Annotated in this window: 40 protein-coding genes (1 of these 40 only partly in view); 25 read left to right on the top strand and 15 right to left on the bottom strand. The window is 34.0% G+C overall.

The genetic code is table 11. The features are described from left to right. Positions 1-694 precede the first annotated feature (694 nt). On the bottom strand, positions 695-1381 hold the full coding sequence (locus ABW637_RS09585) for a DUF4294 domain-containing protein (protein ID WP_445012718.1): 687 nt from the start codon (positions 1379-1381) through the stop codon (positions 695-697). A 152-nt stretch (positions 1382-1533) separates the two neighbouring features. Here ABW637_RS09585 and ABW637_RS09580 point away from each other — a divergent pair, with 152 nt between their 5' ends. The 4 genes from ABW637_RS09580 to ABW637_RS09565 all read left to right on the top strand — a co-directional run bounded on the left by ABW637_RS09580 (position 1534) and on the right by ABW637_RS09565 (position 4644). Then, positions 1534-2625 carry a M42 family metallopeptidase gene (locus ABW637_RS09580; RefSeq protein WP_367584440.1) on the top strand — a complete coding sequence of 364 codons (1092 nt, stop codon included), beginning with the start codon at positions 1534-1536 and terminating at the stop codon, positions 2623-2625. Positions 2626-2687: 62 nt separating this feature from the next. Next, entirely contained in the window at positions 2688-3242 is a 555-nt protein-coding gene (locus ABW637_RS09575; RefSeq protein ID WP_367584439.1) for an NUDIX hydrolase, read from the top strand. A gap of 93 nt (positions 3243-3335) precedes the next feature. Continuing rightward, positions 3336-3788 carry a Dps family protein gene (locus ABW637_RS09570; protein WP_367584438.1) on the top strand — a complete coding sequence of 151 codons (453 nt, stop codon included), beginning with the start codon at positions 3336-3338 and terminating at the stop codon, positions 3786-3788. Further along, on the top strand, positions 3766-4644 hold the full coding sequence (locus ABW637_RS09565) for an SdiA-regulated domain-containing protein (protein WP_367584437.1): 879 nt from the start codon (positions 3766-3768) through the stop codon (positions 4642-4644). Before ABW637_RS09570 ends, ABW637_RS09565 begins: the two co-directional genes overlap by 23 nt. Positions 4645-4653: 9 nt before the next feature. On the opposite strand, the gene ABW637_RS09560 is transcribed toward ABW637_RS09565, so the two are convergent. After that, positions 4654-8358, bottom strand: coding sequence for a metallophosphoesterase (locus ABW637_RS09560; protein ID WP_367584436.1), 3705 nt, complete (start codon positions 8356-8358; stop codon positions 4654-4656). A gap of 56 nt (positions 8359-8414) precedes the next feature. Between ABW637_RS09560 and ABW637_RS09555 the strand changes: the two genes are divergently transcribed. Next, positions 8415-9584, top strand: a complete 1170-nt coding sequence (locus tag ABW637_RS09555) for a Pycsar system effector family protein (RefSeq protein WP_367584435.1) — start codon at positions 8415-8417, stop codon at positions 9582-9584. 45 nt (positions 9585-9629) lie between these two features. Here ABW637_RS09555 and ABW637_RS09550 read toward each other — a convergent pair whose 3' ends face one another. Next, positions 9630-11993: a GAF domain-containing protein gene (locus ABW637_RS09550; RefSeq protein ID WP_367584434.1), complete on the bottom strand. Its 2364-nt coding sequence runs from the start codon at positions 11991-11993 to the stop codon at positions 9630-9632. A 367-nt stretch (positions 11994-12360) separates the two neighbouring features. Between ABW637_RS09550 and ABW637_RS09545 the strand changes: the two genes are divergently transcribed. Further along, on the top strand, positions 12361-13497 hold the full coding sequence (locus tag ABW637_RS09545) for a redoxin domain-containing protein (RefSeq protein ID WP_367584433.1): 1137 nt from the start codon (positions 12361-12363) through the stop codon (positions 13495-13497). Positions 13498-13561: 64 nt separating this feature from the next. Here ABW637_RS09545 and ABW637_RS09540 read toward each other — a convergent pair whose 3' ends face one another. Continuing rightward, positions 13562-14212 (bottom strand): rhomboid family intramembrane serine protease, encoded by a 651-nt coding sequence (locus tag ABW637_RS09540; protein WP_367584467.1) that lies wholly within the window; start codon positions 14210-14212, stop codon positions 13562-13564. A gap of 135 nt (positions 14213-14347) precedes the next feature. Here ABW637_RS09540 and ABW637_RS09535 point away from each other — a divergent pair, with 135 nt between their 5' ends. The 3 genes from ABW637_RS09535 (at position 14348) to ABW637_RS09525 (ending at position 17227) form a co-directional block, all read left to right on the top strand. Continuing rightward, a complete protein-coding gene (locus ABW637_RS09535; RefSeq protein WP_367584432.1) occupies positions 14348-15247 on the top strand; it encodes a lysophospholipid acyltransferase family protein in 900 nt (299 codons plus the stop codon). Between the two features lie 104 nt (positions 15248-15351). Continuing rightward, positions 15352-16257, top strand: coding sequence for a lysophospholipid acyltransferase family protein (locus ABW637_RS09530; protein ID WP_367584431.1), 906 nt, complete (start codon positions 15352-15354; stop codon positions 16255-16257). A gap of 64 nt (positions 16258-16321) precedes the next feature. Further along, positions 16322-17227, top strand: a complete 906-nt coding sequence (locus tag ABW637_RS09525) for a lysophospholipid acyltransferase family protein (RefSeq protein ID WP_367584430.1) — start codon at positions 16322-16324, stop codon at positions 17225-17227. 48 nt (positions 17228-17275) lie between these two features. On the opposite strand, the gene glmM is transcribed toward ABW637_RS09525, so the two are convergent. Beyond that, on the bottom strand, positions 17276-18664 hold the full coding sequence (gene glmM / locus ABW637_RS09520) for a phosphoglucosamine mutase (protein WP_367584429.1): 1389 nt from the start codon (positions 18662-18664) through the stop codon (positions 17276-17278). A 122-nt stretch (positions 18665-18786) separates the two neighbouring features. On the opposite strand from glmM, the gene ABW637_RS09515 reads away from it, so the two are divergent. From ABW637_RS09515 to ABW637_RS09505, 3 genes are read left to right on the top strand one after another with little or no spacing between them, the layout of a single operon-like run. Then, entirely contained in the window at positions 18787-19371 is a 585-nt protein-coding gene (locus ABW637_RS09515; protein ID WP_367584428.1) for an acyl carrier protein phosphodiesterase, read from the top strand. Then, on the top strand, positions 19368-21068 hold the full coding sequence (gene ggt, locus ABW637_RS09510; RefSeq protein WP_367584427.1) for a gamma-glutamyltransferase: 1701 nt from the start codon (positions 19368-19370) through the stop codon (positions 21066-21068). Before ABW637_RS09515 ends, ggt begins: the two co-directional genes overlap by 4 nt. Before the next feature lie 14 nt (positions 21069-21082). Next, the gene (locus ABW637_RS09505; RefSeq protein ID WP_367584426.1) at positions 21083-21754 is read left to right on the top strand and encodes a DNA alkylation repair protein; all 672 of its coding nucleotides are present in this window, start codon (positions 21083-21085) and stop codon (positions 21752-21754) included. Between the two features lie 3 nt (positions 21755-21757). On the opposite strand, the gene ABW637_RS09500 is transcribed toward ABW637_RS09505, so the two are convergent. Together ABW637_RS09500 and dnaK are read right to left on the bottom strand one after the other, a co-directional pair. Beyond that, positions 21758-23068, bottom strand: a complete 1311-nt coding sequence (locus ABW637_RS09500) for a phenylacetate--CoA ligase family protein (RefSeq protein ID WP_367584425.1) — start codon at positions 23066-23068, stop codon at positions 21758-21760. 136 nt (positions 23069-23204) lie between these two features. Continuing rightward, positions 23205-25121 carry a molecular chaperone DnaK gene (gene dnaK / locus ABW637_RS09495; RefSeq protein ID WP_367584424.1) on the bottom strand — a complete coding sequence of 639 codons (1917 nt, stop codon included), beginning with the start codon at positions 25119-25121 and terminating at the stop codon, positions 23205-23207. Between the two features lie 240 nt (positions 25122-25361). Between dnaK and ABW637_RS09490 the strand changes: the two genes are divergently transcribed. Then, complete coding sequence (locus tag ABW637_RS09490) at positions 25362-26786, top strand: L-serine ammonia-lyase (RefSeq protein WP_367584423.1); 1425 nt, start codon at positions 25362-25364, stop codon at positions 26784-26786. An 84-nt stretch (positions 26787-26870) separates the two neighbouring features. Here ABW637_RS09490 and ABW637_RS09485 read toward each other — a convergent pair whose 3' ends face one another. Then, a complete protein-coding gene (locus ABW637_RS09485; RefSeq protein WP_367584422.1) occupies positions 26871-27347 on the bottom strand; it encodes a nuclear transport factor 2 family protein in 477 nt (158 codons plus the stop codon). Between the two features lie 131 nt (positions 27348-27478). Between ABW637_RS09485 and panB the strand changes: the two genes are divergently transcribed. From panB to ABW637_RS09470, 3 genes are all read left to right on the top strand, one after another. Continuing rightward, on the top strand, positions 27479-28297 hold the full coding sequence (gene panB / locus ABW637_RS09480; RefSeq protein ID WP_367584421.1) for a 3-methyl-2-oxobutanoate hydroxymethyltransferase: 819 nt from the start codon (positions 27479-27481) through the stop codon (positions 28295-28297). Positions 28298-28363: 66 nt separating this feature from the next. Next, a complete protein-coding gene (locus tag ABW637_RS09475; RefSeq protein WP_367584420.1) occupies positions 28364-28714 on the top strand; it encodes a four helix bundle protein in 351 nt (116 codons plus the stop codon). Positions 28715-28768: 54 nt separating this feature from the next. Beyond that, positions 28769-29464: an RluA family pseudouridine synthase gene (locus ABW637_RS09470; protein WP_367584419.1), complete on the top strand. Its 696-nt coding sequence runs from the start codon at positions 28769-28771 to the stop codon at positions 29462-29464. Here the strand turns inward: ABW637_RS09470 and ABW637_RS09465 are convergent, their stop codons facing one another. Genes ABW637_RS09465 through ABW637_RS09455 form a run of 3 tightly spaced genes read right to left on the bottom strand, consistent with a single transcriptional unit; the run spans position 29465 to position 32328 of the window. Further along, complete coding sequence (locus ABW637_RS09465; RefSeq protein ID WP_367584418.1) at positions 29465-29908, bottom strand: DinB family protein; 444 nt, start codon at positions 29906-29908, stop codon at positions 29465-29467. 8 nt (positions 29909-29916) lie between these two features. After that, positions 29917-30774, bottom strand: coding sequence for a DMT family transporter (locus ABW637_RS09460; protein ID WP_367584417.1), 858 nt, complete (start codon positions 30772-30774; stop codon positions 29917-29919). A 9-nt stretch (positions 30775-30783) separates the two neighbouring features. Next, a complete protein-coding gene (locus ABW637_RS09455; protein ID WP_367584416.1) occupies positions 30784-32328 on the bottom strand; it encodes a hypothetical protein in 1545 nt (514 codons plus the stop codon). 206 nt (positions 32329-32534) lie between these two features. Between ABW637_RS09455 and ABW637_RS09450 the strand changes: the two genes are divergently transcribed. The 7 genes from ABW637_RS09450 (at position 32535) to ABW637_RS09420 (ending at position 38297) form a co-directional block, all read left to right on the top strand. Then, the gene (locus tag ABW637_RS09450) at positions 32535-33707 is read left to right on the top strand and encodes a 2-isopropylmalate synthase (RefSeq protein ID WP_367584415.1); all 1173 of its coding nucleotides are present in this window, start codon (positions 32535-32537) and stop codon (positions 33705-33707) included. A 69-nt stretch (positions 33708-33776) separates the two neighbouring features. Next, a complete protein-coding gene (leuC, locus tag ABW637_RS09445; protein ID WP_367584414.1) occupies positions 33777-35159 on the top strand; it encodes a 3-isopropylmalate dehydratase large subunit in 1383 nt (460 codons plus the stop codon). 2 nt (positions 35160-35161) lie between these two features. Beyond that, a complete protein-coding gene (gene leuD, locus ABW637_RS09440; RefSeq protein WP_367584413.1) occupies positions 35162-35749 on the top strand; it encodes a 3-isopropylmalate dehydratase small subunit in 588 nt (195 codons plus the stop codon). A 71-nt stretch (positions 35750-35820) separates the two neighbouring features. Beyond that, positions 35821-36936 carry a 3-isopropylmalate dehydrogenase gene (leuB, locus tag ABW637_RS09435; protein WP_367584412.1) on the top strand — a complete coding sequence of 372 codons (1116 nt, stop codon included), beginning with the start codon at positions 35821-35823 and terminating at the stop codon, positions 36934-36936. 197 nt (positions 36937-37133) lie between these two features. Further along, entirely contained in the window at positions 37134-37853 is a 720-nt protein-coding gene (locus tag ABW637_RS09430) for a hypothetical protein (protein ID WP_367584411.1), read from the top strand. Between the two features lie 10 nt (positions 37854-37863). Continuing rightward, positions 37864-38091, top strand: a complete 228-nt coding sequence (locus tag ABW637_RS09425; protein ID WP_367584410.1) for a putative signal transducing protein — start codon at positions 37864-37866, stop codon at positions 38089-38091. Positions 38092-38096: 5 nt separating this feature from the next. Then, positions 38097-38297, top strand: coding sequence for a hypothetical protein (locus tag ABW637_RS09420; protein WP_367584409.1), 201 nt, complete (start codon positions 38097-38099; stop codon positions 38295-38297). Here ABW637_RS09420 and ABW637_RS09415 read toward each other — a convergent pair. After that, positions 38294-39853: a GMC oxidoreductase gene (locus tag ABW637_RS09415; RefSeq protein WP_367584408.1), complete on the bottom strand. Its 1560-nt coding sequence runs from the start codon at positions 39851-39853 to the stop codon at positions 38294-38296. The two genes, ABW637_RS09420 and ABW637_RS09415, sit on opposite strands and share 4 nt — an antisense overlap. 154 nt (positions 39854-40007) lie before the next feature. Between ABW637_RS09415 and ABW637_RS09410 the strand changes: the two genes are divergently transcribed. Further along, complete coding sequence (locus tag ABW637_RS09410; protein ID WP_367584407.1) at positions 40008-40607, top strand: TetR/AcrR family transcriptional regulator; 600 nt, start codon at positions 40008-40010, stop codon at positions 40605-40607. An 87-nt stretch (positions 40608-40694) separates the two neighbouring features. Here the strand turns inward: ABW637_RS09410 and ABW637_RS09405 are convergent, their stop codons facing one another. The 3 genes from ABW637_RS09405 to ABW637_RS09395 all read right to left on the bottom strand — a co-directional run bounded on the left by ABW637_RS09405 (position 40695) and on the right by ABW637_RS09395 (position 46635). Continuing rightward, positions 40695-44192 (bottom strand): T9SS type A sorting domain-containing protein, encoded by a 3498-nt coding sequence (locus tag ABW637_RS09405; RefSeq protein WP_367584406.1) that lies wholly within the window; start codon positions 44190-44192, stop codon positions 40695-40697. 1 nt (position 44193) lies between these two features. Further along, positions 44194-44619 carry a hypothetical protein gene (locus ABW637_RS09400; protein ID WP_367584405.1) on the bottom strand — a complete coding sequence of 142 codons (426 nt, stop codon included), beginning with the start codon at positions 44617-44619 and terminating at the stop codon, positions 44194-44196. A 390-nt stretch (positions 44620-45009) separates the two neighbouring features. Further along, on the bottom strand, positions 45010-46635 hold the full coding sequence (locus tag ABW637_RS09395; protein WP_367584404.1) for an ABC-F family ATP-binding cassette domain-containing protein: 1626 nt from the start codon (positions 46633-46635) through the stop codon (positions 45010-45012). 265 nt (positions 46636-46900) lie between these two features. Here ABW637_RS09395 and ABW637_RS09390 point away from each other — a divergent pair, with 265 nt between their 5' ends. Further along, a protein-coding gene (locus ABW637_RS09390) for a peroxiredoxin family protein (RefSeq protein ID WP_367584403.1) crosses the window boundary here: on the top strand, positions 46901-47737 show its 5' portion. It continues 609 nt past the right edge of the window; 837 of the gene's 1446 nt are visible here — the first part of the coding sequence; the start codon lies at positions 46901-46903; the stop codon falls past the right edge of the window.

Raw genomic sequence — 47737 nt, 5'->3', positions numbered from 1 at the left:
CTACTCTTGCTATTACCTAAGGAATCGAACCCTAAAAAAGTATCCTAAACACTCCCAAACCATCGTAATTAATACTCCTATGAACGTCGCTTATCTCTCAAAGCGGGTGCAAATATACAACCCTTTTTATTTCTGCAAAGTTTTTTTTGATTTATTTTTTAGAAAAAAAATTAACTCTATTTCTAAAACAAATCTTATCAATGAACTTTTGAAAACCTATCTCGTTTTGCGGGTGCAAACGTACAACCTTTTTTTGTTCTGACAAGAACTTTTTACAAAGTTTTTTTAACTCCTATTCTATAAATCAATCTTCAATGAACTTTTGAAAACATATCTCGTTTTGCGGGTGCAAACATACATCAATTTAATTCAAACGTAACATCTTTTTTTAGAAATTTTTTCAAGAAATAAGAAAAGCCCTGATTTTAAAAAAGATAGAAAACGAAGATAAGAAAATTTATTAAGCTGAGAATACATTTTTTTACAAATTTCATCTAATTTGCATAGCACAAGCATATACAATACTCTTAATGTATTAGGGATAATAGCCCTTCGACTAGGCTCAGGACAAGCTAATCTTTCTAAACCATATACTTCGACAGACTCTGCATATGGTTTAAAATTGGAATACGGTTAAAAAAAGATATAGCAGATAGCCCGACCGCACCTTTTTATGGTGTAGTAATACCCAAAATTAATTCTTTCCTGATGATGGAGGGCTAATTGTATCTGTCCATTTATTACGTAAATCGTAAAAGCTAAAGTCTAAAGCTGTTTTTTGTTCTTCGAGAATATTAGATTGAAAGCTTCGTTGTAATATATCTTCGATCCAGTAATCTTCTTCTATATTAATAGGATCATATTCTCTTTTGAGTGAAATTTTAAAAAGCTTCGCTGTATTATTATACCAAAAGGCTCTCCAGCCGCTTCTATACTCTTTTACTAACTTAAACATGGTTTTACCTGTCTGGCGATGGATTAGCTTTACTAAAATCTGGCCTTCGGTACGGGTAAGTTTTTTGAGCTCTGCCGTAAATTCTTCCTCTAAATATTTCTGGAGTAGTTTTATGTATTTTCTTTTTGATCTTTTTGAATTAATCCCCTCTAACCTTTCGTTTAAAGTAGTTAATCGCTCGGAAGCAAGTTTTGCATATGGATATACTTTACGAGTTTTTCGTCGTAGTATCAGATATTTTCTTCGGGCAAGTCTATCATTAAATTTTAATCTTCCAAGAATAACAACTTCATCCAGATCAATAGCTTCGTGCGGAATTGTATCCCCTTCGACAATATAATATTGAACAAATCTGGTCGTATCAACTTTTGAAGTATCCATCCATTTTTGATCTCTCCCTTGTCCATAAAGCAGGGAACTTAGCATCGTTAACACTATATAAGGCAAATATTTAAACATAATAGATTATGAGGTCTTCTAAATTTACTTCAAAATTAATAATTAACAGATTCTAAACCGTGAAATCTATGTGAATATTGTTAATTTCGTAAAAAAACAAAAATACACTTCTAAATACTATGGCTAAAAAGAGCATACTAAACAAAAAGTCGATAACATTTCTTGAAAAATATTTAAATAATCCCGCTCCAACAGGATATGAATGGGAAGGGCAAAAAATATGGATGGATTATCTAAAACCATATGTTGACGATTTTATTACCGACACTTATGGAACTGCAGTAGGCGTTATTAACCCAAAGGCAAAATACAAAGTTGTTATTGAAGGGCATGCGGATGAGATATCCTGGTATGTGAATTACATTACAGACAATGGACTTATTTATGTTATTAGAAACGGAGGGAGTGATCACCAGATTGCTACTTCGAAACGAGTAAACATACACACCAAAAAGGGTATTGTGCAAGGTGTTTTTGGATGGCCTGCTATACATACCAGAAAGGCTGGCAAAGAAGAAGCTCCTAAACTTGATAATATTTGTATCGATGTCGGGTGTACCACAAAAGAAGAAGTTCTAAAACTGGGAGTACATGTCGGTTGTGTAATCACCTACCCTGATGAATTTTTTATTCTGAATAAGGACAAGTTTGTGTGCCGTGCATTGGATAATCGTATGGGAGGTTTTATGATAGCCGAAGTGGCTCGTTTACTTAAAGAGAATAAAAAGAAACTTCCGTTTGGCCTATACATCACCAATTCTGTACAGGAAGAAATAGGCCTTAGAGGTGCAGAAATGATAACTCACACTATCAAACCAGACGTAGCCATCGTTACCGATGTTTGCCATGACACCACTACCCCAATGATCGAAAAGAAAACTCAAGGTGAAACCAAAATTGGAGATGGCCCTGTAATTTCTTATGCTCCAGCGGTTCAGAATAGATTGAGAGAACTACTTATTGATACTGCAGAAGATAAAAAAATACCTTTTCAGCGTATGGCATCCAGCAGGATGACAGGTACAGACACCGACGCATTTGCATACAGCAATGGTGGTGTTGCCTCTGCTCTAATCTCATTACCTCTTCGTTATATGCACACCACCGTAGAAATGGTACACAGAGACGATGTAGAAAATGTGATAAAGCTGATCTATGAAAGTTTACTGAATATTAAATCCGGAGAAACTTTTAGTTATTTCAAAAAATAGACCTATTCAATAATTTTATATATAAATCCTGCTATTACAGCAGGATTTTTTATTTTTAAAACATGGCTGATGAACTTATAGACATATTAGACAAGACGGGAAAACCTACTGGGAAAATCAGGCTTAAATCTGAAGCTCATACATTAGGACTCTATCACGCTAGTGTTCATATCTGGTTTTATACTGAAGACGGAGAAATTCTATTTCAAAAACGAGCTGATGACAAAGATACCTTTCCTGGGTTGTGGGATGTTTCTGTGGCGGGTCATATTGGTGCAGGAGAATCTACAGAAGATTCTGCAATTAGAGAAATTAACGAAGAGATTGGTCTTACAGTCTCGAAAGATGATCTGGAGTTTATCGGAACATACTTGGGTCAAAAAGTCCCCAAGCCTGATCTATTCGATAACGAATTTCATCATATCTATGTATCAAAATTGAATAGCTCTATTGAAACACTTACGCTTCAGAAGGAAGAAGTAGCAGATGTTTCTTTACTTGAAATCGATACTTTAAAAAGTGCTCTCAAAGATACAATTCGCAGTAAAGAATATGTGCCCCATGACACAGCTTATTATACTTTTATTATCAACGAAATTAAGAATCGATTACCATAATACTTCTATTACAACAAACTATCATAACTTGAATATATACTATTTAATTATAGTAATTTTGTATTGAAAAATAAAAATCAATAAACAAAAACTATGACTTATTCAAATAAAGAAACGATAGCTAGTCTAAATATACTTTTAGCAGATTACCACATGTACTACCAGAAGCTCAGAAATTTTCATTGGAACATAACTGGTTCGCATTTTTTTGAGTTACATCTCAAATTTGAAGAACTTTATGAAGATGCAAAGCTAAAAATTGACGAAATTGCAGAAAGAATATTAACGCTTAGAGCCAAACCATTTAGTAATTATAGCTCTTATCTAAAACACTCTAGTATTAAAGAATCTGAAACCAATCTTATTGATCACGAAATGGTTTCTGCAGTTTTAGAAGATCATGACACGCTTTTGAATCAGCTGAAAAAAGTAGCTGAAAAAGCAGATGATGCTAAAGATGATGGAACACTTGATATAACGGGAACTTATATTGGAGAGCTTGAGAAAACCAGTTGGATGCTTAATGCCTGGAATCAACGAAATTAAAATATCGAAACTAACATTTTTCATTCTTTTGATAACTATAACGGTTAGTTGTCAAAAGAATGAATCAACTAATTTCATTAAAATTCATGCTCTTCCGAATGCGGTTCATGAAATATCTGGTATTGCTAAGTTACCTAATAATGGTACATTGTATGCTATAAATGATTCTGGTAACGATAATACTTTATTCGCCATAAACGAAGAAGGAAAAATTGCATCTAAAATTAAAATCAAAGGAGCTAAAAATACAGATTGGGAAGATTTGGCCTATGATCAAGAAAACAATATCTACATCGGTGATTTTGGAAACAATCATAATCAACGAAAAGATTTAAGAGTTTTCAAAGTTTCGGGAATTTTATCTAATGATATTTCTGTATCTACGATTAAATTTACTTTTGAAGATCAAAAGAAATTTCCTCCTAAAAAAAAGAACCTCAATTTTGATGTAGAAGCTTTTATTTATTTAAACGGAAGTTTATATCTATTCACAAAAAACCGAAGTTCTAAATTTACCGGGACTACTAAACTATATAAATTACCAGCGGTATCAGGTGAGCATGTTGCTCAATTAATCGGTTCCTACGATACCTGTGACGACCCAAACGATTGTTTTATTACTGGAGCAACTATTAATCGAAGTAGAAACAAAATAGTTTTATTGACTTATAATAAGCTATTCGTGCTTTCAGATTTTACACCAAACAATTTATTTGATGGCACTATTAAAAAGATAAAATTGAATCATTATTCACAAAAAGAAGGCATCTGTTTCAAAAATGACTCTATTCTATATATAACAGATGAAAAAATGAAGCATAAAAAAGCTGGTCTCTACGAATATCGATTTGATTAGTAACCGATTTTAAAAATCTAACCCAAAACCAAACGTAAATCGTAATCCATCATCACTATTAAACAGTCCTAATTGCCCGCCTATAGTATCTACGGCATTAATCCATAGTCCTCCGCCTATAGAATCATGCCATGTATCTGAATCCTCATCGTCATACCAGACTCTACCGATATCATACCCTCCAAATATCCCTATTTGTAAGGGTAGCAAACCGGTTTTAAACTTATTAAAACTATATCGCAGATCTCCACTAAATGCTAATGCGCTTTCTCCGGTAAAACGCTCTTCTCTATATCCACGTAGCCCATTAAATCCACCTAAAGTGGCTCCTTGATAAAATTCGAAACCATCTCCTATATTTACCTGTGCGATTGCATCTGTTTTAAGTACTAATTTTCTATTTCTAGTTATCGCATTATAAAAGCCAAGTTTAGGAATAATATACCCATAGGTTCTATCTGTATCTTCTACATTCATTCTTGCTCCGGTTTGCAAACTAAATAGCATCCCACGGGTTGGGTTTATGGCATTATCATAGCTCTCGAACTTGTAGTGTACATCTAAATTTGTAAAAAACTTCCTTTCAAAAAAATCAGGATCTCCGGTTAAAAAATCAAACTCAGAAGTTATAATTCTATTGGGAGTATCTTGTACTTCAATTCCTTCGAAGTTGGCTTTTAGAGAAAACTGAGAACCATAATTACCATTCTTAGAAATCCCCAGTCCAAATGCCCATGTACCAATCTTTACTCTATTATAATCCAGACCTAGCACATCATCTTCATTATTACTACCATTTCCAAATCCAAAAAAGTTTTGAGCAAAATTTTCACTGGTATATTTTCCGCTTAATAAAAAATTCCAGTTACCCAGTGCGTTCATAAATTCACCAGAATACGCCAAATCATACCCTTCTGTCTGAAAATAATAGGCAGCACTAAACCTATGTTTGCTATGGTATGGATCATTTTTAAACCCATTTACAGTATAGGTATCGGTAAGATTTATATTAAGTCCGTCATCTGGATTAAACCCAACAAAGGGAGCAATAACATTGGTTTTATTGATAAACTTATTATAATCATATACATTATAATTATAGATATTACTAAATCTAAATTTTGCCCCACCTTTTTTCTTTATGGTATTAGGTTTAGATTTATGATCATATACTTTGATTTTCCTTCCGTTCTCTATAGTATAGACATCATTATTTTGCCCCCCAACAATTTTAATCCTTATCGGATTTTTACCTTTTCCTTTTGCAACAAATTCATCATCATCATCCAATCCATAGATCCAAATTTCTTTTGTTTCTTTGGTAACAAACACCTTATCAATGTAAGGTTTTTGTGCTTTACCATCTTTAATTCTGGAAACCTTGATTCTTGTCTTATTATCTTCTCTTAGAATTTCGAAAAGATCATCTTTATCAGTTCCTTTGATAATAACATACTTAGAAAGATATGTAGCATAACGATCGGCAATACCTTCGATTTTATCTATTCGCGCTTTAAGAAATCCTTTGATTTTTTTGATCGTATCATCCTGAAGCTCGGCAGGAATAGTACTAAAAGCCTCTTCAATATCTACATCGGTAAGGTTTTCTTTAATATATTTAGCTTCTTCTAACCATATTTCCTTTCCAGAATTTTGAATCAATGCTTTATCCAATCGCATTCCTGACAGATTTATCCATCTAACTTTTTTAAGCTCATCATCGTATACCTGAAACTTACGGGATAAGGGAGATACAAATTTTAAAATACTTAAAATCGCACCATCATAATTACAGAAGACTTGATCTCTATCTCTGGGTATGGGTCTAAATATTTTACCATTTTCGGTATTAAATTGCGACCACCTCCATTGATCTGGATGACGATCCCAATCGCCAAGAATCATATCAAACAACCTGGCTCTTATATAACTCTTTTCATCTACCTGATATTCTTCATCTTCTCTCAATTTACTCAACAAATCATCTGTACTCTCGATATCATCAGGTTTTCCAAATGACATTTCCTGATCGTGTTCTTTCATCGGCCTTTCTTCTAGAAAATAGATTTCATCACCAAAGTTTTCATTGTATTTACCCAGCGCAGGGTGCTTAGGGACATAGTATAGTTTAGGATTTGTATGATACACTCCAATAGCATCGGCTAAACCACCGACCGCTAAAAACGCATATGGATAGCTAGAGGTATAAAAATCAGAAAGCACACTTTCTGTTACGGTATCATCAAAATCATCATCGACATAAGTGTATTTAAACGCTCCTTTTTGTAAAAACTGTGTAACACTCTTACGCATTGCTTTTAGGCTGTATTGTCTACCCAAGCTATCAACAAGACGCAATGATCTGGTTACCTGTCCTCCTCCTTGTCGGTCAATTGTAAAACCTCCCATTAATGTGTCTAGAGTAGCCACTGGCACTTTAATGTTTTTTCCGTAAACATTTCTATAATGATCTCCCCACAGCAGTCTATGAAATCCAGATTTTTCGACTTCTTCTTTAGTATAGATTGAACCAGAAACTTCTTTATCAAAAGAGGAAGCAACCCCACTAAAATCAAATTCTTCTTCTTTCGGATGCACTTCGGTTTGATAGACTAGTTTGGGAGTTCCATTTTCATTACCATAGTAGCGTACATTTGAAGATCCATCGGTAAACACATCCAGTACTGCAAACCCTTGTCCTGGATATGAGAATAATCCATATTTACCCAAAGAAGCAGATGAGACCTTAGATCCAGAACCAGAAACAATTTGTTTTAATCCATCATTATCAATATACTGCAAAGAATGTTCGTGACCCGATGTAAAAACAACTCTATCGACACCTCTTGCAATAGTAGATAATCTTCTCATAAACCTGTTGTAATGAGCATTAGACAAATCCTGCGCTGTAACTCCACCTTGCGAACGAATTTGAACCGCCAATGTTCCTAATATCGGAAGGGGTATTTTCTTCTTTGAAGGAAAAATATGCTTATCAAAACTATATTTCCCTCCATGGGGTCCATTGGTAAACATAGGGTGGTGCATCGCAACCAAAATAGTCTTTTTACTATGCTTTTTGAACTCTCCTTCGATCTCCTGAAAGAATTTTTCTCTAGTCTTAATTTCGCAATCATCATTGATTGTAGGGTTTTTATCCCAATTTGCCAGATACCATTGGGAATCTATAATCAATAAATGTACTTGATCATTAACCTTAACACTTTCTATAGGACATCCATTAGAAGGTAAAAAAGATTCTTTGTTACCTAATTTTTGGTTAACGTACTTTTCTTCTCTCTTTAGTCCTACTACTCCATTATTATACCAATCGTGATTGCCAGGAATAAAAACCACATTACCATCAAAGCCCTTTACTGCATCTATTTGAGCATTAATCCGATGTTCTGACAAAGCTCTTTCTGAGGATTCATTTATAGGCATTCCTTTGGGGTAAATATTATCTCCTAAAAAAATCAAGTAATCGTCTTTGGTTTTAGCAGTATCCATTACTTTTTCAAGAATAGTTAACCCCTTTGTGCTTTCATTTAATTTAGCATAACCTGCATCTCCAACTAGATAAAATGTTTTATCAATTTTTTTTACTGGTAATGTTTTAGTAAAATTTTCGACTTTATACTTAGGAGAATACGTAGCGCATGAACTTACCAGTAATGCAGTACAAATAATTAGAATCTTATTATATTTATTCATTGTTTGGAGTACAATCTCTTTTTTTTAATTATTTTGGTTACCGAAAAATAACAAATATGTCTTCCTTATTAGAAAAAACAGAACACTTTGTTTCGGAGCTTTTTGACAAAGAACTTCCGAACTCATGTATATATCATAATCACGACCACACCAAAAGAGTATTTAAAAGTACAAAAGAAATTATTGATAGCATCAATATCTCTAATGAAGATAAAGAAGTTTTATTGTTAACAGCGTTACTACACGATACGGGGTATTCTAAAAGCTCTAAAAACCATGAAGAACATAGTGTAGAGATTGCTACAGATTTTTTATCAAAGCAAAACGCTCCTAAAGCTATCATTGATAAGGTTTCTAAACAGATTATGGCAACCAAAATGGAGCATGAACCTGTTGACCTAATGGAAGAGATTATTAGAGATGCAGATGCTTCTCACTTTGCAAAAGATTACTATGGTGAGACTAGTGAACTTTTAAGAAAAGAATTTAAATTAAATGATGTTAAGGATTTAAATACTGCGCAATGGCTTAAAGCAAATATAGATTTGTTTCAGAATAAGCATCGTTATTATACCGATTATGCCAAAGAAAAGTGGGCTCCTAAAAAAGAAGAAAATTTAGCCAAAATGCTTAAGGAGCAGTCTAGAATAAAGAAAGAAAAGAAAAAGAGAAAAGAAAAAGAGAAAGAAGAAAGTCCAGAAAAGGGAATACAAACTCTATTTAGAGTTACCTTAAGAAATCATCTTAAATTAAGTGATATAGCAGATACAAAGGCCAACATCCTACTTTCTGTAAACGCCATTATCATATCACTTGCTTTGTCTAATTTGATTCCTAAATTAGATAATCCATCCAATCAATATCTAATATACCCCACTTTGATTTTTTTAATATTTAGTATCATATCTATTGTATTATCAGTATTGGCAACACGACCTAATGTAACTAGTGGTGAGTTTACCAGAAAAGAAATTGAAGAGAAGAAAGTAAATTTATTGTTCTTCGGTAATTTTCATAAAATGCCATTAGAGGAGTATAAATGGGCCATGCATGAACTAATGGATGATAAAGATTACATTTATGATACGATGATAAAAGATCTTTATTTTTTAGGTAAAGTATTACACAAAAAGTATAAAATATTAAGAATCACCTACACCGTCTTTATCATAGGAATTGTTTCGTCTGTGGTTTCTTTTGTAATTGCTTTTAATACACTACAATAATAAGCTACATGTTTTTGGATTACCGCTAAAGTGTAAAGTTTTGACTTAATTAAGTTCTTTCATAAGATCTTCGTAGGTATAAAACTCTTTATCCTGCTCATTTTTGTGATATAAAATATTTACACGAAGTGCTTTAAGCCCGGTAACACCTTGCAGATCATCTAGCTCTACGACTTCTATCTCATCTTCTAGGTAATTTTTAGACTGCAAGAAATTTAGATATTTGATATATTCTGTTTCATCAGAGCGTTGAGAATAGATAATGACCAATTTACCTTTTTCGGTAACTCGTTGATCTGTCCCTTTTATCATAGATTTATCTACTCTCTTTTTTACTACCTCGTATCTTGCATTATAAGTGCCATCTACATCAAAACGCTTCTCATCCATTCTAAATCTCACAGATAAAGATGTATTAAATACTAATACCATGGATGCTACATCTAATGCTACGGGTAAATCTTTTTTCATTTGATAATATGCATTTTCCATTTCACACATTACCTGTAACTGCCATAATCGAAGGTTGTATAAATACACCTTATTAAAACTGTCCTGCTTGGTAATAGATTCACCTATATACATATTATGTTCTACTCCATCAGATTTAAATCGCTCAAAATAATGAGGGTACATTCCTTGAGCTTCATCTTGTTTTTGATCCAATAAAGCGGCCATCTTCTTATTAATAAGCATTACCGATTCATCATAAGCCTTACGATGTTTATATACAGTTTTAATGCCTTTATCCAGCATTTGATTATATTCCTCTATAAGTGCATCTAGCTCACTATTTTTTTTATTAAGATGTTTAAATAGTGGTGTAATTTCTTTTTGAATGAAGTTTATAATCTTCTGTTCGCTATCAACTTGTAATTGCTCTGTAGTTGAATTAATATATCGATTTGTTCTATATTCTAACTGCTCATAAATAGGCAAAGGATCAGACTCTAACACTTTATTTATTACTTTAGAAATACCTCTGAGTTGTAAAACTAAATCTTTTTGAATCGCTTGATTACGTGCTTCAGAGGAACCTTTTATATCAATTTGCCCATATAATGGGTATACATTTTCAAAAACCACTTCTTTAAAAGACACCGGTTTTTCTTCAACCATGGCACGCATAAAACGTCTTGCTTCTTTCCTAAACTTCCACTGAACACTTGGATGAATCGAAGTACATTCCTGTTGGATAATTAACTCTAATTCATTTTCAGCTTTTGCCTTAGAGCGAAGAACAGAATCTACCAAATATGGCATTACATCTTGTAATTTATTGGCATTAATACTATTTAACTCCTGAACATTAGGTGAAACGATTTCAAGAATCCCCAATAACTTTCCTTCACTTTTTATAGGTGCAATAATCGCACTATTAATATCCTGGGCAACCAAATTCTTATACATCTTCTCCTCGGGAGTAGACTTTTGATATTTTTTTACATCAGAAATAGCAAAATAGGTCGATTTATCAAACAGAAAATGATAAGTCCCTTTACAAAGGGCTTCTTTACAATTATCTGAATATTGATCATAAAGAATATAACTATCTATATTTTTAAAGGGTACACGTTCAAATATCTGATCTTCTTCATAATAATTAGAGAACCCTACTTTAATTTCATGCAGATTAAAAATAGCTCTAAAAATCTCTTGAAAACTATCTACAAAATCACCTTTGGTTTTATCATATCGAATTAAACTAGTTTTAAAATCTGATAATGAAACATCGGTGGTCACATCAAACATATTTGCAAGTACGACACCTTTAAAAATCCAGCTATGAGGAGGAAACTTTTCTTTCCAGATATCGATATTATCAAAATTATCTAATAACTCGGCTACATCTTCGTCTGTAATATCTTTGGCTTTATCGGTCTTGATGATATCAATAAAATCACCATTATACATAATTCTATAGTGCCTCATTATCCCCATTGCATCGGGGATATCATAAAAGAAAGGTCTTCTAAAATCTATATTATATCCATAGTAGCTTCCTAAAATCATACTACATCCCATTATATAATAATGGTCTTCGTCTAAATTTTTGATTTGAGGTTCGAAATCTTCTCCTGCTACTTTTATAATATTTTGATAACGTTGTGTAGATTTTAATACTGTATTATGAAAGGGTATTGTTGCTATTTTTATCTCATTCTGTTGTAGCACTTGAGGGAATGAATCTTCTAGAATAAGATCGATTTGAGGAAGTAATTCTATTACTCTTTTTTCTTCTTTTATACCTTCATCTAGCTCAGGATATTCATTAACTACAGCTAATATATGCTCAGCACGGTTTCTTAAAAGTTCATTATCACTTTTAAGGCACTCTCTATACTGTTCAAAAAACTTTGAAAAACTAATCCATATATCTAAAGGAGAATCCTGCTCTAACACCTTCATATCAGTTTATCTATTAGTTATGCAAAAATAATATAAAACCCTTTGATAATGCTATTCTATTAACAATTAATTAAAATTATGTTAATAGATTAAAAACAAGGTTTAACACTAAAACGATTGAAGTTTTAAAATTTAGACTCAAAATCTAAGAAATCAACCATCTTTTTTAAAAACCATTATTGCCAAATCAAGCTTTTAACAGCATTACGATTAAATATAAGACTGAAAACAGTAGGTTTTTGTTACACTAAAACTCATTTTTTTCTCGCTTTCCTAAGAGGAACTTAACAAATTACCCATCAAAAAGTTAATTTTTGGAGTATATAGGATGGATTCTGTATTTTTACCCACACTAAATCAAAATACCATGAAAAGAATTGCATTACTGGTTACAATTATTCTACTTGCAGCCTGTAAAAAAGAAGAAAAAGGATACTCTATAACTGCAGATGTTGCGGGATTTGAGGATGGAACCGTAGTATATGTAAATGCTATTAGTGAATCCAACAGACCTGTAATTATTGATTCTGCAACCGTACAACAAGGTCAATTTAGAGTAAGCCTACCTACACCAGAGAGTAACGATTTTAATTATTTAACGTTTAAGGATATTCCTGGTAACGTATTATTTTTAGCCGAAAATAATCCCATCAAGATGACGATTTACAAAGACAGTCTGCGTTCATCAATTATTGAAGGTGGTATTGAAAACAAATTATTTTTTAGTTATGTTAATGCAATCAAATCTTTTGGCGAAGAAAAGGTGAAACTTAACAATCAATACCAAATAGCTTCAAAATTAAATGAAGCTGATAAGGCACTAAGAATAGCAGCTCAAAGAGAAAAATTACTTGAAGAAGAAAAACAGTTTAGAAAAGATCTTGCTGATAAAAACACCAATTCTTTAGTTTCTGTAATGGCTTTAACCGATCTTTTAAATCTTAAAGCAGTAAAAGCAAAAGAAGCAAAAGAAAAGTATGATGTATTACCAGATACTCTAAAAACATCTAGATTAGGTAAAAATTTAGATCGCCTTATTACTAATGCAGTTGCATTATCTAATCAAAAAAGAATAGATATTGGTAGCACAGCCGAAGATTTTTCTGCTCCTACTCCCGAGGGTAAAAAATTATCCTTAAAAGAATCGATGGGCAAAATTACCATAATCGATTTTTGGGCATCATGGTGCAAACCATGCAGAATGGAAAACCCAAATGTAGTACGTGTATATAATAAATATCATAATAAAGGATTAAATATTATTGGTGTTTCTTTAGATAAGAAACAAGAATCTTGGACCAAAGCAATTGCAGATGACAACTTAGATTGGAACCATGTGTCGAATTTACAATTTTGGCAAGACCCAATTGCAAGAGCCTACGGTGTACGATCTATACCAGCCACATTTATTTTAGATGAGAGCGGAAATGTTATTGCTAAAAATTTAAGAGGACCTGCTCTAGAAAAGAAAATTTCTGAATTACTGGATGAAAAAGCTTTATAGAATTATATAAGTTAAGAATTTGAAAAAACGGCCTTAAAAGAGGCCGTTTTTTTATATTTATATTTTAAAGTTTGCCCAATCTTTGCATTACAAAAAGAATAATAATGGGTATTGCCAGTAAACCTATCATCAATGGATTTTCTTGAAATAGCCAAGGAGCCAAAAACAAGGTAATGACATATCCTCCTACTGCTCCACCAAAATGCGCATCATGACCTATATTACCTACTCGATTTTTCATTCCGAAAATAGAATATAATAAATATCCGATTCCAAAAACATATGCAGGAATCGGGATTGGAATAAACATCAAATACAAACTCATATCCGGTCGAAATAAAATGCCTGCATAAATAATTCCTGAAACAGCACCACTGGCTCCTACAGCACTGTAATGATATTCATCCTTATGAAAAAACAAAGAAAATAAATTTCCCACCAAAAGACTTCCAAAATAAATAACCAAAAATTTTACATTCCCTGTGAAATCAAGTACTACCGGAGCAAAAAAGTAAAGTGTAAACATATTGAAGAAGAGATGCATCGTATCTACATGTAAAAAACCCGAGGTTAGCATACGTATCTGCTCTCCGCGTCGTATTCCTCCAATATTAAATTTGTACCGTTCAAAAAAAGAAAAGTCATTAAACCCTTTTAATGACATCAATATATTAGCCGCGATTATAATAATTAGTACAATATCAAGGTTCCCCATAAATGCAATTTTCTTCAAATATACCATATATTTTTACTCAAAAAAATTGCAATAATTAGGTCGGCGCTATTAGCAAAAGTTTATGATTTAAAAGTTCTATTAATTTTATCTTTGTAGGCTTCAATATAATTCGCAATGCAGCTATTAATATATCGTTTGGTGTATCCAATATTGTGGGTGATTTCTATATTACCGTGGCCTTTATTTTATATGTTTTCTACTGGAGTATATTATGTTACATATTATATTATCGGTTATCGCAAAAAAGCTGTAACAGAAAATCTAATGCTGGTTTTTCCGAAAAAATCAAAAAAGGAAATTTATAAAATCCGTAAACGTTTTTATAAACACATGTGTGATATGTTCTTAGAAATGGTAAAAACTATATCTATATCAAAAGAGGAACTAAGCAAGCGTTTCAAAATCCTAAACCCCGATACTTTAAGAACATTAGAATCAAATAACAAAAGTATTATGGTCTTAATAGCTCATTATGCCAGTTACGAATGGTCTATTGCAGTGCAATTCCTAGGTGGTTTTCCTATAGTTGGTGTTTACAAAAAACTTGCGAACCCGTATTTTGATCAGCTTGTGAATAGAATACGAGGTCGCTTTGATGCCCGATTAATCTCTAAGCATAATACCGTTAGAGAAATCACACGAGACAAAGTACAAGGTAAACTTTGTGCGTACGGATTAGTGACCGATCAATCTCCAAGGTTAAAAAACACCATATACTGGACAGATTTTATGGATATACTAGTTCCTGTCTACCCTGCAGGAGAAAAGTTAGCAAAACGAATGGACATGCCTGTAGTATATCTCAAAGTAGAAAAAGTAAAAAGAGGGTATTATGAAGCAGAGTTTATACCTATTACCAAAAATCCAAAAGATTGTGAAGATTACTACATTACCAAAAAATACCTTAGACTACTAGAATCACAAATTCATAACCAACCCGAATATTACCTTTGGACTCATAAACGTTGGAAATATCGTAATGCAGAAATCCCAAAAGGAGCGGTTATAGACTAGCGATTCATTCTACATCCTATTTATGAGAATTTGGTTTTTTTTAACGTTTAATACTTATTTTTAACCAAATACCTGTATTTTCGCGCTTAAACCCCATCTATTTTATGCAATTAGTTGTTTATAGTATAGTTTATCCATTCTTATGGCTAATCTCAAAATTACCATGGAGATTATTTTATGCATTTTCTACTGGTATCTTTTTTCTTATATATTATATCATTGGTTACAGAAAAAAAACTGTAGCCGAAAACTTAAAATTAGTTTTTCCGAATAAGGATCCCCAAGAAATCAAAAGGATTAGAAAAGATTTTTATCGACATCTATGCGATATGTTCTTAGAAATGATAAAATCGATTTCTATATCTAATGAAGAGATGAAGGAACGTTTTAAGGTGACTAATCTGGATATGCTTAACGAATTAGAAGCCCAGGGAGAAAGCATGATGGTATTTATGGCACATTATGCTAGTTATGAATGGGCCAACGTAGTTGATATACAAACAGGTATTCAAGCAGTAGGTGTATATAAACGTATAGAAAACAAATATTTTGACAGGTTGGTGCGTAGAATACGTGCACGTTTTGGATCTAGAGTGGTAACCACCAAGAATGCTATGGAAGAAATCACCAAAGATAAAAACAGGGAGGGTGTGTTTATGTATGGACTAGCTGCCGATCAATCTCCTAAAATATATAAAGCAACATATTGGACAGATTTTATGGGTGTAAAAGTGCCTACCTTCTTAGGTGCAGAGGTTTTAGCTAAGCGTTTAGGTACTAAGGTTTTTTATCTGAAAGTAGAAAAATTGAAAAGAGGATATTACGAAGCTACTTTTGTTCCTATAGCCGATGATCCTAATGCTTGCGAAGAGTATTCAATAGTAAAAAGCTATCTTAGGATTCTAGAAAAACAAATTCATAACAAACCCGAATATTACCTTTGGACGCATAAACGCTGGAAACATCGTAATGCATTATCACATGCCCCAGAAGGTGCCACAATAGATTAATAACTCTTACCAATGAGATACTGATAAATAAGTTTACCTTTGTTAGCTTTTAACAAATCGGCTCATGCAATTATTAATTTATAGTATCACCTACCCTATAATTTTAGGAATATCGAAACTACCATGGAGGTTGTTTTATATGTTCTCTACTTGTACCTATATTGTAACGTATTATATAATACGCTACAGAAGAAGTACCGTAACAGAAAACTTAACCTTAGTATTTCCCGAAAAATCTAAAAAAGAAATAAAAACCATTCGCAAGACATTCTACAAGCACATGTGTGATATGTTTTTAGAAATGACAAAATCACTTTCTATTTCGAGAGAAGAACTCATAAAACGTTATAAAGTAGTAAATCTCGAAGAGTTTCATGAATTTGAAAAAAAGAACAAAAGCATTATTGCCCTTATGGGACATTACGGAAGTTTTGAATGGTCTAATGCCATCGACTTAGTATCTCTAAATCCTTGCGTAGGGATTTATAAACAGATTAAAAACAAGCATTTTGACAGTTTAGCACACCGTATACGTGGACGGTTTAACTCCAGGCTTATTGCCAGCCACAAGGTAGCCAGACAGATTATTAAAGATAAGCAAGAAAATAACGTATGTGCATATGGTATGATCTCTGATCAATCCCCAAAAATTAATAATGCAAAGTATTGGACCGATTTTATGGGAATTAAAGTACCCATTTTTTTAGGAGGAGAATTTCTAGCACAACGACTTGACGTTATTGTGTTATATCTTCAAGTAAAAAAAGTAAAACGAGGACATTATGAAGTTAAATTCATCCCTATAACCGAGAATAGTAAAGAAGAAGAGAAATTTTATTCCATAAAAAAATATCTTCGATTGCTTGAAGAACAGATACGCGAACAACCCGAATATTATCTCTGGACTCATAAACGTTGGAAACATCGCAATGCCCAATCAGAAGCTCCAGAAGGTGCGATTATAGATTAGCATAAATACCAGGTAAGCTAATATAGCCTACCTGGTAATCTAAACGTATTATATTCCTGCAATTTCTTTTAACGTTACTATAGTATCTTCTGCCAGTTGGTCTGCCTTTTCCTGACTTAATGCTTCAGTATAAATACGAATGATCGGTTCGGTATTACTTTTGCGTAAGTGCACCCAACAATCTTCAAAATCTACTTTTACACCATCAACAGTAGACACTTCTTCTGAAGCATGTTTTTTATGAAAACCTGCCAAAATACCATCGACATCCAAACCAGGGGTCAATTGTATCTTATTTTTACTCATAAAATAAGATGGGTAGCTATTTCGCAATTCACTTACGGTACACTTCTTTTCTGCCAAATGAGTAAGAAATAAGGCTACTCCTACCAAAGAATCTCTTCCATAATGTGATTCTGGATAAATGATTCCTCCATTACCTTCTCCACCAATAACTGCTTTATTGGCTTTCATTAATTCAACTACATTAACTTCTCCTACAGCACTAGCTTCATAAGTACCATTATGCTTTTGCGTAACATCTCGTAATGCTCTGCTCGAAGATAAATTAGAGACTGTATTACCAGGGGTTTTTCCTAATACAAAATCTGCGCATGCAACCAGTGTATATTCCTCTCCAAACATTTCGCCATCCTCGCTCATAAAAGCTAGACGATCAACATCAGGGTCAACAGTAAGGCCAAAATCGGCTTTCTCTTTTACAACCAATTCAGACAAATCGGTTAAGTGTTCTTTAAGAGGTTCTGGGTTATGCGGAAAATGACCTGTAGGTTCGCAATATAATTCTACCACATCTACTCCCATTTTTTTAAGAAGTTTTGGTATCGCAATACCGCCAGTAGAGTTCACTGCATCAACAACAACTTTGAATCCGGCTCCTTTTACTATATCTGCATTGACTAAAGATAAATTTAAAACTTCATCGATATGCTTATCAATATAGGTATCATTAACCGTTATGCTCCCTAAATCATCAACTTCGGCAAAAGTATATGCATCATTTTCTGCTATATCAAGGATTTTCTTTCCGTTCTCTGCATTTAAAAACTCTCCTTTATTATTAAGAAGTTTTAGGGCATTCCATTGTTTTGGATTATGGCTGGCGGTTAAAATAATTCCTCCATCTGCTTTTTCAATAGGAACAGCTACTTCTACCGTTGGTGTAGTAGAAAGACCTAAGTCAATAACATGTATCCCTAATCCTACCAAACTATTCATTACCAATTCCTGGATCATAGATCCCGAAATTCGAGCATCTCGCCCAACAACTACAATAGGATGTTTTTTGTTTGTCTCTTCTTTAAGCCAACTACCGTAGGCCGAAGCAAATTTTACTGTATCCACAGGAGTAAGATTATCCCCTACTGCGCCACCTATTGTACCTCTAATTCCAGAAATTGATTTGATTAATGTCATTTTATAATATTGATTGTTTGGTTTGATGGCAAATGTACGAGGTACAAAAGATTACTACAACTTTACCATTAAAGTTTACCCAAAAACAGCACATATTTATCAAAATATTGTAAATTTCTCTAATGAATTTCTTAGCCCACATTTATCTCTCTGGAGAAGACCCTGAATTAAAAATTGGTAATTTTATCGCAGACTCTGTTAAAGGAAAAAAGTTTTTAGACTATCCAGAACGCATAAGTCAAGGGATTACATTGCATCGAAAAATTGATTCATTCACTGATTCCCATGATATTGTAAAAAAAAGTGTCTCTCGATTATTTCCTAAATACCGGCATTATAGTACGGTGATTGTTGATATTTTATATGATCATTTTCTGGCTGCCAACTGGACAGAATATTCTGATATTCCATTAGAAGAATACACTTTGGATTTTTATAGTTTACTTCATCAACATCACGAGATCCTACCCAAGCAAATTCAGACTTTATTACCCTATATGGAGCAAGATAATTGGTTACTTAGCTATGCTTCTATTTCTGGGATTGGCAATGTGTTATCCGGGATGAACCGAAGAACAAAGAACCGATCAAAAATGAATCTTGCTGTGACTGAACTTGAGGAACATTATACTGATTTTGATATTGAGTTTCGCTCTTTTTTCGAAGAGTTAAAACTATATACTAAAAGTGAAATAAAAATATTATGAGACACCTATTCTACTTCATATTTCTTTTATTAAGTTTTTCATGTAAAACATCTACCGATCAAGAACAAAAAGCTAAGCCTGTAAAAGGTGTTATAGCACAAAATGCTATGGTTGTGTCGGCAAGAGAAGAAGCTTCAAAGATTGGTGCTGATATTATGAAGAATGGAGGTAATGCGTTTGATGCCATGGTAGCCACCGAAATGGCACTTGCAGTATCGTATCCTTATGCGGGTAATCTGGGAGGAGGAGGGTTTATGGTGTACAGAAAAGCCAATGGAGAGACAGGAACTTTAGATTATCGAGAAAAAGCACCTCTTGCAGCTACTAAGAATATGTACCTTGATGAACACGGAGACCCTATTCCCGAAAAAAGCCAATATGGAGCAACAGCAGCGGGAGTTCCCGGAACTATAGCCGGTATTTTTGAAGTACACAAAGAATTTGGCACCCTACCTATACAGGATATTCTTATGCCTGTTGTAGAACTTGCCCATAAAGGGTTTGTAATCACACAAAAACAAGAAAAACGCTTTGAACATTATAAAGAATATTTTTATAAAGTAAATAAAGATACTATTCCTATTCTTAAAGGATATACTGCAAATGATACTTTAAAAAATCCAAAATTAGCGCAAACACTTCTTAGAATTATCGAAAATGGCAAGGATGAATTCTATAGAGGAGAAACTGGACAAAAGTTGATTGATTTTATTCAAGATAATGGTGGAATCATGACCATAGAAGATTTAAACAAGTATGAAGTTAAATGGAGAGAACCCGTACGATTTAAGTATAAAGACTTAACGGTTATATCTATGTCGCCACCATCAAGCGGAGGTATCTGTTTGGCGCAAATTATGGGAATGATTGAGCCATATGATCTGAGTAATTATGGTCATAATCAGCTTAAAACTATACAAGTTATTGTAGAAGCCGAAAAAAGAGCGTACGCCGATCGTAGTTATTATTTAGGCGACCCTGATTTTGTTGAAATACCTGTAGACACTCTATTAGATAAAGACTATTTAACCGATAGAATGCAAGATTTTAGTTTTGATAAACCTACACCATCTTCAGATATTAGTTGTGGTAACATTCCGGGATATGAGAATGATGAAACGACCCACTACTCTATTGTAGATCAATTTGGAAACGCAATATCGGTAACTACTACTCTTAATGGCGCCTATGGGTCTAAATTATATGTCCCAGAATTAGGTTTTTTCCTCAATAACGAGATGGACGATTTTAGTGCCAAACCAGGAACACCCAATATGTTTGGGTTAATAGGTGCCGAAGCTAATGCTATAGCCCCCGAAAAAAGGATGTTAAGTTCTATGACTCCGACGATTATTGAAAAAGATGAAAAATTCTGGATGTCTGTAGGAACCCCGGGGGGATCCACGATTATTACTTCTGTCCTACAAACTATATTAAATGTAAAAGAATTTGGTATGACGATGCAGGATGCCGTAAATGCTCCGCGTTTTCATCATCAATGGTTACCAGATGAAGTATATTTCGAACCCAATTTGTTTGATCAGGAATTACTAAATGAAGTAGAGACAAAAGGATACACTATAAATGTAAAAGAATCTAAGATCACCAGTAAGGTCGAAGGTATTCTTGTATTACCCGATGGAACCCTTGAAGGAGGTGCCGATAAACGAGGAGATGATACCGCTGTAGGATTTTAAATTATAAAAAAATCATGAAGTTTATTACCGAATTACTTTCAAAGTTTGAAAACCATGCCGATGCAGAACAAGCGAGGGCAATGGAAGCCTATATGAAAGACCTTTTCTCCTATTACGGAATAAAAGCTCCTGTAAGAAAAACTATTTTAAAAGAAACTATCAATAATTTTAAAAATGAATTATCGCGTGATACTATTATTGAAATAGCTAATACTTTAAATCAAGACCTGCATCGCGAACTTCACTATTGCGCCATGGAGCTGGTGGATCGTTTTCTGAAAAAAAAATACGAGGTCGATGATATTTATTTTATTGAAAAAATGATCACCACCAATTCCTGGTGGGATACCGTAGACTTTATCGCAAAACATATTTTGGGCAACTACTTACTTCAATTTCCTGATCAAACCCAAGTGGTTATTACCAAATTTTCTCTTTCAAAAGATATGTGGCTTAACCGAAGTGCTATTTTATTTCAGTTAGGATACAAAGATAAAACTGATGCTCAGTTATTGTTTTCGTTATGTGATCACCACAAATCTTCTAATGAATTCTTTATCAGAAAAGCGATTGGTTGGGCCTTACGAGAATACTCGAAAGTAAATCCAGAAGCTGTACAGCTTTATGTATCTTCTGCAAAATTAAAGCCTTTATCAGAAAAAGAGGCTTTAAAAAGAATTCAATAAACCTTACCTAAATTGAGAATGGTAAGTATTCATTACCTCTCGGCGTTTACCCGAAGATAATAAAGGGATTTCATCAACATATTCGATAGTAATATTAGCATCTTGTCCAAGATACTCTTTATACTCTAATAACATTTTTTCTTCGTCAACCTTTTGATCTGTATTTAGTTTTATCAAATACTCTTTTTCTCCATATTGAATCAATTGAAACTGTTTGTATTCACCATATTTGCATAATTTATACGAAATATGAGAAGGTACCAGGTCTCCACTTGTATTGTAAATCAGGTCAAGTTTTCTTCCTTCTATAGATGTTAAGAAAGGTACCCCTTTTTCGCCAACATCCATACTTCCTATATCACCTGTATCATATCGTATTAAAGGCATCGCATAATTATGTAAATCTGTAACTACAATTCTACCACGTTCACCATTTGTTACAGGGATATCTTTATCAAGATGAAGGATTTCTACATGGTAACTTGCCAGGTTGATCATAAATCTACGTGTATCATCGCCATCCTCCTGGGCAATAATTCCATTTTCGTTATTAGAATATCGTGATACAGGAACTACACCAAAATATTTTTGCATCCTATTGCGAGTATACGCATTCAACCCTTCAGAAATGGTTATAATAGAATGCACGTTGCACTGTATTGGTTTAGCATTAACTTTATCTAAATATTTGCATATTTTTTCAAAAGCAGATACATACCCCAAAAAACTCTTTTTTGATGTACTCTCTTCTAGTTTTTTAATAAACTCGGCAATAGTATCATCTTCAAGTTTAAAGACACTTTGTGGTACAATATTTTGTATCCAATCTTTAGAAAACAGAGTGCGTTTTATATGATCCGGCCAAATTTTTATGTACACTAACTCATACCCTATTTCATAACCAGATTTTTTTGAATAATACAAATTATCTCCCGTATTACGACAGCGTTTACTCATATTCTGTAATACCGAAAAAGGTGCTCCGGTAGAGCCACTAGTAGAAACTAATACACAATTTTTAGTTTTATATTTTGAAGATTTAAAGTCATCAAAATTATCACGAATCAAATTTTTATTGATCACCGGAAAATCGGAAAGTTGGGTGTCCTTAGCGTAGGTTTTGTAGAACTTAGTGGTTTCTAAAGTATGACTAAGAATATTACTAAGATATTTTGCCTTTTTATTTTTAGAAAATTCTGATGTAGGAAATTCATTAATTTGCTTGATATCACGGTAGTGATTTCTGATATCAAATCCTCTTAAAAAATCGTAAAACCAAAAAGCATTTTTACGAAAAACTTGTAATAGATCCATTAGTGTATTACCATTACTATAAATAAGTCAAAAAAACCATAATGGTTTTACCGATCAAGGTCCAATTATGTGCTAAACAAAGGTAAAAAAAAATGCGCAGCTTTTGGCTGCGCATTTTTGTTGATATATGTAGTAATTATTTTACTTCTTCGAAATCAACATCTTCTACATCACTTCCTTCAGAACCTCCGTCAGATTCAGGCTGGTCTGCTCCGGCATCTGGACCTGGTTGTCCATTTTGCTGTGCTTCGGCCTGTGCCTTATACATCTCTTCACTAGCTACTTTCCAGGCTTCATTGATTTTATCAAGAGCCGGTTGGATCACAGCAAGATCTTTAGATTCGTACGCTTTCTTCAATTCTTCCAAAGCATCTTCAATTGGTTTTTTCTTATCATCAGATAATTTTTCACCAAACTCAGTTAACTGCTTTTCAGTCTGGAAAATCATTCCATCAGCTTCATTAAGTTTATCAGCAGTTTCTTTTGCCGCTTTATCCGCCTCTGCATTTGCTTCAGCTTCTTGCTTCATTTTCTCGATTTCTTCTTCTGTTAATCCTGAAGAAGCTTCGATACGAATATCCTGAGACTTATTAGTAGCTTTATCTGTAGCAGATACTTTGATAATACCATTGGCATCGATATCAAAAGTAACTTCGATCTGTGGTGTTCCTCTCTGTGCTGGTGGAATTCCATCTAAGTGAAAACGACCTATTGTCTTATTATCTGCCGCCATAGGACGTTCACCTTGTAATACGTGAATCTCAACCGATGGCTGATTATCTGCAGCCGTAGAGAATACTTGTGACTTCTTGGTTGGGATGGTCGTGTTAGCATCGATAAGCTTTGTCATTACATTACCCATAGTTTCGATACCCAAAGAAAGTGGTGTAACATCTAATAAAAGTACATCTTTAACATCTCCGGTCAATACTCCTCCTTGGATTGCAGCTCCTACAGCAACAACCTCGTCTGGGTTTACTCCTTTACTTGGTGATTTACCAAAGAACTTTTCTACCGCTTCTTGTACAGCAGGGATACGAGTAGATCCACCAACTAAAATAATTTCGTCGATATCACTAGTTGACAATCCAGCTGCTTTAAGCGCTGTACGACATGGCTCAACAGTACGTTTTACCAAATCATCTATTAATTGATCAAATTTCGCTTTAGATAATGTTCTTACCAAGTGCTTAGGTCCACTAGCAGTTGCCGTAACATAGGGTAAGTTAATTTCTGTCTGCGGAGAAGATGATAATTCTATCTTCGCTTTTTCTGCAGCTTCTTTAAGACGTTGTAATGCCATAGGATCGTCACGTAGATCCATATTTTCATCTGCCTTAAATTCTTCTGCTAACCAATCGATAATCTTTTGATCCACATCATCACCTCCTAAATGTGTATCTCCATCTGTAGATAACACTTCGAATACTCCATCTCCTAATTCAAGGATAGATACATCATGTGTACCTCCACCAAAATCAAATACAACGATTTTTTGATCGGTACCTTTTTTATCAAGACCATATGCCAATGCTGCTGCAGTAGGCTCATTAATGATTCTCTCTACTTTAAGACCTGCGATCTCTCCAGCTTCTTTTGTAGCCTGACGCTGTGCATCATTAAAATATGCTGGTACAGTAATTACTGCTCTCGAAACATCTTGTCCTAAGTAATCCTCTGCAGTTTTCTTCATTTTCTGAAGTGTCATTGCAGATAATTCTTGTGGTGTGTACAAACGTCCATCGATATCCACACGTGGCGTATCGTTATCTCCTTTTACAACTTTGTAAGCTGCTCTTTTAGCCTCTTTAGCAGATTCAGAGAATTTATTTCCCATAAATCTCTTTATAGAAGAGATAGTCTTAGTTGGATTAGTAACCGCCTGACGTTTTGCAGGATCACCTACTTTAATTTCTCCACCTTCTACAAAAGCAATTACAGAAGGAGTTGTTCTTTTACCTTCGGCATTAGGGATCACTACAGGCTCATTACCTTCCATTACAGAAACACAAGAGTTGGTTGTCCCTAAGTCTATTCCTATTATTTTACTCATTTTATACTAAATTGTTATACTATTGTTCGTAATAATTTATTGCTGTAAGGTCAATGATTATGCCATTACAATCTGTCTGACAGGATGTCATTACAATTATCTTAACTCCTATAAAATCTACAGTACCCATTTCTTTAAAAACAACCACGCTTCGCTTTATTAACTATTCCTTAAAAAACAAGTTTCTTTATTACCAAAAAACTATATTTACCGTCGAAATATCTTCAATAATTACGAATTATGGAATGTATCAGTATTTTTGACATGCTGAAGATAGGTGTAGGTCCTTCGAGCTCACATACATTAGGCCCTTGGCGCGCAGCACGCCGATGGATTGCAGAACTAAAAAAAGATAGTGCTTTTGACTCTATTACTTCAATTACTGTAGATCTTTTTGGATCTTTATCCCTCACGGGGAAAGGTCATGCTACAGATATTGCCGTTATTTTAGGTTTATGTGGCTATGACCCTCAGACTATCGATGTTTCTAAAATTCCTGACATCATTGATTCGATTAAAAATTCAAAGAAGCTTCTGTTCAATAACGAAGTATCTGTTTCTTTTGATCCAATATCACAGATTGTTTTTAATAGAGAATTCAAAGAGTTTCATCCTAACGGTATGACGTTTCATGGCACTTTGAAAAATGGTAAAAAAATATCATCCTCTTTTTATTCTATTGGTGGTGGTTTCGTGGTAAAAGAAGAAAGAAAAAGGAAAGAAAAAAAGCTCGAAGAATTTCAATACTTTCCTTTACCCATTCAAAAAGCGACAGATTTATTAGCGTATTGTAACACAAAAAACAAAAAAGTTTCTGAAATCGTTCTTGAAAATGAACGTTCTTTACGAAGTGATTCTGAAATTGATGACAGGATTGCACAAGTATGGAAGGTAATGCTGGAATCTATGTTTACAGGCTGTCATACTGAAGGCACCCTACCTGGTGGATTAAATGTAAGAAGAAGAGCTTTTGATACACATAAAAAGTTAATTGAAGACACGACATACAACTCCCCTCAAGAATGGATTGAAGCCATACGAAATACAGAGGTGAAATTTCGTCAGATATTGAAATGGGTTTCTTGTTTTGCCTTGGCCGTAAATGAAGTAAATGCTTCTTTGGGACGAGTAGTAACAGCTCCTACTAATGGTAGTGCTGGTGTAATCCCTGCTGTTATGATGTATTATATGGTTATCGAAAACCACGATGCCAACTTTGATGATGTAAAACAATTTATGTTGGTTGCTGGTGAGATTGGTAGTTTATTCAAAAAAGGAGCTACTATATCTGCTGCGATGGGTGGTTGCCAAGCAGAAATCGGTGTTTCTTCGGCAATGGCTGCAGGAGCATTAACCGAACTAATGGGCGGTACACCTGAGCAAGTATTGATGGCAAGTGAAATAGCGATGGAACATCACTTAGGGCTTACCTGCGATCCTATTGCCGGTCTTGTACAAGTTCCTTGTATAGAACGAAACGCAATGGGGGCTATAAAAGCTATAAATGCTTGTGAAATGGCTCTAGACGCTGATGCTGCACATGCCAAAGTCCCTTTGGATAAGGTTATTGAAACCATGTGGGAAACGGCCCTAGATATGAATACCAAATATAAAGAAACCAGTGAAGGTGGTTTGGCAGTAAAAGTAAGCTTAAGCGATTGTTAGATTTAAGTTACACGATTCAGAGAAGTAAAACTTTAAAATCAGTTGTAGTTTTTTAACCTAAAATCGTAATTCATAATTCGTAAATTACTTACACCCTTCTCTATTTCGCGTATCTGCGATAGAAATAATCTTCCAGGAAGTACCATCATTATACAATTGAAAAACATTTACTCCGCAATGACTAAAGGTATCATTGAAATAGAATTCATAGGGAGTCCACGCGTTTGCTATAGTCGAATCTGCATCAATCTTAAAGAGTAAAAGTCGTTCATCCCAACGTTGCTCTGCTGGCCTACTTTGTATTGCTGTCAAGAATCTGCTAACATCAGTTTTAACCGCTTTCTTACCTCCATTTTTTGTTTCTGCAATAGTTTGCATTGTTATATTTTCATCCATGGTGTTTTTAATTTTGACAGTATCACCAGAATGAAACCCTTCAAAAAACTGTAAAATAGTTTGTTTTACTTCTTTTTCATAACGACTTACATCTTTAGAATTATCTTTTTGCGAAAAAACGATGCAAGTGCTAAAAAGAAAAGTGAATACGATTAATCTATGCATAATGTATATTTTTTGATCTCTATAAATGTAATATTTAAATTCCTTTCAAAATAAAAGAAAATCAAAAACCTCATACACTTGTTACGATATTGGTAAATGATTACTTTTACATTCCAAAAAAATATAATAAGATGTCTACAGCAAAAAAAGATTACAAACGTGTTACGGTAAAGTCCCTAGTAGAAATGAAGGCTAATGGAGAAAAAATCTCTATGTTAACTGCTTATGATTATACCATGGCCAAAATTGTTGATGGTGCCGGCGTAGATGTAATTCTTGTGGGTGATTCTGCATCAAATGTAATGGCAGGTCATGAAACGACCCTGCCGATTACTTTAGATCAGATGATCTATCATGCCTCTTCTGTAATTAGGGCTATTGATCGTGCATTGATTGTAGTAGACATTCCTTTCGGAAGTTACCAGAGTGATCCAAAAGAAGCATTACGTTCTGCCATCCGAATTATGAAGGAATCAGGAGGGCATGCTGTAAAAATGGAAGGTGGTAAAGAAATAAAAGAATCTATAAAGAGAATACTTAATGCCGGTATCCCGGTTATGGGGCACCTTGGATTAACACCACAATCTATTTACAAGTTTGGAACCTATACCGTACGAGCAAAAGAAGAAGAAGAAGCACAAAAACTAAAAGAAGATGCTTTGATGCTTGAAAGAATTGGATGTTTTGCTATTGTTTTAGAAAAAGTTCCTGCGAAACTGGCTAAAGAAGTTGCCGAAAGTCTCACTATTCCTATTATAGGAATCGGTGCAGGAAATGGTGTCGATGGGCAGGTTTTAGTAACACATGACATGTTGGGAATGACACATGAGTTTAATCCTCGCTTTTTAAGACGTTATTTGGATCTATATACAGAAATGACCAATGCCTTTAAGCAATACGTTACCGATGTAAAAGCAGTTGATTTTCCTAGTGATAAAGAGCAGTATTAGTTTTAGATTGGTTAGATTTCCGGATAGTTGGATCTTTAGATAGATTAGGCTGTTAGACATTTAAATATGCATAGATTTAAAGATTTAGAAATATGGAAAAAAAGTAGAATATTTTGTTCTAAGATCTATGCTATTACATCTAAATTTCCAGAAACTGAAAAATTTGGAATAACCAATCAGTTAAGAAGGGCTTCCGTCTCAATTCCTTCAAACATAGCCGAAGGCTCTTCAAGAAACTCAAATAAAGATTTTTCAAGATTCCTTCAAATCACTTTAGGATCGGCTTATGAAATCGAAACACAATTACTAATCTCTTTTGATTTAAAGTTCATTGATGAAGATGAATTGGATTCTTTATTAAATGATTTAAATTCTATTATCAAAATGACCTCAAAATTTAAATCAACATTAAGTTAATTGAGTATGTGGTAATCCAAAAATCCAGTGATCTAACTCATCCAAAAATCCAAAATGTCCAAAACCCTTTCAAATAAAGATAATCTTCAAGTCATTTATGAAGACAATCATATTATTATTGTCAATAAACGACCTGGTGATATTGTGCAGGGTGATAAAACGGGTGATCAACCATTAAGTGAAATTGTTAAAGAATATATTGCCGAAAAATATAATAAACCTGGAGCAGTCTATCTGGGTGTAGTACATCGTTTGGATCGCCCAACAAGCGGAATTGTAGTGTTTGCCAGAACAAGCAAAGCTTTGCCTCGACTTAATAAGCTTTTTGCAGAAAAAGAAGCACAAAAAACCTATTGGGCTGTAGTGCAACATCAACCCCCTAAAGAAAGTGACACCCTAACACATTGGCTAAAACGTAATCCAAAGCAGAATAAATCTTATGCCAATAAAAATGAGGTTCCGGATAGTAAAAAAGCAGTTCTAGACTATAAATTGATTAAAAAACTGGACAACTACTATCTACTAGAAATTGATTTGCATACCGGGCGTCACCATCAAATACGTTCTCAACTTTCTAGTGTAGGTTGTACCATCAAGGGAGATCTAAAATATGGTGCCAAACGTAGTAATAAAGACGGGAGTATACATTTACATGCTCGAAAACTAACGTTTACTCACCCGGTAAAGAAAGAACCGTTAACTATTATTGCTCCTCCTCCGTCAGATCCTATTTGGAGTGCTTGTGTTTAATCAATTCTTAATTTGCTTAAGGTGATGTTGCATGTGTTCTATATAATCAAATATTAACCATTCTAATGTTTTAACATTGTCTTGATCCAACTCAATGACATAGCTCAGCATATCAAGGGTACTATTTTTTAAAACAAAAATGATCTGTGTATTCAGAGAAATCCATAATTGAAGTAAAACTTCAATTTCACTTTTTTGGTAACAATTCACTTTTACCAATTTGTTCTGATTATATTTTCTAATCCTATAAGGTTTCGGTTCAAACTGAACTTCGGTAAAACGTTGTAAGTTATGCATTGCAGAATCAATTAAATGCCCCAAAATCTCCTTTTTCGACCATTTATCTTCAGAAATTTTATGATTGAGAGCATCTTTACTTATGCCGAGAATTGTTTTTTCTGCTTTGAGTACTATATGTTCAAGTCTTTCTAGTGTTTCTTTCATATTATACCCTATTTATACGTTCGAATACTCTCTATAACTACAGAGGTTAAAATTAACACCCCTCCTATTATCGTAGAAAAAACAGGGATTTCTCCCAAAAAGATAATTCCGATAATAATACCATACACGGGTTGAACGCTACTTATAATACTGGCCGTTGTGATCGAAAATCGCTTAAAACTTTCTAAGAATAATGTGTGTCCTATGGCTGTGGTAAATAATGCCAGAGTTAATGTAGGTAACCACTGTTCTTTAATCCCCGAACTATCCATGATAAATAAAAATGGTATTAAAAAAAAAGTAACTACTACCAATTGGTACCACATCAAAACAGAACCGTTATAATTACCTACTTTGGTTTTCATGATAATATTACGTAGAGAATAACAAACTGCCGAAATTACTCCTAGAAGCACGGCTTTAGTATATGAATTATTAAAATCCAAATCGGGAACAAGAAAGTAGATACCTATCAATACCAAAACTGCCAATAGTAAATGAACTTTCTGAAATTTTGTTTTCAATAATACAGGTTCTAACAATGCTGTAATTACAGGGTACGTAAAAATTGACAACATCCCAATGGCTACATTAGATAATTTTAAAGCATAGAAATATGTTATCCAATGTAGCCCCATTAGAATACCACTTAAAATTATAGTAGGTCTATCTTTGCTTCCGGTTCTGAAAGAAATCTTCTTCCATCTGCAATATATGTAAAGTAATACTCCTGCCAATAGTGCTCTAAAACCAATTATAACTGGTACTGGCATATCTATATATCTTCCTAAAGCCCCTGATGTACTAATAAGAAGCATCGCCAAATTTAATTCAAGAATATTACGTAAGTGCTGGGTGTTTTTCATTAGAGGAGGTTACCGAACCAATTTTTTAGATTTTTCTTTAATAATATCTGCAACTGGTTTTCCTTCAATATTACTTTCTAACCAAGAAAGTATGTCTAAGTATAAAAATGATCTCTTTTCATAGGGATGATCTTCATACTGCTTTAGTGTTTTATGAAGTTTGCGAAACTCTTCCTTAATCTGGTGCGGATATATATCTCCTAAATTTTTAAGAAATTTGATCATTTCTTTCTGTACTTCGTGTAAATCATCCATTTTAAGAAGAAAACGATATGTTTCTTTTAACTGGGTTTCAAGATGATAATCCATTCCGGCTTCATAATGTGCTACTAAGCTCAATACTCGAGAGAAACACATTAGATCTTCTCTCATTTTTAATGATTTATTAGTAATGATTTTAGCGAGGTATTCAATACATTTTTTATGATCTGCCATTCCGAAATACAGGCAGCCAATTTTATAATAAAAAACCATCACATGGTGATCATCAATTCGATTATTAAACTTTTCTATTCCGTTTAAAATCTCTTTAACCAGATACTCTCCCTCATCAAAAGTACCTTCAAGAAAATGAATATTCAACTTGTTATTATAGATAAATTGAAAAGACAACACTTCGATATTATCATCTTTAGGAAAGCTATCATCAAGTATTGTTTTTTCTAATTTTGATAGCATTAATTGTAATTGTGTTTTATCCTTAATCAAATAGAGTGACTCTAATAAATAATGATTACCTCTTAAAAAGAAAACAGGGTTCAAAATCATCATCTTTGGATGTTCATAAAAAAGGTCAACCCATTTTTTTGAATACTTATAACAAGACAAAAAGTCCTGAACGATAAAACTATACCATAAATGTGCTTTATATAGCCAGAGTTTTTCTCTAAACCCTAGCATACTCCAATCATACTTAGGTAATTTACTATGAAAATAATTCGTGATAACGTTATGCTCTTTATCATTTCTTACATAACCACTTTTTAGCATTAAACCATATAACTGAAGAGAGAGATTAGACAACTTACTGGTCAATACATTTTTCATGCTCAGCATTTTAGCTTCTACCGTTAGTTCATCTGCTCTACTATTAATACTCCTGGTGATATATTGAGTTTCAATAATTTTTTCTAGCTCAACAATTTCATACGCTATATTATGTTCTTCGTTTTCTTTTGCCAGAGCTTTTGCTTTCTCTAAAATCTTTAAACTTTGTTTGTACAGACCTTTATGGTATAAAATTGAAGCAAAATCGAGTTGTTCACGTATCTGCGATCTAATATTTTGATGTAATGGACTTAAACGAAGGCTAATTAATATCTGTTTATATAGATGAGCCTTAAGGTTGGAAAGCTGTAGTTTGGTTACAATTCCTTTTTTAACGATAAGATCTTCATCCAAATTATCACTCTTATCTAAATGATTAAAAAGCGCGAGGAATTTAGAGTCCGTATTTACTCCTAATCGTCCTACATAAACCTTAAACTGGCGTTTTTCGGATTTAGAAAGCGACTTTACTAAAACAAACAAAGGATCTTTTTGATCATTAGTCATTGTAAGAAAATATATTGTAATTAACTGATTAAAAGATGATTACATTCATGTTAAAATAGTTTACCATTGTAAAACAATCTACCGAATACATCTCTTTTCAATTCCCAAAATATAAATTCGTAAGAGATTTAAGAAACATCTTTTAATAATATTTTAAAAAGATGTTGTTTTAATTGAGCACAACATTAAAAAATCACGGAATTCCTATGAGTGACAACAAAGTTCAAATATTCGATACTACCTTAAGAGATGGTGAGCAGGTCCCTGGTTGTAAGTTAAATACGCAACAAAAATTAGTTATTGCCAGCCAACTAGATCTTCTTGGTGTTGATGTTATTGAAGCGGGATTTCCCGTCTCGAGCCCAGGAGATTTTACCTCGGTAAATGAAATCGCCAAAATCGTTAAAAATGCTACAGTGTGTGGACTAACAAGAGCTGTAGAAAATGATATAAAAGTAGCTGCCGAAGCACTTAAACATGCAAAAAGACCAAGAATACATACTGGGATTGGTACTTCAGAGTCCCATATAAAATATAAATTCAACTCTACTCAGGATAAAGTTATAGAACGTGGTATTGCCGCTGTAAAGTATGCCAAATCTTTTGTAGAAGATGTAGAATTTTATGCTGAAGATGCTGGTCGCACCGACAATGAATTCTTAGCGCGAGTTTGTGAAGCTATGATCAAAGCCGGGGCGACCGTTCTTAACATTCCTGATACCACAGGATATTGCTTACCCGAAGAATATGGTGCCAAGATCAAATACCTTAAAGAAAATGTCAAAGGAATTGATAATGTTATTATTTCTTGTCATTGCCACAATGATTTGGGATTAGCAACAGCAAATTCTATATCTGGTGCCATTCATGGCGCTCGACAAATTGAATGTACAATTAACGGGATTGGAGAACGTGCAGGAAACACCTCATTAGAAGAGGTTGTTATGATCATGAAGCAACACCCATATCTACATCTTAATACAGATATCAACTCTAGATTATTATATGAAACCAGTCTAATGGTTTCTGATCATATGGGTATGATGGTGCAACCCAACAAGGCTATTGTTGGAGCCAATGCCTTTGCACACAGCTCTGGGATCCATCAGGACGGAGTGATTAAAAACAGGGAAACCTATGAAATCATCGATCCTGCTGAAGTTGGAGTAACAGAATCTGCTATTGTTCTTACTGCCAGAAGTGGTAGAGCTGCATTAGCTTATAGAGCCAAAAAAGTTGGATACGAATTGACAAAGCTTCAGTTAGATGATGTGTATACTGAGTTTTTAAAATTCGCTGATCGTAAAAAAGAAGTGGTTGATGAAGATATCCATCAAATCATGAAAAACACAAATGTAGTGGCGGCTGTCGTTGCATAATACAATTAACAAAAAAGTGTATACATTTCGACTGCGTTCGATAGTACAATTGATTACTTTAGATTAAATATGAAAAAAACCTTATTTGATAAAGTTTGGGATGCACATGTCGTCAAGGAAATTGAGGATGGCCCACAAATATTATATATAGACAAGCATTTAATCCATGAAGTTACCAGTCCACAAGCATTTGGAGAATTGGAACAACGTGGAATTCCTGTTTTTAGACCTGATCAGATTGTAGCCACAGCTGATCATAATACTCCGACACAAGATCAACATCTTCCTGTAAAAGATGCATTGTCTAGAAATCAACTAGAACAACTGACCAAAAATTGTAATAAAAACAACATCACATTATATGGACTTGGCCATAAATATAATGGTATAGTCCACGTAATGGCTCCCGAGCTTGGTATTACCCAACCTGGGATGACTATGGTTTGCGGAGATAGCCATACTTCTACTCATGGTGCATTTGGTACTATAGCTTTCGGAATCGGAACCAGCCAGGTAGCACAAGTATTTGCTAGTCAATGTTTATTACTGCAGAAGCCTAAAAGTCTTCGTGTAAATGTCAACGGAACACTAAAACCCGGTGTTTTACCTAAAGATGTTATACTGTATGTGATTTCAAAACTAGGAACGAATGCTGGTACAGGATACTTTTGCGAATACGCAGGTAATGTGTTCGAAGACATGTCTATGGAAGGCAGAATGACCGTTTGTAATATGAGTATAGAGATGGGAGCTCGTGGCGGAATGATTGCACCCGATGAAACTACATTTGAATATGTAAAAGGAAGAGAATTCGCTCCTAAAGGTTCTGATTTTGACAAAAAAGTAGCCTATTGGAAAACACTTCCTACAGATGAAGGGGCCGTTTTTGATAAAGAATATCATTTCGATGCTGCAGATATTGAACCCATGATTACCTACGGTACAAATCCAGGTATGGGTATCAAAATTTCAGGAAACATTCCTGTAGAAAATAATGCTTCTTTCGAAAAATCATTGGCGTACATGAATTTTGAAAAAGGGCAATCTCTTGTGGATCAAGAAATCAATTATGTCTTTATAGGAAGTTGTACGAATAGTAGAATTGAAGATTTTAGAATCGCAGCGAATTATATAAAAGGAAAGAAAAAAGCCGATAATGTAACTGCTTGGTTCGTTCCCGGTTCTCAACAAGTAGCACAGCAGATTGTAGAAGAAGGTTTAAAAGAGGTTTTTGAAGAAGCAGGATTTAAGCTTCGTCAACCAGGATGCTCTGCATGTCTTGCCATGAATGATGACAAAATCCCAGAAGGAGAATATTGTGTATCTACTTCTAATAGAAATTTTGAAGGACGACAAGGACAAGGCGCAAGAACCATTTTAGCAAGTCCACTTGTAGCGGCTGCAACAGCCGTAGAAGGAAAAATTATTGACATTACTAAACAACTAAATTAATCATGGATAAGTTTACAAAACTAACATCTTCGGCTTTACCCTTATCTATTGAAAATGTAGATACTGATCAAATCATTCCGGCGCGTTTTTTAAAAGCTACCAGTCGTGATGGTTTTGGTGAAAATCTATTTAGAGACTGGCGTTATCATAAAGATGGAAGTGAAAACAGAGAGTTCATAATGAACAATACCATGTATAACGGAAAAATACTCGTTGCTGGTGATAATTTTGGGTGTGGTTCTAGTAGAGAACATGCTGCATGGGCTATCCACGATTATGGATTTAAAGTCGTAGTATCTAGTTTCTTTGCCGATATCTTTAAAGGAAATGCTTTAAATAACGGTCTATTGCCAGTTCAGGTTTCTCCTGAATACTTGCAAGAACTATTTAATGAAATAGAGAAAGACCCAAATACACAAATAGAAGTTGATCTTGAAGCGCAGAAAATTACATTGCTCGCTACAGGAGCTTCTTCAGATTTTGAAATCAATAATTATAAAAAAACCTGCCTGATCAATGGTTATGATGATATCGATTTCTTAATCAGTAATACAACAGAAATAGAAGCATTTGAAAATGCAAAAGCATAATAAAAATACTTCGACAAGCCCGTATTGGGCCAAATCGAAATACTTAGTGTGACAATAATAATAAGAAACGTATGAAATTAGATATCGCAGTATTATCAGGAGACGGTATTGGTCCAGAAGTGACTGCCCAAGCTATTAAAGCATTAGAAGCTATTGCACATGGTTTTGATCACACCTTTGTTTTTAAAGAAGCTTTGGTGGGTGCCATTGCAATTGACAAAACAGGAAACCCCTTACCAGACGAAACTTTAGAGCTTTGTGCCAGCACCGATGCCGTTTTGTTTGGTGCCATTGGTGATCCCAAATATGACAATAACCCAAGTGCACCTGTGCGTCCAGAGCAGGGGTTACTCAAATTACGTAAAGAACTTGGTCTTTACGCTAACATTAGACCTGTTAAAGCGTATAGTACACTTATTGACAAATCTCCTCTTAAACCAGAGATTATTGAAGGTACAGATATTTCTATCTACAGAGAATTAACCGGTGGAATCTATTTTGGAAAAAAAGAACTAAGTGCAGATGGCACTGTTGCTTCTGATCTTTGTGAATACTCTAAAGAAGAGATTGAGCGTATCGCTCATTTAGCCTTTAAAGCGGCGCAAAAACGAAGAAATAAGCTAACTTTAGTAGACAAAGCTAATGTTTTAGAATCTTCTCGTTTGTGGAGAAAAGTGGTTACAGAAATTGCAAAAGAATATAAAGACGTAGCTCTTGACTTTTTATTTGTAGATAATGCTGCCATGCAAATGATTTTAAACCCTAGTCAATTCGATGTTATCCTTACCGAAAATATGTTTGGAGACATTATCTCTGATGAAGCCAGCGTAATTGGTGGGTCTATTGGCTTATTAGCTTCTGCCTCTGTTGGAGACACCTGTTGTATGTTTGAACCCATCCATGGTTCATATCCACAAGCCACTGGTAAAGGTATAGCCAATCCGATTGCTGCCATTCTTTCTGCTGCAATGCTCTTAGAACATTTTGATCTGGTTGGAGAAGCAAATGCCATTAGAGATGCTGTGGAGAAGGCTTTGGAATTAAACCTTACCACACCTGATTTAAACACTACTAACCCACTAACTACAGAAAAAGTTGGTGATTTTATAGCAGATTATATTTTAAATCCAGAAGACTCAAATATTAATTTCGAAAATATACATGTAGGCCAATCGACAATTATCTAGTCGCAGTCCACATTCTGTTTAAAAAAAGCAACCAGATCTTTTCTTGGTTGCTTTTTTGTTTTACTTCCCTTTCTATGACCATGTTCAATTTTACAACCTTAATCAACAAGAGTTAAAATACTAATGATTCATCCTTATATCTTGTAAACTTAAACGTAAATAGCTAATTTAGTGACGCTAATGAAAAAGAAAAGAAGATGTTATTTCCCAGAACCAATATTGAAGAGCAGTTAAGTAAGCTAAGATCTAAAGAATTTGACTCGTCTACCTGGGAGAAACAAGTACAAGAAATTTTCAGAAAAGAAGAAGACCATGAAGAAAGAATTCTTCAAAATTTGGATAACGCTTCAAATATTATCTATAATAGATTTGATTTTGACCAATTAGAAACTGACAAAATATACCACCTTGACCAAATAAAAAAAATTTGTATCGATTACCGATTGCGATTTTTGGATTCGAAATATTTTAAAGGAAAATTACCCAATGAAGCCATTTTGATTATAAAAGAATTAGAAAAAAAACATCATACCGAACTAAAAGGGTTTAAAATCATAGCACCTTCTAAACTTTTTAAATTAGAAAATGCAGATGATCCCCTACTCTTTGCTCCCATCGGAAATGATTATTTCTATCTTATCCATAAATGGGGAAATGATCTTCATCCTCTACGTAAAATATTGATGTGGTTTTTTAAAAGTTTTGAAAATTTATTGATTCTTACTTTTTTAGTGAGTCTTTTGATTACTTTTATGGTTCCGGATGGCTTATTTAGTAAAACAAGTGACACATCAACATTCATCATGATTTTTTTATTCATGTTTAAATCGGTCGCTGCGATCGTTTTATTTTATGGATTTGCGTTAGGTAAAAACTTTAATGCCGCGATCTGGAATAGTAAATATTTTAATGCATAAATAGCACCCTATGTTTCCAGAAAGTGAATACGAAAGAGTATATACCGGTAGTTTAATTAACATACAATTCTTACAAACAGTGCTTCAGGATCGAGGGATCAATTCTGTTACACGAGATGATATGAAATCGGGTATGATGGCTGGTTTTGGTGGCGGAATCCCCGACCATATTCAACTTTTTGTAAAGAAAATCGATGTCGAAGAAGCAATTCCTATTATAGAAAAAAGTTTATCCTAAACAGTATGGACGATAAAAACAAACCTTCTCGAAGAAAATGGGATTTAATGATCGGAATCGCATTGGTTTTATTTGGAGGCTTACGACTTTATAACCGTTTGCAAACAGAAGCAGAATGGGATTTTAGATCTATTTTTACTATATTATTTATAGTATATGGTGCTTACTTAATCTATAGGCATTTTCAAGGCTCTCAAAAGGATTAATTCTTCTTTTTAGGAATCTTGCTCATTGCACGTTCGCTAATAGCAGTAATAGAAAGAGATGGATTAACTCCTGGATTTGCAGATATCATAGACCCATCACAAACAAACATATTGTCATACCCAAAAACCTTATTATTTTCATCAATTACACCTTCAGATATATTAGCACCCATAACTGCTCCCCCAAGGATATGAGCTGTAGAAGGAATACCGGCCAATGGTTCTAAAGCAAAAACGGTTTCTTTTCCTTTTATTAATTTAGCATATCGTTTTGCCAGCCCTAAAGATTGAGGGATAAAAGCTGAAGGCTTTTTACCTTCGGCTACTCGGGTATTCATAATCCCGAAGCTATTTCTCTTAAACTTTAATGTGCTATCTAGCGTTTGCATAAAAAGTAAGACCGTTGTGCTTTTACTCCAATCTTTAGTTGTATACAGTTTGATATAAGACAAAGGGTGTTTTATAAAGCTCGTAAACATTTTTGTCACCCTAACAATTGTATTTTTTCCATGAGTCAATGGTAAATGCGATAATCTCCAAAAGCCAGATCCTTTGGCATATCTTACAATCTCCAAGTGGCTATTCTCATCTGTGTTAAGAATAGATCCAATAGCTACTCCTTTCGACATATCTTTTTTCCTATCCAGGTTGGTAACACTAATCAAACTTTCATTATTAGTTCTGATATCATGCCCTAATCGATCAGAAATATTAGGTAATGAATTCTTCTTTAGCTTTAATAATAACTTCACTGTTCCCAGTACTCCTCCAGAAAAAACAATTCCTTTTGCTTTTACTGATTTCTTAGACGCAAAGAAACCTGTTGAAGATTTAAACTTTACCTCATAACCACTTTTGGAAGGAATCACATCATACACTTCCTGTTCTGCCAGAATTTCGCCTCCTAATTGCTGCGCAAGATATAAATAGTTTCTATCCAATGTGTTCTTTGCTCCTATCCTACATCCTGTCATACATCCTCCGCAGTAGTTACACCCTGTTCTATCAGGTCCTTTACCATTAAAATAAGGATCGGGAACCGTTACATTAGGTTTCCCAAAGAAAACAGCCACATCGGTGGCTTCAAAATTTTCTTTAATCCCCATTTCCGAAGCTAATTCCTGAAGTGCCCTATCCCCATCAAAAAGAGTTGGGTTTTTCTGTGCACCTAGCATTTTTAGTGCCGTTTGATAAAAAGGTGCTAATTCGGTTTGCCAATCTGCCAACTTACCCCAACTACCAGATGTAAAAAAGGCTTTCTTAGGCACAGGTAATGTATTTGCATACACTAATGATCCACCACCTACTCCGGTCCCCGATATAACGACTACATGCTTAAAAAAAGACATCTTCATGATACCAAACCATCTAAAAAAAGGCATCCATAACCATTTTTTAAGATTCCAGTTTGTTTTTGGAAAGTCTTGGGGTTTATACCATTTTCCTTTTTCGATCACCAAAACCTTGTATCCTTTTTCAGAAAGTCGTAGTGCGCTTACCGATCCCCCAAAACCACTACCTATAATTATATAATCGTATTCTTTCTCTACACTCATGATTTTAAACTTATTAAAGGATATGAAACTTTTACTATATATTTTTTCCAGCCAAGGTTATTCTTCATAAAGTAAATGATTAAGTTTGAAGTGAAATCAAAAAACTATCGAACTATCTTATCAAAGATAGTTCGGTTTTAATGAATTAGCAAATATGGGGAGAAAATCTATTCTCAAAAATCGTAAAGAAAAAAATAAAAAAGTCGAACAATGGACCCAAGCTATCCTACCTAAATTAAAGAATAAAGATTTAGGAGATCTTACTATGGATGATCTGGCGACTTTAATGAATAGGAGCAAATCAACCATCTATCAATATTTTACTACTAAAGAAGAAGTTTTTGAGTACATCACGCAAGTAAGAATTAATAGATTATATACTTATAAAGATCAAATTACTAAGGAAATCTTGCAATTAGACTATCATTATGAGACACTTGCTACCATTTTAACTGAAGGAGCCAAAAATATCTCTGCTTTTTATCTAAAACAATTGCAAAAGCATTATCCATCTGCCTGGCAGATTATTGAAGATTTTTTATACGAATTACTAGAAGACTTAAAACAGTTCTACCTTTTTGGTATTGAAAGTAAATTATTAAAACCGGTCTCTGTTGAACTACTTATTAAATTAGACGAGTTTTTTATTCTGCAACTTATCACTGATGATAAATTCTTTAATCAGAGTAAAGAAACTCTGGAATCTACTATAAAGGATTATATGTTCTTAAAATTTGAAGGTTTGATGAAGTAATCAATTCGTTTTCAAACAAAAACCCCGCTAGTAAAAACTAGCGGGGTTTTTTAAATACTTTAGTTAAGTTATTATATCTATGTATACTTATCTAACTATAATTCTTCCACTCTCATTGACTCCATTACCAGTTATTTTAGTGAAATACATTCCGGAAACAATATTATATAGAGATAATTCTTGCTCAGACTTATCTAATACTTTTATATTTTTTGAATATACAAGCTTACCGCTTAGGTTATATATTTCAACTTTAGCATTATTGATTGTCTTTGGCGAAGAAATTCTAAACTCTCCATTAGATATTGTAGGGTATATAATGGCTCTATTTGTATTTAAACCAAGTACTGTTTCTTCCTCTTCTTCTGTAGTTTCTTCTTCGGCTTCTCCCTGACCTGGGTTGATAGAGCGAATTGCCCATCCAAAGGAGTTAACCGCTGGGTCTGTTAATAACCTGAAACGTAAAGCCACTACATCTCCTTCTTCAAAAAAGTCAAATAAATTTATAGTTTGCTCTTTAAATAAATCATCGTTTATAGAAGGCGTAGGTCCAGAGTTATATACCTCTGTCCATTCTGGAAATCTTTCTGCATTATAAGCATCCAGTTGTACCCAATTTTGTAAATCTGTAGAAGCTTCTACAGCAACAAGGTCATAAAACTGCCCTGGAGCAGGTCCCAATTCAACTATGGCAACATCTTCATAAGAAAGGTTTTCATTTCCAGCAGAAACTAATACAGGATGTTTTAATACTGTACTATACTCTTTTCCATCTAAATAAGGATGATCTACATTACTTAACACATCGGTGCTAACTGTACCTCCTACATTATCAACTACGAATTGTCCTCCAAAAGTATACACATCTGTAGCTTCAAAAGTATCAATAGATACTAAGGATTCTGGCTCTGTAAAATCAATGATATCAAATTCTCCTGTAGCAACAATAGAACTATTCTGCTGACTGTCTACTACTTGAAATCCTACGCTATGCTCACCTTCAGTTAAATTATCTATTGCATACTCAAATTCGGTTCCTTGAGCTACATTATCTGTGATTTCGTCAACCTCTACCCCATCAACAAATACCTTTATTAGCTCTGCATCTTCATTTGTTTGAACATATTTTACAACAGCATCTTGACTTTCGATTGATTTTTGAGATGCACTAACTATGGTAGGAGGTGCATAATACGCAGGTGGTTCATACCCTGCTAATTCTTCAAGCTCTGCAGTCCAAACACCTCTACCATGAGTAGCCATAACTACTTCATTGTTTACTATTTTCATTTGAAAAACAGAGAATGCAGGTAATCCGGCTAATAATGCCCAATTTTTACCGCCATCTAACGTTTGAAAAACTCCGATATCCGTTCCTACCCATAGTCTATCCTCATCAAAAGGCATTTCAACTAAACTATGTATTGAAACATCTGGAAAACCTCTATCTTCTCCTGTTGAGAAACCTGAAATATCTTCCCAAGTTTGCCCTAAATCTTCTGTCTTAAGGATTTTTGCTGCACCTTGTCCTGAGAATAACACATATGCTCTATCTTCATTTGTAGGCGATGTCTCTACACCGGCTATAAAGTAATTATGCCCAACACCATCTCTTGGATCAGCGAAAGTAGCAGTAGCTTCATAAGAAACTCCATTATCTTTAGTAACGTGCATAACATAGCTTCCTGATTCTGTCATTGCATTACCTGCCCAAACTACGTCAGGATTTGCAGTAGATACAGATACATCTAACCAACTTGATGCACCAACAGAAAAATTATTTGGAATTGGTGTCAAACTCCAAGATTCTGCAAAGTTAGAAGATCTCCAAACCCCACTAATTGACGGGCTAAACAGAACATCTGGATTGTTATTCGAATTCGTAATTTTTGAATAAAAAGGAGAAGTACCCGATCCAGACTCACCATGTCTTGCGTTAAATCCTTGTCCGTTTACATAACGTACGAACCCATTAAACTGTGAACCACCAATAAACTTATTTGGATCGTTATAGTTCCATAATACTTCAAAACCATCACCTCCAATAATGAAGATATAATCAGTTTCATCATTTGCTCCACTTGGAGTAAATGAAATCCAAGTTCCGTTATCCTGAGCACCAGCAGTATAGTCTTGTACCCCATTACGTTTATCTGCGCCGTAAAATTGTGTACAATTTAATCTAACGGCAGCTTGAGACCAATCATTAAGCGTTGTACCCGGATCAACTAGATAATCTGTATGATATACACCACCATCATTAGAAAGAATTAACTTAAATTTTTTCTCTTTACCTGGGCTAGGTACATATGTCATTCCATGTTGATCTACATGTACGTAATCATTTAATTCATTATTATATCCTGCAGCTATTGGCTGAAAGGTATAACTTAACGGCTTACCCGCCACTTCTACTCTATACGTTACAACACCTCCCGAATAAAAAATATTTTCGTTAAAAGGGTGTGCCATTAAAAGGTTATCGTACCATCCTTGTCCTGTAACTAAGTTACCTGAGGCCGGAGTTCCCTCATATGCAAGTAAAGTAAATGTTTCACCTGCATCATCTGAGACATAGAAATCTGTATTAACTGCTGTAGTTGCTCCTCCTTGAGGAGTATATACTCCAACAAAAATTTTGTTAGAATTAGCTGGTGATATATCCAGCTCAAAACGTGCATGATTAGCATTGAAATCATCTTTATTCAACACTACATTCCACGTTGATCCACCATTGTTACTTTTGATTACTCCAACACCGTTAACCCCTGCGTACATTACTGTACATGCATCAGTAGCATAATTAAGGTCTTGTACATTACCTCCACTGTATGTGTTTGTCCATGAAGCACCTCCATCTCTAGTTACAAAAATACCGTTTGTACTAGCTACAACAAGATGATTTTCGTCATTTTGATTTACTGCTAAGCGACCAACACCTCCAAAATCTTTAGTATTATTTAGATATTCCCAGGTACGACCAGCATTTGTAGATTTAAGAACACCTACACCTCCAATAGCATCCAAGTTACCAAAAGGCTCACCTGTACCCACATAAATTACTTGTGGATTATTTTTACTTATAGCTACTGTAGAAGTAGAAAGGTTGGGCACTTTATAATCTGTAAGGTTTTCCCATGTAGTTCCAGCATCTTCGGTTACCCAAAGTCCTCCACCAACAGTACCGGCATACCATTTATCTACATTATCTGGAGCTACTACAACCCCACGTATTCTACCAGGCACATTTGCCGGACCACGTTCAGTATAATTTATAATACTTGTTGCCTTTTTTGATCTAAAAGCATTTGCTTTTTTTATAGCTTTCTGATGCTCTGTCATCATATAACCATCTTTATAGGAAGATTTCTCTGCTCCTATAGGTTTCATGAGGTTTGCCAATTCTTCTGCAAGTATTGTAATCCCCTTCTTTTTGTTATAATCTTTTTTAGTTTTCTTGCTTTTTAAGACTTCAGGTGTCTTCATCTCTACGGTAGCTTGTTCATTCTTGTTATCACAAGAAGCAAGAACTAACACCATAGAGGCTAGTATAAGCAATTGTTTAAAGTAAAGTTTGCGTTTCATTTTAGTTATTTAAATTGATTATTATTAATTGAGTGTGAGTATTTTTATTGAGAATGTCTTCTGGATTATCTGAAACTGGCTTTTGTTCCATACCTATATATGGTGTAAGCTTTAATGATGTGTTATTATTCCAATCTACACCAGCACCTCTAAAAGTGCCTTTTTTTACTATTTCTTTGGTACCAGCCTTATATACTATATACTTATAATGAGATGCAGGATCGCCTACCTTCATATTCTTTTGTATATGAAGTTCCATAGACTTATCTCCGTTTAATCTTGTGGTAGCATTAGTATTCACAACTGGTTTAATTGCTGTAGGTAAAGAAGTCTTTTCTGTGGTAGTATCCCCAACCGTTTTGCATTGTGCAAATGAAAAAATAGTAAGGTTAAGAAAAAAAATAAATGTAATTTTTCTTGATAACATTGAACCGTAATTATACATTAACTATTAAAGCTTACTTAGCTATAGCTACATCATAGGTTAGTTCATAAAAACTTCAAAGGGGCGAAGTCTATTAATCAAATACATATGGTTAAACAACAAAACGTAGATCGTAACCACAGATAGAGTGTAAAATAACAGATATTTGACAATTATTACAACTAATTTCATAGATAATTTAACTAATTTAACATTCGTTGATCAAATATTTATTATTTCTATTCTTATTTATGCAATAGGAATATGCTAATAAACTAACACACAAACTGCACTATATACAGAAGAACTATTTTATAATGTCTTCCAACACTAAACAAAAAAGACCTTGCATATTACAAGGTCTTTTTTGTTTAGTGTATTTTTTAAATGTATTTACGCATTTACCGCATACATCTTTTCGCGAAGCTCTTTAATTTTTGGGTCATTCATATACTCATCAAATGTAGCATATCGATCAATTACTCCATTAGGTGTAAGTTCTATTACTCGATTACCCACTGTTTGAGCAAACTCATGGTCGTGTGTAGTAAACAATACGGTACCTTTAAAATTCTTTAGTGAATTATTAAACGCAGTAATTGATTCTAGATCAAGGTGATTCGTTGGCTCGTCTAACATCAAAACATTTGCTCTTGTCATCATCATTTTTGACAGCATACAACGTACTTTTTCTCCTCCAGAAAGGACATTAGATTTTTTAAGTGCCTCTTCACCACTAAAAATCATTTTCCCTAAGAAACCTCTAAGGTATACTTCTTCTCGTTCTTCTTCGGTGGTTGCCCATTGGCGCAACCAATCCACTAGAGAGAGATCATTCTGAAAATATTCGCTATTATCAGCTGGTAAGTACGATTGTGTCGTGGTAATTCCCCAAGCAAATTTACCTGCATCAGCTTTTTGCTTATCATTTAATATCTGATAAAATGCAGAAGTTGCTCTTGAATCTTTTGAAAACACAACTACTTTATCCCCTTTAGCCAGGTTAATGTCTATATCTTTAAATAAAGTTTCTCCTTCAATACTTGCGCCCAACCCTTCTACATTTAGAATTTGATCCCCAGCCTCTCTGTCTCTTTCAAATATAATTGCAGGGTAACGACGGCTAGATGGTTTGATATCTTCGATATTAAGTTTCTCAATCATCTTTTTACGAGAGGTAGCTTGCTTCGATTTTGCTACGTTAGCACTAAATCGCGCAATAAACTCTTGTAATTCTTTCTTCTTTTCTTCAGCTTTCTTGTTTTGTTGTGCTCTTTGTCTTGCAGCTAATTGTGAAGATTCATACCAAAACGTATAATTACCACTATACTGATTAATTTTACTAAAATCGATATCAGAAATATGTGTACATACAGCATCTAAAAAGTGACGGTCGTGAGATACTACTATCACCGTATTATCATAATTAGCCAAAAAGTTTTCTAACCATGAAATCGTTTCATAATCCAGGTCATTTGTTGGCTCATCCATAATCAACACATCTGGGTTACCAAACAAACATTGTGCTATTAACACTCGTACTCTTTGTTTTGTATCCAAATCCGCCATTTGGGTATAATGCAAATCTTCTTTTATCCCCAAATTAGAAAGCATGGCAGCTGCGTCACTATCGGCATTCCAACCGTTCATTTCTTCAAATTGCACCTGAAGTTCTCCTATTTTCTCAGCATTTTCATCGGTATAATCAGCATACAGAGCATCAATTTCTTTTTTAATGGTATACAAAGGTTTGTTACCCATTATTACAGCTTCTAACACCGTAAACTCATCATAGGCATAGTGGTTCTGTTCTAAAACCGACATTCGCTTTCCTGGTTCTAAATGTACATGTCCGGAAGTCGGTTCTGATACACCAGAAAGTATTTTTAAAAATGTAGATTTCCCAGCACCGTTAGCACCAATAATACCATAGCAATTACCTTGGGTAAAAGCAGTATTAACTTCATCAAAAAGCACTCGTTTACCAAATTGAACCGAAAGATTAGAAACTGATAACATAATATAAGAAAATGTATAATTTGAATTTGCCGCAAAAGTAGAGAAATGGATTCAGAACCAGAAACAATATGCCATTAATTTAAAGTCGAAATCTAACAACATCATATATCATTTTAACGTATTGCAATTCTATTGTATCTTATTTTAAAATGAAGCAATTTCTAACAAATAATTTAGACCCATAGAATTAACGTATAATTAACAATGGCTCAAGATGATTCCTTTTATTTTTGAGCGAATCGTTAGTTAACATATAGATACCAAAATGCAACTTTCATTTCTAAAATATGCTATCCCTTTTTCTGTTCTATCGTATTGCTTATGCAGTTGTGGTTCTTCGGAAAAAACGAATAGAGAATATACTTATTTTGGTGGCGAAATTGTAAATCCAAATACAAACTATATAGTATTGTCTGATGGCAATGGGTCTAATGACACCATACAGTTAGATAAGAATAATCGATTTTTATACAAAATTAAAAACCTTAAAGAAGGTCTTTATTCTTTTAGGCATAACCCAGAAAATCAAATTGTTCTTCTAGAAAAAGGAGACAGTATCCTTATACGTTTGAACACCTTAGAATTTGATGAATCTTTGGTATTTACTGGGGACGGTGCCCGAAAAAACAACTTTTTGATTGACACATACTTACAAAATGAGATAGAACGTGAAAAACTAAGAAGAACTGGACTTCGACTATCTCCAGCTTATTTTAAAAGAAATCAAGATTCATTATTGAAGCATAAAGCAGAAACATATCAAAAATTCACTGATAAGTATGAATTAAGTAGCTTAGCAAAAAAATTAATAAAGGCAAGTTTTAGATTTGACTATTATACCAGGCACGAGTTATATTTTAATAGCCGATATGGCATTGCCGGTCTTGACTCTTCTAAAGACTTACCAGTTTCTTTTTTCAACTACAGAAACAATATCGACTATAATGATGACGACCTAAAAAGATTATATGCGTATAATAGGTTTTTAAATTTCTATTTCACTAATTCGTCTTTAACTAATTACTCGAACGAGTTTCCGCAGTATAAAAATAAGCTAGGAAGTACTATTCATAAATTAGATTTAATTGACAGCCTTATACAA

Source organism: Aquimarina penaris (genome assembly GCF_040786285.1).
In the GTDB taxonomy this organism is placed as follows: domain Bacteria; phylum Bacteroidota; class Bacteroidia; order Flavobacteriales; family Flavobacteriaceae; genus Aquimarina.
This window is presented reverse-complemented; position numbering and strand designations above follow the sequence as displayed.

Coding starts and splice junctions, on each gene's coding strand:
- ABW637_RS09585 (WP_445012718.1), bottom strand. CDS start 1,381: ATGCTAAGTTCCCTGCTTTATGGACAAGGGAGAGATCAAAAATGGATG.
- ABW637_RS09580 (WP_367584440.1), top strand. CDS start 1,534: ATGGCTAAAAAGAGCATACTAAACAAAAAGTCGATAACATTTCTTGAA.
- ABW637_RS09575 (WP_367584439.1), top strand. CDS start 2,688: ATGGCTGATGAACTTATAGACATATTAGACAAGACGGGAAAACCTACT.
- ABW637_RS09570 (WP_367584438.1), top strand. CDS start 3,336: ATGACTTATTCAAATAAAGAAACGATAGCTAGTCTAAATATACTTTTA.
- ABW637_RS09565 (WP_367584437.1), top strand. CDS start 3,766: ATGCCTGGAATCAACGAAATTAAAATATCGAAACTAACATTTTTCATT.
- ABW637_RS09560 (WP_367584436.1), bottom strand. CDS start 8,358: ATGAATAAATATAATAAGATTCTAATTATTTGTACTGCATTACTGGTA.
- ABW637_RS09555 (WP_367584435.1), top strand. CDS start 8,415: ATGTCTTCCTTATTAGAAAAAACAGAACACTTTGTTTCGGAGCTTTTT.
- ABW637_RS09550 (WP_367584434.1), bottom strand. CDS start 11,993: ATGAAGGTGTTAGAGCAGGATTCTCCTTTAGATATATGGATTAGTTTT.
- ABW637_RS09545 (WP_367584433.1), top strand. CDS start 12,361: ATGAAAAGAATTGCATTACTGGTTACAATTATTCTACTTGCAGCCTGT.
- ABW637_RS09540 (WP_367584467.1), bottom strand. CDS start 14,212: ATGGGGAACCTTGATATTGTACTAATTATTATAATCGCGGCTAATATA.
- ABW637_RS09535 (WP_367584432.1), top strand. CDS start 14,348: ATGCAGCTATTAATATATCGTTTGGTGTATCCAATATTGTGGGTGATT.
- ABW637_RS09530 (WP_367584431.1), top strand. CDS start 15,352: ATGCAATTAGTTGTTTATAGTATAGTTTATCCATTCTTATGGCTAATC.
- ABW637_RS09525 (WP_367584430.1), top strand. CDS start 16,322: ATGCAATTATTAATTTATAGTATCACCTACCCTATAATTTTAGGAATA.
- glmM (WP_367584429.1), bottom strand. CDS start 18,664: ATGACATTAATCAAATCAATTTCTGGAATTAGAGGTACAATAGGTGGC.
- ABW637_RS09515 (WP_367584428.1), top strand. CDS start 18,787: ATGAATTTCTTAGCCCACATTTATCTCTCTGGAGAAGACCCTGAATTA.
- ggt (WP_367584427.1), top strand. CDS start 19,368: ATGAGACACCTATTCTACTTCATATTTCTTTTATTAAGTTTTTCATGT.
- ABW637_RS09505 (WP_367584426.1), top strand. CDS start 21,083: ATGAAGTTTATTACCGAATTACTTTCAAAGTTTGAAAACCATGCCGAT.
- ABW637_RS09500 (WP_367584425.1), bottom strand. CDS start 23,068: ATGGATCTATTACAAGTTTTTCGTAAAAATGCTTTTTGGTTTTACGAT.
- dnaK (WP_367584424.1), bottom strand. CDS start 25,121: ATGAGTAAAATAATAGGAATAGACTTAGGGACAACCAACTCTTGTGTT.
- ABW637_RS09490 (WP_367584423.1), top strand. CDS start 25,362: ATGGAATGTATCAGTATTTTTGACATGCTGAAGATAGGTGTAGGTCCT.
- ABW637_RS09485 (WP_367584422.1), bottom strand. CDS start 27,347: ATGCATAGATTAATCGTATTCACTTTTCTTTTTAGCACTTGCATCGTT.
- panB (WP_367584421.1), top strand. CDS start 27,479: ATGTCTACAGCAAAAAAAGATTACAAACGTGTTACGGTAAAGTCCCTA.
- ABW637_RS09475 (WP_367584420.1), top strand. CDS start 28,364: ATGCATAGATTTAAAGATTTAGAAATATGGAAAAAAAGTAGAATATTT.
- ABW637_RS09470 (WP_367584419.1), top strand. CDS start 28,769: ATGTCCAAAACCCTTTCAAATAAAGATAATCTTCAAGTCATTTATGAA.
- ABW637_RS09465 (WP_367584418.1), bottom strand. CDS start 29,908: ATGAAAGAAACACTAGAAAGACTTGAACATATAGTACTCAAAGCAGAA.
- ABW637_RS09460 (WP_367584417.1), bottom strand. CDS start 30,774: ATGAAAAACACCCAGCACTTACGTAATATTCTTGAATTAAATTTGGCG.
- ABW637_RS09455 (WP_367584416.1), bottom strand. CDS start 32,328: ATGACTAATGATCAAAAAGATCCTTTGTTTGTTTTAGTAAAGTCGCTT.
- ABW637_RS09450 (WP_367584415.1), top strand. CDS start 32,535: ATGAGTGACAACAAAGTTCAAATATTCGATACTACCTTAAGAGATGGT.
- leuC (WP_367584414.1), top strand. CDS start 33,777: ATGAAAAAAACCTTATTTGATAAAGTTTGGGATGCACATGTCGTCAAG.
- leuD (WP_367584413.1), top strand. CDS start 35,162: ATGGATAAGTTTACAAAACTAACATCTTCGGCTTTACCCTTATCTATT.
- leuB (WP_367584412.1), top strand. CDS start 35,821: ATGAAATTAGATATCGCAGTATTATCAGGAGACGGTATTGGTCCAGAA.
- ABW637_RS09430 (WP_367584411.1), top strand. CDS start 37,134: ATGTTATTTCCCAGAACCAATATTGAAGAGCAGTTAAGTAAGCTAAGA.
- ABW637_RS09425 (WP_367584410.1), top strand. CDS start 37,864: ATGTTTCCAGAAAGTGAATACGAAAGAGTATATACCGGTAGTTTAATT.
- ABW637_RS09420 (WP_367584409.1), top strand. CDS start 38,097: ATGGACGATAAAAACAAACCTTCTCGAAGAAAATGGGATTTAATGATC.
- ABW637_RS09415 (WP_367584408.1), bottom strand. CDS start 39,853: ATGAGTGTAGAGAAAGAATACGATTATATAATTATAGGTAGTGGTTTT.
- ABW637_RS09410 (WP_367584407.1), top strand. CDS start 40,008: ATGGGGAGAAAATCTATTCTCAAAAATCGTAAAGAAAAAAATAAAAAA.
- ABW637_RS09405 (WP_367584406.1), bottom strand. CDS start 44,192: ATGAAACGCAAACTTTACTTTAAACAATTGCTTATACTAGCCTCTATG.
- ABW637_RS09400 (WP_367584405.1), bottom strand. CDS start 44,619: ATGTTATCAAGAAAAATTACATTTATTTTTTTTCTTAACCTTACTATT.
- ABW637_RS09395 (WP_367584404.1), bottom strand. CDS start 46,635: ATGTTATCAGTTTCTAATCTTTCGGTTCAATTTGGTAAACGAGTGCTT.